Raw genomic sequence first — 51,411 nt, 5'->3', positions numbered from 1 at the left:
CATCACCAGCCAACGCCTCACCAAATAAGTTCAGGAACAGGCTCTAAGAGGGCATCTGATCTTGGTTGGTGGCGGGATGTCCGGTTCGGGGCGCTGTTGGTAGCTTGATCAACGTGTGGGTGGTCGGCGTGCGTATCGCAGTGACTTGTCCGATGCTCGGTGGACGTTGATCGAGCCGACGATGACCGCGTGGCGGGCGGCGCGGCGCGGGCCGGGCGCTGTGACGCGGGTGCATGACCTGCGGGAGATCGTGAACGCCATCCTGTACGTGTGCCGGACTGGGATTCGGTGGGAGTACCTGCCGCACGGCTTCCCGCCCTACAAGACGGTCTACGACTACTACGCCAAGTGGGAAGCTGACGGCACAACTGAGACTCTGCATGACTTGCTCCGTCAGCAGGTTCGCCTGGCGAAGGGGCGAGCGGCGACCCCGACCGCGGCGATCATTGATTCGCAGAGCGTGAAGACCTCCTGCAACGTCAGCGAAACCAGTCAGGGAATCGACGCGGGTAAGAAGATCAAAGGCCGGAAACGGCACATCGCCACCGACGCGCTGGGACTGTTGCTCGTCGCGATTGTGACTGCCGCCTCGGTGCAGGATTCCATTGGGGGACAACAGGTCCTGGATCAGCTCGCCGGCGCACCCGAGTGTCACCACAGCGTGGGTGGACGGCGGCTACAACAACACCGTCATCCGCCACGGAGCCCAGCAAGGAATCCGCGTCGAGGTCGTCAAACGCCCCAACACCAAAGGATTCCACGTCTTGCCCCGACGCTGGATCGTCGAGCGAACCCTGGGCTGGCTGATGCAGAACCGCCGCCTCGTCCGTGACAACGAAGCCCTGCCGCAGCGCTCACGCGCGATGATCCTCTGGGCCATGGCTGACAAAATGAGCCGCGAACTGACTGGTGAATCCACCCAAACCTGGCGTACGAGCCACTCAAAACGGACATCGCCACCTAAACCAAGATCAGATGCCCTCTCAGAGTTCGAACGCTCCGCCTTCGACCAGGATCAACAGGCCGATGCCGATCAGGACGATGGGCAGCACGATGTGGCCCCGACGCGCCAGCGCGCGGGCGACCACCGGTCGCGTGGCGAAGAAGCGGCCGAGCGCACACCAGACGGCGACCAGGGCGAGAAAGACCACCACGAACACGACAAGGCCGCGGATCCCTGCGGTGGTGAAGACCGGCACGTAGACGCCGATGTTGTCACCGCCGTTGGCGAAGGTGACCGCCCCGACGGCCAGCACCGTCGGGCCGTCGCCCGTGCCAGGGGACTCGTCGTCAGCGTCGTGACGTTCACGCCAGGTCCGCCACGCCGCACGAAGCCCCAGCAACAACGGCAGCAACCCCAGATAGGGGATCACCGACTCCGGGAGGAGGCCCGCCCCGAGCGCCCCGACGACCGAGGCGGCCAGGATCGCGGCGAACCCCAGATACTGCCCAGCCACCACCCGCGCCGCACCGCCGCGCTGCCCGGCGGCCCGACCGAAGAACACCGCCAGGAGCACGAGGTCGTCGACGTTGGTCACCGCGAACATGCCAACGGCCTGACCGACCAGCCCCAACTCCACCCCGAGTCCTCCCGACACCGCGCTCTCCGGTCGCACACGCGGTGTATGTCGGCGTCGCTCACCGCCCGGAATCCCGTCGGCACGGCGCCATGGCGTGGGCGGCGGGCTTGTCAGCCTCCTGCCATCGAGCCCACCACCAGGAACGGTTCGGAGCCGTCGGCCACCCGGGAGGGGAGCGGGGTGCCGGGAGGGTCGTGGGAGAGGTCCTGCTCGCAGGCGAAGTAGCGGACGAAGGCGCGCCTGCGGCCGGTGGCCAGGTCGCGGATGGTGCCGCGGAGCACGGGGTAACGCTCCTCCAGCGCCGCCAGCACCGTGTCGGTCGTGATCTCCTCGGCGATGTCGAGGCGTACCTCGCCGTCGACGCCGGCGAGGCGGCGCAGGTGGGTGGGGAGCTTCACCCGCACGCTCACAGCGTCTGCACCTCCACCGACAACACCGACGGTAGGTTGCTCACGACGGGCGACCACGAGTCGCCGGAGTCGAGCGAGCAGTAGACCTGGCCGCCGGTCGTTCCGAAGTAGACACCACAGTCGTCCAGGGAGTCGACGGCCATCGCGTCGCGTAGGACGTTGACGTAGCAGTGTTCCTGCGGCAGGCCGGTGGTCAGCGGCTCCCACTCGTCGCCACCGGTGCGCGAGCGGTACACGCGTAGGCGGCCCTCGGGCGGATAGTGCTCGGAGTCGCTGGTGATCGGGACGACGTAGACGGTCTCGGGCTCGTGGGCGTGCACCGCGATCGGAAACCCGAAGTCGCTGGGGAGGTTGCCGCTGATCTCCCGCCAGCTGTCCCCGGCGTCGTCGGACCGCATGACGTCCCAGTGCTTCTGCATGAACAGCGTGTCCGGTCGCGAGGGGTGCATCGCGAGCCGGTGGACGCAGTGGCCGACCTCGGCGTCGGGGTCGGGGATGCCGTCGGACACCAGGCCGCGGTTGGTCGCCGTCCAGGTCTTGGCGCCGTCGTCGGTGCGGAACACCCCGGCGGCGGAGATCGCCACGAACAGCCGTTGCTGGTCGGTCGGGTGCTGCAGGATCGTGTGCAGGCACAACCCGCCGGCGCCCGGCTGCCAGGACGGGCCGGTGCCGTGGGTGCGCAGCCCCGGCAGCTCGTGCCAAGTCGTCCCGCCGTCGGTGGTGCGGAACAGCCCCGCGTCCTCGATGCCCGCGTAGACCACGTCGGGGTCCGACAGCGACGGTTCGAGGTGCCACACCCGCCTGAACTCCCAGGGCACCTGGGTGCCGTCGTAGAACTGGTGCGTGCCGGGGTCGCCGTCGTAGGCGAACTCCTTGCCGATCGGGCGCCAGGATCTCCCGCCGTCGTCCGAGCGCTGGATGAGCTGCCCGAACCAGGCCGTGGACTGCGCGGCGTACAGCCGGTCCGGGTCGGCGGAGGACCCGGCGACGTGGTAGATCTCCCAGCCCCCGAAGTGCGGCCCGGACACCTCCCAGTCCCGACGCGTACCGTCCGAGGTCAGCACGAACGCGCCCTTGCGGGTGCCGACGAGCACACGAACACCGGTCATCACTACCTCCTCCGAAGCCACTTGTTCCGTGGTGTGGGCACAGTGTGGCACCGGGCACCGACAACCGCCGTCGGGCGCGTGGGCCGTCAGCTCCAGCGGCCCGCGAGCAGGCGGCTCACCACGGCGCTGAGCACGCGTACGCCCTGCACCGAGCCGGGATCCATCCCCACCAGCTCCCGGGTTCGCCGGAAGCGGTAGTCGAGGGTCCTCGGGTGGATGCGCAACGCCCCGGCGGTATTCAGCCGGTTCATGTCGTACCGGTAGTAGGTGTCGAGCGTGGTCACCAGGTCCGGGCCCTTCTCGAGCCGTCGGGCGATCCCGCGAAGCCATTCGTCGACCTGCGGCAGCTGCGCGACGCCGAGCTCGACGAAGACGTCGGCCATCGTCCGCAGCCGGCGCGGCACGGTCTCCGCCGGCGCCTCGTAGCTGACCTGGCGTGCCAACGCGAGGGCGTCGGCCAACGCGTGCACGCGTCCGGTGGCCGCGCCGGCCGAGCAGGGCCGCTCGACCATCTCGGCGAGGTCGCGGACGAGGCCGAACGCCCGTTCCTCCGCCGCCGCGGTGTCGTCGCAGGGGAGCAGGGCGACCAGTTCGCCGGGTTCGCGCCAGGTGATCGGCGCGTGGTGGCGCCTCGCCAGGGCGCCGACGATCTCGTCCCGGCTCTGGTCGGTCGGGGTGACAGGGCCCGACACCCGCACGACGGTGACCACGTACCGATCGGCGAGTCGCACGTTGAGCGTCTCCGCGAGACCGGGTATCACGGAGAGGTCCGCGAGCAGGGTGCCCGCGAGGTCCTGGATCCGCCGGACGAAGGGGACCGAGCGCTTCTGCCCGTTGAGAAAACCCTGGTTGTAGGCGTTGTGCCCGGCCAGGCCGTTGGCCGGGAGCCACCCGATCAGGTCCGTGACGTGGTCGACCTCGTTCAGCCCGGCCGCCTCGTGGATCTCGCGCAGGGTCAGGACGTCGTGCAGGTCGAGAACCCGTTGCCGGGAGCTCATCGACACGCCCTGCGCCCCGCGTTCCTCGCCGAAGGCGGTCAGCATGCCGAGGTCCCGCTGGGTGAACGGGGCGCCGTCGGCGGCAAGCTCGATCGTCCGACGCCTGAGCAGCACCGCGAAGTCCACCATCGAGGCGCGGGCCCGCGGGTCCTCCGCCGCCGCGCGGAAGTCGGGGAGCTCGCTGACGTAGACGTCGACGGCACGACGCGCGTTGCTGTGTACGCGGTCCCACAGCAATGTGAAAAGGCCATCCATCCCGTTTTCCTCGCTGCTTTCGCCCATTGACCAGCCCACGACGAGGCTTACTCGTGGGACTGGATTTCGACTGGACGCGTACCGCGCGTACCCGGGAAAGTGACAATCCGATCTCGGCGTGGACCGGCGAGGTTCACCCCCAGTCACGTAGCTGCCGCCGCGTCGCCGCTGTGACGATGACGCCCTCGGTCAAAACGAAATGGCCGGGAACGTGACCGGATTATCCCGAGGAGAGAATTCATGCGTAAGCCGTTCACCGGACCTGACTCCATTGTCGCGATGGCGGTCAGACCGTTGCTCATTCTGGCCGTGGCGCTCGCCGCGTTCCTCATCGCCCCGACCGGGGCGTCCGCCGCGCCGGCCGGGGCGGACTCGACCGTCCTGTCGGGTGTCTCCGACACCGCCACGACGCTGACGACCGTCAGCGGGAAGGCCGACAGCGCCGCCGGCGCCCGGGCCGTCTTCACCTGTCGGTACTCGGCCCTGCCGCCGTTCCAGACCGCGGGCTTCACCTGCACGGTGAGCTCGGGATCGATGCAGGTCATCATGAACTGCGCGGACGGGCGCCGGGTGTTCGGGCCGATCCTGTGGGCCTTCGGCACCTACAACTTCAACCTGAGCTGTGCGCCGGCCCAGTTCGTCACCTTCAACTACCAGAGCCTCTCGTAGCAGACCAGTGCGGAACCGCGGTTCGCCGCCTCCGGTGAACCGCGGTTCCGCCGCGCGGGTCGGTGGTCACCGCTACGCGGTGTCGGTGAGGAATTCGGGTGGTGCCTGGAGGTCGTGGGCACGGAACAGGACGGCGTGCTCGACGTCCATGGCCTTGCCGTTCATCGCGGTGAACATCGGGATGAGGTCGGCGGGGGCGGGGTGGTCGGGGAGCGCGGCCAGGTACGCGGCGTGCGCCTCGAGCGAGGCGATGCCGCGGCGCAGTGGCTCGCCGGTGACGTCGACGCCGTGGGTGGCGCCGGAGCCGGGGAGCCCCGGGACGACGAACCAGCGCGCGGAGTGTGGTTCGAGGCCCTCGTCGTCGATCTGCTCCGGGAAGACCCACCGGTTGCCGGCGTCGCGCACGGCGTCGATCGTGGCGAGGCCGGCCGCGCGGTGGTCGGCCTGGTCGAAGCCGAAAGGCGTCTCGATCTCGTAACCGGTGCCGAGCACGACGTCGGGCCTGAACCGGCGGATCTCCCGACAGATGTCGCGGCGCAGGTCGAGGCCGTAGACGAGCACGCCGTCCGGATGGTCGAGGACGGTCAGGCGCCCGACGCCGACGACGTCGCAGGCGGCTCGCTGCTCGGCCACACGCAGGCGCGCCGTCTCCTCGGGCGGGTTGGGCATACCGGCCTCACCGCGGGTGAGCAGGAGGTAACCGACCTCGATACCGCTCGCGGTCCATCGGGCGATCGCGGCGGAGGTGCCGTACTCCATGTCGTCGGGGTGCGCGACGACACAGAGCACGCGGTGGAAGGACTCCTCGGGGAGAGTGGGCAACACCATGTCGGCATCCTTCCGGGTGTCGGGTCCTGGCGCCGGCTGGGCGTCGGGAGACCTACTGAGCCTGCCGGCGACGTGATGCCGCCGAGCGCGGCGGCGCGGCCCTGATGTGGTCCCGCACCGGCGCCAGCAGGGCGGCGAGCGCCCGTACGTCGGCGGGCGAGAGCGGCTCGAAGAGCAGTCCGCTGACGACCTCGATGTGACCGGGGAGCACCTCGGCGAGCAGTGCGCGCCCGGCGTCGGTGATGGTGACCGTGACGCTCCGCTCGTCGTCGGGGGAGGGGGCGCGCACGACCAGGCCCGCCTTCTCGAGCAGGCCCGCCTGGTAGGTCAGACCGCTGCGGCTGTAGACGACGCCGTCGGCCAGGTCGGTCATGCGGTGGCTGCCGGTGGGGGAGTCGCCGAGCCGGGCCAGCAGCTGGAACTGCACGTAGCTGAGGTTGCCGGCCTCGCGCAGCTGCTGCTCCACCGCGTGGCGAAGCAGGCTGGTCACCTCGATGAGGGTGAAGTAGGCGCCGAGTTGTACGGGGTCGAGCGACGGCGGCGGTGCGTCGGGCATGGCGGAAGCCTACTGCTTCGAATTCGAACGTCGCTGCGTCTCCCTTCGCCGGGCGGGAAACACGTTTGACGCGCCCTGTGGTTCCCCACCATGACCTGCTAGTCGTCATGTCGCGGAGCCGCCCGTCGGGACACCGATCCGGGCGGTTTTTCTTTGCCCAAGGCCCCTGTAGCTCAGTTGGACAGAGCGCCGCGCTACGAACGCGGAGGCGCCAGGTTCGAGTCCTGGCAGGGGCACGACGATCCCGCAAGTCCCTGTGGTTTAACGGATACGACTCCGGCGTCCGAAGCCGGCAATGCAGGTTCGACTCCTGCTGGGGGCACGTCACCTCACGTCCTCCACTGCGGCCGATGCCGGAGTGGACGAGGCCCGGCGGCGGGTAGGTGACCTGCCGTACGGCCGGCGGCGCGGCGTGGCAGGGTGACGTATGGCCAGCACGCCGGCGGCACGGTCGCTCACCGAGTTCGAGACCCAGCGCGGTCGCTTGTTCGGCCTGGCCTACCGGCTGCTCGGCTCCGCGGCGGAGGCCGAGGACGCCGTGCAGGACACATACCTGCGCTGGTCGAACGCCGCCGAGATCGAGAACCCGCCGGCGTGGTTGGCGAAGGTGATCACGAACCTGTGCCTGAACCGGCTCACGTCGGCGCGGGTGCGGCGCGAGCGCTACGTGGGCCCGTGGCTGCCCGAACCCGTACTCACCGAGAACGGCGCACTGGGTCCACTGGAGACAGTGGAACAGCGTGACTCGGTATCGTTGGCCATGTTGGTGCTCCTGGAACGGCTGACCCCATCCGAACGAGCGGTGTTCGTACTGCGGGAGGCGTTCGGCTACGGGTACCGGGAGATAGCCGAGACAGTGGACCTGACCGAGCCGAACTGCCGCCAGCTGTACCGGCGAGCCAGCCAGCGGCTGACCGAACCCCGCGCCCGCTTCCACGCCACCCCGCAACGCCGCGCCGACCTCGCGGAACGCTTCCTGACGGCCGCTCAGGGCGGCGACCTGGAGGCACTGGAGACCCTCCTGGCGCAGGACGTGGTCTCCTGGGCGGACGGTGGCGGCGAGGTGAGCACCGCCCGCCGTCCGATCGAGGGACGGGCGAGGGTCGCCCGCTACCTGGCGGGCGGCTTCCGCATGGTCCCTGGCACGCTGACGTTCAGGTTCGCCGAGGTCAACGGCGGCCCGGCGGTCCTGGCGGCAGCCGAGGGCACGGTCCTGGGGGTGATGGCCCTGACGATCGAGGACGACCGGATCTCGGCCCTCCACATCATGGGCAACCCGGCGAAGCTGGCCTACCTCTCGGAACAGCTGTCACGAATGACCGGCCTGCCCGGTTCCTGACCCATGCGCATCCTGGTGACCGGAGGAACCGGAAGGCTGGGCCGGGCGGTCGTGCCCGCGTTGGCCGGCGAGGACGTCCAGATCATGAGCCGCCGCGGGCACGTCGTGGCGGACCTGTCCACGGGGGAGGGCGTGGCGGCGGCGGTGGCCGGCGTGGACGTCGTCGTGCATCTGGCGACGGGCAACACGGGCCGCCGGGACGTGGCCGCGGCCTGCCGGCTGGTGACCGCGGCGAGACGGGCCGGCGTTGCCCACCTGGTGTACGTGTCGATCGTCGGCGTGGACCGGGTGCCGAACTCGTACTACCGGGGCAAGCTCGCGGTGGAGCGGCTGCTGGCGGAGTCGGGCCTGCCGCACACGATCCTGCGGACCACCCAGTTCCACGACCTGGTGCGGGCGTATCTGGCGGCAGTGTCAAGGCTGCCGGTGGTCCCGGTCCCCGACCTCCGCGTCCAGCCGATCGACGTCCGCGACGTGGCGACCCACCTGGCGCCGCTGGTGACCGGGCCGCCGCGCGGCCGGGTGGAGGACCTCGGCGGCCCGGAGGTGCTGTCGTTCGAGACGCTGGCGAGAACGTACGGCGGGAAGGGCGTGGTGCGCTACCGGCTCCCGGGCAGGACGTTCCGTGCCTACCGGGACGGCGGCCACCTGACCGGGACCCCCGGCGGCGAGATCACGTTCGCCCAGTACGTGGATGAGCGCCGATGAGGGCCGGGCTGGTCTTCCTGGCGGTGGCGCAGGGCCTCGCCGGCCTCGTGCAGCTGTTCGCGCCGAGGTGGTTCTACGACGACTTCCCGACCGCGGCCACCCCGTGGGTGTCCCTGCTGCCGCCCTACAACGAGCACCTGATGCGCGATGTCGGCGCGCTGACCCTGGCGTACGTGTCGGTGCTGGTGGTGGCGGCCGTGACCCTGGAACGCCGGCTGGTGCGCACGGCCCTGGCGGCGAACCTGGTCTTCACCGTGCCGCATTTCGTCTTCCACGCGACACACCTCGACCACTTCCCGGTGGGCTCCGCCATCGGCCAGACCCTCGCCCTGGGCGTGACGGTGGCGCTCCCGCTCGCCCTGCTGGCCCGCACCCTGCGTCGGCCCCGGTCCAGCTGATCAGTCAGACATCGTGTTCGAACAGCCGCAAGGGCGACTGCATGGCCGGAATACTCGCCTGCACATTCTGTCAAATGCACTGAAATGTTATGAAAAGCCTCACAGAAATTGCTGTGAAAAAGCGCGCGATCGGAGCCTGAAGCGGCCATGATGTCCCCGAACTGTTCGGGTGAAAGGAACCGCATGACTCCGATGAGATCGTTACGCCGCATGACCGCAGCCGTCCTGGCGGGACTCGCGCTCGCCACGACCGCCACGGTCGCCTCCGCCGGGACGGCCTCGGCTTCGGCCTCCGCGGCGGCGACGCTGTGCAACGTCAACCAGAACACCTGGGTCCGGATACTGCCCGGCTTCTCGGGCGTCATCGGCACCATTCCGGCGGGCGGCGGGTTCCGCATCGACGGGGCGACCCCGGCCTACGCCGACGGGCTCTGGTGGTGGTACGGGCACGGCAGCGACTGGGTGCGGTCGGGCTGGGTGCCGGACCAGAACCTCACCAACTGCCACTGACCACCAGGTCTCGCCCGGGCGGCGCCTGAGGGCTACCGGGCCTGCCGAAGCCGCGCGAGCTGCCTCCGTCCCGTCCCGTTGCGGAGGATCGCCGGATGGAGCAGGGTGGCCGACCCGCGGCGGTACAACGCGGCGGGCCGGCCACCGTCGCGGGTCGTGTACTTCCCCGTCGGCACCAGGAAGTCCTCGATGCTCGTCACCTTGCGATGGAAGTTGCGGGGGTCGATCGGCTGGCCCCATACGATCTCGTAGACCCGGCGCAGCTCGCTCACGCTGAACTCCGGTGAGCAGAACGCGGTTGCCAGCGTCGTGTACTCGAGCTTGCTTCGCGCGCGCTCGACGGCGTCTTTGATGATCTTCGCGTGGTCGAAGGCGACCCCGGCCCTGCGGCGCAGGACGCGCTGGACGGGTACCCACTCGGCGGACCGCGCGTCGCCACCGGCCACCGGCAGGGGCAGATCCGGCATCAGCGCGAGGTAGCACACCGTCACCACCCGGCCCCGCGGATCACGGTCCGGCGCACCGTAGGCACCCAGCTGTTCCAGGTGCAGGCCCTTCGCGGCGAGCCCGGTCTCCTCGGTCAGCTCCCGCGCGGCCGCGGCGTCGAGGTCCTCCTCGGGCGAGGCCAGGAACCCCCCTGGCAGGGCGAGCGAACCGAGGTACGGTTCGATCCCCCGACGCACGAGCAAGATCTCCAACCGTCCCGACCGGACAGTGAGTATCGCGAGGTCGACGGCAACCGCCACCAGAGGAATCTCCCAAGGCTGGTCCACAGGCATGTTCGCGAGTCTAACGGTTTTCGTCAGCTTGACGACAACGCGGCAGCTCTAAGCGTCATATTGACGGTAAGGGGGACTCGGCCTATTCTCGTGCTTTCCCTGCCGGAGCGACGGACAGGTCGGGGGCAGACTGATGATCGTGCTTCTCACCGCACTGCAACGGGAGTACCAGGCGGTTCGTCGGCGGGTGACCGAGGAGAAGGTGCACCGCCACCCCGCCGGGACGCTGTTCACCGTGGGCACCCTCGCCGGACGGCCGATCGCCCTGGCCGTCCTCGGCGAGGGCAACACGTCGGCGGCCGCGCTCACCGAACGGGCGATCACCGAGTTCCGCCCGGCCGCGGTGCTGTTCGTCGGGATCGCCGGAGCACTGCGGGACTGGCTCCAGCTCGGCGATGTCGTTGTCGCGACGCGGGTCTACGGCTACCACGGCGGGACCAGCGAGGACCATGGGTTCCGCGCCCGCCCGCGAGCCTGGGACGCCGCGCACCACCTCGAACAGGTGGCACGGCACGTCGAGGGCGACGGTGGCTGGTGGCCGGAGGCGGAGCCCCGGTCGCGCCGACCGGATGTCGTCTTCGCTCCGGTCGCGGCCGGAGAGGTCGTCCTCGACTCGACGAGCTCCGCGGCCGCCGTCCAGCTCCGGGAGCACTACGCCGACGCCGTCGCGATCGAGATGGAAAGCGCCGGTGCGGCGAAGGCGAGCCAGCTCCACCGGGCCACTCCCATGATCACAATTCGGAGCATCAGCGACCACGCGCGCGGCGACAAGTGGGTCACCGACCGGACCGGGGCACCGCAGGTGGCCGCGGACAACGCCGCGGCGTTCGCGGCTGCCGTGGTCGCCCGGCTCGACCCCGAGGCGGACGCGGACAGCGCCGAGCGGCGCCCGCCGAAGGGCCACACGGTCACCAACACCGCATCAGGGCACGCGAACGTCGTCGCCCAGATCGGGGTCGTACACGGGCCGGTCCAGTTCGGCACGGCGGACCGACGGGAGGGCAGGTCATGACCGAGGACCGGTCGGCCACCGAGCCGGGAGTCGAGAACACCGCACGCGACAACGCGAAGGTGGACAACCAGATCGGCGTCGTCGAAGGAGACGCGGTCTTCCACAAGCACGAGACGATCTACCAGGTCGCCGGCGACGACTCGGCCGAGCGGAAGTACCGGGTCGCGCTCAACCACCTCGACGGCGGAATTCCGCGGGTGGCGGAGGAGCTGATCGGCCAGGCACTGGACGCCGGCTTCGAGACCACCGAGGTCGCCTACTACTACGCGCTGTCCGTGCTCAGCCATCGGCCGGTCAACCAGCTGGGGCCGCCGGAGCTGGACAAGCTCGAACGCGCGGTGCTCACCGCGCAGCGTTTCGACCCCGACGAGTGGACCGATGCCCTCGATGTCGTCAAGGACCAGGCTCGGCGCGCGCTGGCGCTCGCCGAGGAGACCGGCACGCGGTCGGGGGACCCGGACGCCCTGGTCGACATCCAGGCGGTCCCGTGGGCGCGCCAGGAAGAGATCTTCCGCCACCTGGACATGCTTCGCGACGGCATCACCCAGGACCAGATCGACCGGTTGAACGCCCAGAACGTCGCGGCCGGCCGGCTGAAGGACAACCGGACCGAACGGGCGTGGAAGTACTTCCATTCCGACCCGACGAGACCGCAGCCCGCCTCACCGATCCCCCTCGAACACGGTCGCGTGCGGTCGGTCGCCCGGATACGGGCGGTGCTCGGAGCCGCGGGCGCCGTCCTCGCCCTCGGGGCGAGCGTGGCCACCGCCGACGGCGTCGGGTTCCTCGTGCTGCCCGTGGTTCTGGTCCTGCTCGGCGCGACGATGGCGGTCCTGTTCGCGTCGGTCGTGTACACGCCGGGCATCCGGCGCCGGATGAAGGCGGACCACGACGACCTTCCCAAGCCGCTGAACCGCTACGACAGGTCCTACAAGGCCCTGCCCGAACCGTACAAGCGGGCGAACGAGATCCGCCGGCGGATCGGCTACTACTTCTCCAGCGGCTACATCTCCCTGCGGTACTTCTCACCCGACCGGCCGGCCACCCTGAACACCGAGAAGTGGCGCGCGGACACCGCGGAGACCCAGGCAGCGCTCTACGCCCGGCTGGTCCGGCTGTACGCCTACCGCGCGGTGCCGCCGCCGACCCTGAACTGGCTCATCCGGTGGCATGCCAGGCAGACCTTCGAACGGTGGCGAGCGGACACGCTGGTCGACCCCGGCACGACACTGCGGCCGGAGAAGTCGGCGGTTCTCGGCCTCGCCTGCGGCTGGGCGGTGGCAGGCATCGGCGCGATCGTCCTGGTCGACGCGGCGAGGCGGGTGGCACCAGCGCCGACCGCGCTGTCGATCGTGGCGCTCGTCGCGGGCTGCGTCGCCTGCGTCAACCTCGCCACCGCCCTCGCGCACCGTCGGGCGATGGCGCGGGAACACGTCGAGCTCGACCAGCTCTTCGCCGACGAGCTGCGGGAGTACGAGCGCTGGCGGGAGCGGCTGTGCGACCGGCCGACCGACATCGAGATGGCCACCTGGCTGGAGAACGACAAGAACTACCTGAAGTCGCGAGCGATCACCCAGTGCCGCCTCAACAACCGCGACGTGATCGCACACATCGTGCTCACCGAGGGCAAACGGCGCGCCAAGCGAGCCAGGGTGGCCAACGGGCCGTTCCGCTACGCGGAGTACGTGGTCCTGGTCTTCCTCCTCACCGAGAACGGCGTTCGCGAGGTGGAGTTCGACCTCGACTTCGAGACCGGGACGATCTACCACGAACGGCGCACCTCGTTCGGCTACGACGCGCTCGCCTCGGTCAACGTGATCGAGTTCGGCTACACCTCCGACAAGGAGGGGCAGGAGCACATCGTGTACCGGGGATCGGAGGTACTCCGCACCGACCGGAGGTCCCTGGTGCTGCGCCGCCTGCTTCGGCTGTCCCTGGTGCACCAGCAGGACATCGAGATCGTGGTGAACAACGTCGACGGCGAACTCGGCGAGTCGGCCGACGAGGACCAGTCGTACCTGGACAAGGTGGAACTCGACGCGTCCGGTGTCATGGTCGCCCTGCACATCCTCGAGGCCATCGCGGCCGAAGGTCGGAAGTGGGTCGCCTGGGAACGGGACCTGCGCGAACGGCGGTGGCGGGACTGGCAGCGCAGCCGCATGAGCCGGGAGGCGCTCCCGCCGGCCGCCGAGCACCTCCGGATCGAGGCGTCGAAACGGTCCTGAGGACGGTGTCGACCCGGTCCACACAGCACTGTCATGCTGGCAGCGCCGCGGTGAGATCCACTTCGACGAGTTGGCCGGGGAACCCGAGTTGTGCGACCCCGAGCAAGGTACTCGCGGTGGTGAACGCGGCCCCGACAGGTGAGTGGGTCAGCCGGTCCCACGCGGCGGAAAGCACCGACCTGTCGGCACTGACCACGTACACCACCGTGCGGACAACGTGGCTCGGCTGCGCGCCAACCGCGGCGAGCGCGATCACAGCGTTCTTCGCGATCTGGTCGATCTGGACGTTCAGGTCACCCTCGCCGATCAGCGCACCTGACGCGTCGATCGGGCACTGGCCAGCTAGAAAGGCGGTTCGCCCGGCCTCCACGACGGTGACGTGGTGGTAACCCGGTGGCTTGTGCAGTTGATCAGGATTGATGCGGGTGATCTTCGCGGTCATCTGGTTCACCGCCCCGCAGGAGTGCGCGCCGATGGTGAACGCTCCACTGTCCAGTGTGAATCGCGGCCCAGCAGGGCCAGGGTGCGCGCCCAGGCGGTGGACTCGTCCGCGATCGGCAGGATGGGGCCGAACGCAGGGGCGCGGGCGGGTCCCGCGGGCACCAGTTCGGCCTGGGTTTGTGCGGCGGCGAGCAGGTCGTCGTCGTAGTCGACACCCGTGTCGAGGCTGACGGCCACGTCCCAGCCGTGGACCAGCGTGTCGAGCAGGTGGAAGCCGATCACGCTGGGGAGTGGGAAACGGCGGCCGCCGAGCTCCGCCAGGAGCACCTGCCGGACGGGGTCGGCGGCGGCGAACGCCGCGACCACCGCGGCGGCGCCGGCCTCGTGGGCTTCGATGGTGGGTGTGCGGGGGGCGAACGCCTCGGCTGACACGTCAGCCAGCACGGCGGCGGCGAAACCATGGTCCTGGCCGATCATGTGCGACAACAACGTCCGCAGGTCCCAGCCGGCGCACGGGGTCGGGCGGTCCAGGTCGGCGGGTCGGACTCGCGCGACGATCGGTCGGACGGCGTCGAGTGCGCGACGATGGAGGTCAATGATATGCATGGGCAGACTATCTACTGTAGAAGATGATTAGTCAACGTGTATGGTCGTAACCATGACGGGACAGCGCCACGACCTCGGAGCGTCGTTCGCCCGCCTGACCAGGATGATGATCGACGCCGAAACACCGATCCTGCGCGCGCACGAGATCGAGATGTGGGACTACACCGTGCTCAGCGCCCTCGAGTCCGCTGCCGCACCGACCCAGGCCGAACTGGCGGCTGCGGTGCACCGGGACAAGACACGGCTCATCCCGATCCTGGACCGGCTGGAGTCCCGGCGGTTGCTCAGCCGCACCCCAGATCCCACCGACAGGCGCAACCGGGTAGTCGCGTTGACCGACGAGGGCCGCGCGGTGCTCGCCTCCTGCCGCGTCGACATCCGTGCGATGGAGGCCGAGTTCCTCGCCTCGGTACCCCCGGCGAAGCGCCGCACCTTCATCGAGGTCCTGAACCAGCTCGCGGACCTGACCGCACCCGGTCGATCCCAGTCCGACGACAGGGAGTGAGCCACCGCGAGACACGCGTTCTCACCCCGGCTCCGGCGGCTGCGGACGACGCGTGGTCTACTACGTCCCGCATTACTACGACACGTCGTAGAGACGGTAGGGGGAGTGGTGAGCGCGGCAGGCGAGACGGCCGTGGAGGTCGCGGACCTGGTCGTGCGGTACGGCTCGCGGACCGCGGTCGGCGGGGTGTCGTTCGAGGTGCCGTTCGGTGGTGTGCTCGCGCTGCTCGGGCCCAACGGCGCGGGCAAGACCTCCACGGTCGAGGTGTGCGAGGGGTATCGGCCGCCCTCGCGTGGACGGGTCCGGGTCCTTGGCCGGGACCCGTGGTTCGACCACGAGCTGGTGGTCCCGCACCTGGGCGTGATGCTGCAGTCCGGTGGCGCCCACCCCCTGGCGCGGCCGGGGGAGATGATGTCGCTGCTGGCGTCGTTCGCGGCCGAGCCGCTCGACGTCGGTGAGCTCGCTGAGCGGCTCGGGCTGGTTCCGTTCCTGCGCACCGAGTACCGCAGGCTGTCCGGCGGCGAGAAGCAGCGGCTGCACCTGGCGATGGCGCTCGTCGGACGCCCGGCGGTGGTGTTCCTCGACGAGCCGACCGCCGGGATGGACGTCGCGGCGCGGCACACCACCTGGGAGCTCGTGGAGCAGCTGCGCGACAGCGGGGTCGCGGTGCTGCTCACCACCCATCTCCTCGACGAGGCCGAACGGTTGGCCGACCAGGTCGTGATCATGCGGGACGGCCAGGTCGCCGTCGCCGGCTCACCCGCCGCGCTGACCGCGGCGGCCGGCATCGAGCGGGTGCTCGTCCGTACCCGGGCCGGGCTGCCGGTCGAGGAACTCACCCTGTCGATCGTCGAGCTGGCGCCCGGTGAGTACGAGATCGCCGACCTGGGACCGGACGGGTTGGGTGCGGTACTGGACACCGTGGTCAGGTGGTGCCACCGGCACGACGCGGTGCTCACCGACGTACGGACGGTTCGTCCGAGTCTCGAGGACGTCTTCCTGGCGGTGACCGGTTGTGACACTTGACCTGACTCCCAGCCGGGGCCGCGTCCCGGTGCCCGTGGTGATCCTCCGCCAGACCGCGATGGAGCTGCGGCTCACCCTGCGGCGCGTGGACACCCTGGTGATCATGGTGATCCCGCCGGTCCTCACGCTGCTGGGAGTGGGGCTGACCGAGGTGGTCAGGCTTCCCACGGCCGATCGCCTCGGGTACGTCGTGCCCGGGGCGATCGCGTTGGCCGTGATGGCGACGGCGTTCGTCGGTCTCGCCACGGCCACCGGGTACGAACGCGGGCAGGGGGTGCTCAAACGCCTCGGTGCGACACCGCTGCCCTCGTGGGGACTGCTCCTCGCCAAGATCGGCTCGGTCGTGGTCCTGATCGAGGCTCAGCTGGTGTTGCTCGTCGGCGCCGGGATGCTGTTCGGCTGGCGTCCGCACGCGGGCGGCGTCCTCGGCGCGGTCGGGCTGGTCGCCCTCGCGACGGCGGCCTTCGCCGGTGTCGCGTTCATCATGGCCGGGCGGTTGCGGCCGGAGACGACCGCGGGGGCGACGCAGCTGACCTACCTGCTGATGATCGTGTTCGGCAACGTGGTGTTCCCGCTGCCGGCCGGGGTCGTCCAGGGCACCCAGCTGCTGCCGGTGACCGCGCTCGCGGAAGGGCTGCGGTCGGCGCTCTCGGCAGGAGACGGCGTGCCTGCCGGCTACTGGAGCCTGCTCGGCCTGTGGACGGTGGTCGGTCTGGTGTCGGTGGTGCTCTGGTTCCGCTGGGAGTGACCTCGTGGCGCGTCAGGCAGGTTCGCGACCGAGGCGGTGCTGGCGGTGGAAGTACTCGTAGAGCCCGTCGAAGATGGCCTGGGTGACCGCGAGGGTACGAGCGTCGTCGCCGGTCATGGACAGGCCGCGGAGGATCACGTCGAGGCCGGGGGCCTCCGGGGCGTCGTAGCGTTCGTCGTCGAGGTCGGCCTCGTGGATGATCTCGGCGATGCGCCACAGCGTGGGGTCGGTCAGCTCGTAGCGGCGCAGGATGGTCTCGAAGCTGCAGTCGCCGCGGTGGTGGCCGAGCTCGACCCCGCGCATGTCGAAGGGCGTCGCGTCGGCGGGGAGGTCCGTCGGGTCGTCGAGGAACACGAACTCGGCGTCGGGGTCGATGTCGCGGCGGATGAGCCAGGCGCAGGCGGCGCGGTCGATGTGGATCCCGGCCCGGGTGGCCCATCTCATGATGCCGTGTCCTCTTTCCGGTCGGCGTGGAGGGCGGCGACGGCCTCGGTCGCCGCGCGTCGTTCGGGTGGGGGGAAGTAGTCGCGACGGTTGATGCGGCGCAGCTCGGCCCGCAGCTTGCGCAGCACACGATTCCGTTCGGCGGTCGGCAGGCCGTTCGCCCGGGCGGCCTCGGCGAGGACCGCGCGGTACTCGGCGGCGCGCGCGTCGGCCATGGCGGCGGCAAGCTCGCGTTCCTGGGCGCGGCTGGTCGGCTGGGCGAGCCACACCGTGGCCGCCCCGCCGGCCTCGAGGATCTCGTCGGCGAGCCAGTCGAGGTGCTCGCGGGTGCGGGCGTCGGCGGGGAGCGCGACGAGACCGTCGGAGATCTGGGCGACCCCGAGGCGCTTGAGCTTGCGCCAGATGGTGATGCGCGGCGTCGACGGTTCGCGGGGCAGCCGGTAGGAGAGCAGCACCCACTCGTCCGGCCGCTGCTCGGGGCGTCGCGTGTGCACCCGTTCCACGATGCGGTCAGCCTAGCACCGGGCGACGCAACCGTGGTTACATCATCCCGTGGCGGATCACGAGACGGCTTCTCGGCAGGCGGTGCCCGGTGACGTCATCCCGTTGCGGACGGCGGTGCGGGCCTGGTTCCTGATCTCGTTGCAGACCTTCGGTGGTCCGGCGGGCCAGATCGCGGTCATGCAGCGCACCCTGGTCGACGAGAAGCGGTGGATCGGGCAGCAGCGGTTCCTGCACGCGCTGAACTACTGCATGCTGCTGCCCGGCCCGGAGGCCCAGCAGCTCGCGATCTACGTCGGCTGGCTGCTCAACGGCCGGCGCGGGGGACTGATCGCCGGGACCCTGTTCGTGCTCCCCGGCATGCTCGCCCTGCTGGCGCTCTCGGCGATCTACGTGGCCTTCGGCGACACGACGGCCGTGGCCGCCGTGTTCGCCGGGCTCGCCCCCGCGGTGCTCGCCATCGTCGCCCAGGCCGTGCTGCGGGTCGGCAGGCGTGCCCTGCGCCACCCGGCGCTGGTCGCGCTGGCCTGCCTGTCCTTCGGTGCGCTGGCGCTGTTCGGTGTGCCGTTCCCGGTGGTCGTCGCCGGCGCCGCGGTGGCGGGATGGGCGCTTGGCCGGTACGCCCCGCACACCGTCACCCCCGGCGGCGACGCCAAGGACGACGGTCCCGCCCCACTGATCTCCGACGACGCGCTGCACCACGAGCAGCCCTCCGCGCGCCGCGGCCTGCGGGTGCTCGCGGTCGGGCTCGTGGTCTGGGCCGCCCCCGTCGTCGCGGTGGCGGTGCTCACCGGGATGGGCAGCGTGTTCACCCAGCAGGGGCTGTTCTTCTCCGGCACGGCGCTGGTCACCTTCGGCGGCGCCTACGCCGTGCTCGCCTTCGTCGCCCAGCGCGCCGTGGAGGTCTACGGCTGGCTCTCGGCCGGCGACATGGTCCGCGGGCTCGCGCTCGCCGAGACCACTCCCGGTCCGCTGATCATGGTGGTGCAGTTCGTGGCGTTCCTCGGCGCCTACCACAACCCGGGGGGCCTGGACCCGTGGGTGGCCGGGGTGCTGGCCTCGCTGCTGACGACGTGGGTGACGTTCGTGCCGTGCTTCCTGTTCATCCTGCTCGGCGCGCCCTATGTGGAGCGGCTGCGGCACAACAGGTCTCTCTCCGCCGCGTTGACCGGCATCACCGCCGCGGTGGTGGGCGTGATCGCGAACCTGGCGCTGTACTTCGCCGTGCACACCCTGTTCCGGGAGTCGGCGACACACGAGGCCGGCCCGCTGCGGATCACCCTCCCCGACCTCACGTCCTTCCAGCCCGTCGCGGCCGGGATCACCGTCGTCGCGCTGGTGCTGATCTTCGTTCGCGGGTGGTCGGTTCTCCGCGTCCTCGGGGTCTGCGCGGCCCTCGGCATCCTCGCCGCGCTTGTCGGCCTGCCGGTGCGCTGACCGTCCGGCGGGGGTCCGCACCTCGGACCCCGCGGCTGCTGTGGACGGTAGGGTCGCGGCCATGCCAGAGCTGACCGGGCGCCAGACCGTCCACGCCGCGGACCGGGTGCTGCACGACGTGGGATCGCTGTGGATGCTCCATCCCGACACCGCCGCCCGCGGCGAGGCCTTCGGTTACGGGAAGGGGCGGGCGTTCTACTTCGCCGGTCGGGGCGGGGTGCTCGGCGACGTCGACGCCGGCGTGGTCGTCGCGGCGTTCGGGTGGTGGGACCCGGGACTGGTGCGGAAGATGTGGGGCCGCGGCCTGGCGGTCGCGGGCCCGGCCGAGGGTGCCCGTCGGTACGCGCAGGCGTGCGCGGCGTGGGCCGAGGACCACCTGGCCGGCTTCCCGCACGCGGACCGCCTGTCGGAGCTGGCGGAGCGCGTGGTGGCCGGGGTGGACGAGTCCGCCCTGCCGTTGTTCGCCGGCTGGCGGGCGCAGCCGCGCGTCGAGGGCGGGGTCGGACGGATGCTGCAGCTGGTGCACGTGCTGCGGGAGTGGCGCGGCTCGGTGCACCTGGTCGCCACGACCGCGGCGGGTCTCGCTCCGCTGGAGGCGATCCTCACCAACGAGGGCGCGGACCAGGCGCGGTTCTTCGGCTGGCGCGACGAGCTGCCCGACTGCGGCCACCTCGTGGACCGGCACGCGGAGGCGCAGCGGATCACCGACGAGCTCGCCGCGGCCGGCTACGAGCGCACGCTGACCCCGGCCGAACGCGCCGAGTTCGCCGGACTGGTCGCGCGGCTGGGGGAGCACGCCGGCCTCACGTGAGCCAGCGGGCTCCCACCGTTGGTCGGCCGCGGTCAGGCGCCGGGCACGGCAAGCCGTCCGGCGGCCGGCGCGGAGGTCTTCTCCGCGGTGAGCGCCACGGCGAGCCACGCGATCGCGGCGCCGGCCGCGACGTGGACGGCGCTGGTGACCGGGGAGTCCGGTAGCCGGGCGGCGACCGCCAGCAGCGGCATCGCCAGCGTGTAGGTCACGGCCGGCACCCGCGGATGGACCCCGGCGCGCACCGTCGCGACCCCGAACAGCGCCGCGCCGAGCGCGAACACCAGCGCGCTGCCCAGCAGGGCGACCATCGTCGGCCCGGCGAGCAGGTCATCGACGACCGGTTCGTCCAGGTAGAACAAGGCCATGTTGAGGGTGAACGCCGCGCCGCCGAACAGGCCGAGGCCGACGAGGTTCACCGTGTAGGCCACCGCCCCGAACCGGCACGTCGCGTCACTCTGGCGCAGGTGGAGAGCCGTCAGCAGGGGGAGTGCCAGCGCGGGGGACAGGCCGAGGGCCACGCTCGTCGGCGCGGTCTCGCCGGCGAAGCCCTCGACCAGGCCGGGTACGAGGATGCACAGTCCGGCGAGTACGCCGCACCACGCGGCGAGTCGGGACAACGTTGGGGAGATCATGGGCCGACGCTACGAACGGCGGCCGGGCCGGCGACAGTGTCGGGCGGCCACACCGCGGCGCCGGAGGTCATGTGCCGTCCGGCACGCGACAGCGGCGCCTGCCGCGCCGTAGCCTCGGTCGGTGACCAAGGTCGGGCCCGGGGTGGCGTGGGTGTTCGGCGCGGTACACGCCATCGTGCTGGTGGCCGGCCTGTACTACGCGCTCGTCGGGCTCGGCGACGGGAACCTGCCGCGGCTGGGCGGGTTCGTCGCCGGCATCGCGGCGCTGGTGGTGCTGGACCTCGTCGAGCGGCGGCTGGACCGGATACCGGTCGCATTCCTGCTCGCCCGGCTCGGGCTGTACTTCGCGGTCGCCGCGCTGGACGAGTCGGGGCTGTCGCGGGCGTTGTTCGTGCTGGTGCCGTTCGCCGCGTACCTGAGGTTCGGGCGTGCCGTCGGCCTGGCTCTGGGCGGGCTCTGCCTCGCGCTGCTCGTCGCCGGCTACGCGGTGTGGGTGCCCGGCTGGTACCGGGACGCGACGTACCTGTCCGACCTGCTGATGTTCGGGATGGGGCTGGTCCTCGCGATCGCCATGGCCGACGTCGCGACGCGGGAACGGCGGGCCGCCGCGCGGGTGGCGGAGCTGTCCGTGGCGACCGAACGCAACCGGCTGGCCCGCGATCTCCACGACAGCCTCGGCCACCACCTCACCGCCGTCGCCATCCAGCTGGAGAAGACGGCGGAGTTCCGGACGCGGGACCCGGCGGCCGCGGAGCAGGCGCTGTCCGACGCCCGGGAGTCCGTGCGTCACGCCCTGCGCGACGTCCGGACCTCGGTCGGCGCGCTGCGCACCGGGCCGCCGACCCTGCGCGCCGCGCTCGCCGAGCTGGCCGGGCAGGACGACTCGGTCACGGTGCGCGTCGACGGCGACGAGCCGAACCTCGACCAGGCGAGCGTGACCGCGCTGCACCGCGTCGCGCAGGAGGCGGTCACCAACGCCCGCAGGCACGCCGGGGCGAGCCGCGTGTCGGTGTCGGTGGCCTTCGGCGCGGCGGCCACCCGGTTGGAGGTGAGCGACGACGGCCGTGGCTTCGAACCCGCCGCGGCGAACGGGAGCGGGTTCGGGCTGCTCGGCCTCCGGGAGCGGGCGGCGCTGGTCGGCGGGGAGTGCACGGTCGAGAGCCGTCCGGGTGCGGGGACGCGGGTCACGGTGACCGTGCCGCGGTCGCGATACTCGGCTGGTGAGCGGATCGGCTGAGGCGGTGTCATGGCTGTCGTGCGGGTGCTGGTAGTCGACGACCAGCGGCTGGTGCGCGAGGGCATCGCGTCCCTGCTCGGCATCCGGCCCGGCATCGAGGTGGTCGGCACGGCGGCGGACGGCCGGGAGGCCGTGGAGAAGGCGCTGGCGCTCGCGCCCGACGTGGTGCTGATGGACGTGCGGATGCCGGGGATGGACGGGGTGGACGCGGTCGCCGTGCTGAACAGGCGTGCCCCGGGGTGCCGGGCGGTGATGCTGACGACGTTCGACGACGAGGAGTACGTCGTGCAGGCGTTGCGCGCGGGCGCCGCCGGGTACCTGCTCAAGGACCTGCCCGCCGCCGAGCTGGCCGAGGCGGTGCGGTTGGCCCATGCCGGGGTCACCCAGCTCGACGCCGCGGCGGCGAGACACGTGGCGGCGGCGCTGTCCACCCGTCCGGGCTCCACGCCCGTCGCCATGCTGACCGACCGGGAGACCGAGGTGCTGCGGCTGGTCGCGGCGGGCGCCACCAACCGGGAGATCGCGGCCCGCCTCTACCTCAGCGAGGGGACCGTGAAGAACCACGTCTCCCGCATCCTCGGCCGCCTCGGGCTGCGTGACCGCACCCAGGCCGCCATCTACGCCCGCGACCACGGCGTGCTGTGACCGCGCTCAGGTGGTCGGGCGGTAGGTGGTGATCGTGGTGCCGTGGCCGAACGCCAGGACGTCCGTCGGCGCGAACCCGCGCGGCGCGAAGCCGCCGGTGAACATCGGCAGGCCGCCGCCGGCGACCACGGGATAGGACTTGACCACCAGTTCGTCGATCTCCGGCAGCAGCTGGCCGGCGAGGTCGGAGCCGCCGCAGAGCCAGATGTCCAGCCCGCCCTCCTCCGCCTTGAGGCGCCGCACCAGCGCCAGCGGGTCGCCGGGCACGAGCGTGACCGCCGGGTCGGCGACCCCGGTCAGCGACCGCGAGACCACGTACTGCCGCAGGTGCGCGTACGGGCTGGCCACACCCTCGTCCAACGCGGGCTGGTAGGTGCCGCGACCCATGACCACGGTGTCGTACCGCTTGTTCGGCACGTCGAGGCTCATTCCGATGTGCGGCCGGACGTGCGTCGGCATGGTCTCCGGAAACTCCGACCGCAGGTGGGCGACCATGTCCGGGGCGACCGGGTAGAAGTCGACCTCCCCGGCCGGGCCCGCCATCATGCCGTCGACGCTGACGCCGACGAAGTACACGAGCTTGCGCATGTCGTCCCCCTGTCGGAATAACTCCGTATGTAGTACTTTACTTGAAGTGGTTTGGACGTTAGTACTACGACTGGAGTGGTGTCAAGGCATGGTCCGACGTAACCCGGAGCGCCGGGCGGCGCTGCTCGACGCCTCGATCGAGGTCCTGGCTCGCGAGGGCGCGCGCGGGCTCACGTTCCGCGCGGTCGACCAGCAGGCCGGGGTGCCGGCCGGCACGGCGTCCAACTACTTCGCCAGCCGTGCCGACATCCTCACGCAGGCGGGTGAACGGGTGTACGAGCGGTTGCTCGACGAGGCGGTCATCGGGGACGGCCTGCGGGGGCCGCGCGACCGGGCCCGGGTCACCGAGTTGATGCACGAGCTGGTGGACCGCGTGGCCGCGTTCCCCACCGGCTTCCTGGCCCTGCTGGAACTGCGGTTGGAAGCCGCGCGCCGGCCCGAGCTACGCGCCGTGCTGACCGACCGGATCCGCGCGGACGTGGAGTTCAACGTCGCCTACCACGAGAAGTCCGGCCTGCCCGGCGACGGCACGATGGTCGTCCTCCTGTGGCTGGCGCTGAACTGGCTGATCATGGAACGCCTCACCCTGCCCGACCTGCTCAGCGACCAGCAGCGCCGCGACCTGGTGACGGCGTTGGTGGACCGGCTGCTGGCCGGACAGCCGGACGAGCCGGCGAACCCCTTCCGGGGCGGAGCCTGACGTCCAAAAAACGCGAGACGACATTTATTGCCAGGTCAGTTAGGTCCTTTTCGGAGCGACGGGGTGCTGTGCCGGTTTTCGTCGGATCCTGTTGGTCGGGTGGGTGACGCAATACCCGATACTGGTCGGGTATTGCGGGGCCGGTACGCCGAAAAAGGATCTCATGACAGCGCGAGCGAACCACGATACGAACAACGCGTCGGAGCAGCCCCCGGCGCCCGCGGCCGGCGCGACGAAGGTGCCCGACCCGGTGACGTTCGCGCGGCGATTTCAGGAGCTTGCCGGAAACATCGAGCACTTCATCCAGGGCAAGTCCGAGGCGGTTCGGCTCGCGCTGGTGTGCCTGCTGGCGGAGGGGCACCTGTTGATCGAGGACGTGCCCGGGGTCGCGAAGACCTCGCTCGCCAAGGCGATCGCGCGGTCCATCGCCGGGGCGCAGGTGCGACGCATCCAGTTCACCCCCGACCTGTTGCCGGTCGACGTGACCGGTGTTCAGATCTACGACCAGAGCCGGGGCGCTTTCGAGTTCCGGCGGGGTCCGGTGTTCGCCAACATCCTGCTCGGAGACGAGATCAACCGCGCCTCGCCGAAGACGCAGTCCGCGTTGCTCGAGGTGATGGCCGAGCACCAGGTGACGGTCGACGGCGCGGCGCACGCCGTGCCGCACCCGTTCCTCTGCATCGCGACCCAGAACCCGATCGAGCACCAGGGAACCTATGCGCTGCCGGAGGCCCAGCTCGACCGGTTCCTGATGCGGATCACCATCGGCTACCCCGACGAGCTGGCCGACGAGGCGGCCATCGTGGCGGGCGGGATCGCCCGGCGCCGGCCCGAGGAGCTGAAACCGGTGGTGGAGCTGGAGCAGCTGCGGGGGATGATCAACGCGGTGCGGGAGCTGCACGTCTCCTCGAAGCTGCACGTCTACGCCGCGAGCATCGCCAGGGCGACCCGAGGCCACCCGGACGTGCGCCTCGGTGTCAGCCCGCGGGGCAGCATCGCGCTGGCGGTCGCGGCCCAGGCCTACGCGGCGTCGGCGGGGCGGACGTACGTGACCGCCGACGACGTGAAGGCCGTCGCCGTGTCGGTGCTGAGCCACCGGTTGCTGTTGACCTCGGAGGCCAGGCTCAAGGGGCGCAAGCCCGAGGCGGTCGTGGCGGAGGTGCTCGCCGGCGTGCCGGTTCCCCGCGATTCGGACCGGGGTGACCGCTGATGATCACGCGCGCGGGAGCGGTGCTCGGGGGCGCCGGTGCCGTGCTGCTCGGTGCCGGGATGTGGGCCGACTACCCGGAGTTGGTCATGCTGGGGCTGGCCTGCGCGGCGGCGCTCACCGCGGCGGCGGGATGGATGCTGGTGCGCCCGAGGCTCGCGGTGGCCCGAGAGATCAGCCCGAGCCGGGTGCCGGAGGGCACTCCCGCGTACGGGGTGTTGAGCGTGACGAACACCGGGAGGCGGCGCAGTCCGCCGTCGCTGGCCGTCGAGACCGTCGCCGGTCGCCGGGTCGTCGTGCCGTTGCCCAGCCTGCCCGCCGGGGACACGTTCGACACGACCTACGCGTTGCCGGCGCAGCGCCGTGGGCGTCACCTGCTCCCGCCGCTGGCGGTGGGGCACGCCGATCCCCTGCGGCTGTGCCAGGTCGTGCGCACCGGGGGCGCGGAGGCGGTGCTGTACGTGCACCCCACGGTGCACCAGGTCGCCCCGATGCCGCTGGGCGGGCCGCGTGACCTGGAGGGGCCGACGTCGGCCAGTTCGCCGCAGGGCGGCGTGGCCTTCCACAGCCTGCGCGACTACCAGCCGGGGGACGACTGGCGGCGGATCCACTGGGCGTCCACGGCACGGACCGGCACGCTCCTGGTGCGGTACAACGTCGTTCCCGACGAACCACACCACCTGGTGGTCCTCGACACCAGCGAGAAACCCTACGACGACGCGTTCGAGGACGCGTTCGAGGACGCGGTACGGGTCGCGGCGTCGGTGTGTGACGCGTCCGCTCGGGCGGGCTTCTCCGTCACCTGCCGCACGACCGGGCACCCGGCCGAGGCGGACGGGCACGTGCCACCCGCCGCGAGCGCGGTCACGTCGGCGCTGGACGTCCTGTCGGCCGCGCGGCCTTCGCCGGGGGACCCCGGGTTGTCCGCCCTCGGCGGCCTGGTCACCGAGCTGGCGGCCGGCGAGGGCAGCGCGCTCACCGTGGTCACCGGGCAGGGGGAGTCCCGGGGCCCGGAGCTGCTGGCGACGCTGCCGCCGAGCTTCTCCGCCGCCGCCCTCGTCCGCATAGGACGGACGTTGCCGGTCTCCTCGACGGTGGCCGCCGGCGTGTTCACCATCGACGCTCGCACCAGCAGGGAGTTCGCGGTCAGATGGAACCAGCTGTTCGCGCGGTGACCGTGGGGCGGCCGGCCTGGGCGAGGTGGTCCGGGCCCGTCCAGGCCGTCCTGTGCACGGCGGCGGCGATGGGCGGCGCCCTGCTGTACGGCCGGTTCTTCGCGGACACGGGGTTCCTGGCGCCGCTGTCCGCGGCGGCGCTGACGGGGTCGGCGACGGCAGCACTCGCCGGGCTGCTGCGCTGGGGTCCGTACCGGACGCTGCTCCTGGCGACGGCCGGGTTCGTCCTGCTCGCCGGCTTCGGCGTCCTCCGCGGCACCCTCGAGCACGGCCTGCCCACGCGGCAGACCGCGGTGGAGCTCGCCCGAGGCGTGTTCGGTGGCTGGACCCGGATGCTCGCCGTGGCGCCGCCCGCCGACGTCCGCGCCGAGCTGCTGGTCACGCCGGTGCTGCTCACCTGGGCCGCCGCGTTCGGCGCGACCACGCTCGCCCTGCGCACCCGTTCGGTGTTCGCGCCGGTCGTACCGGCACTGGTGGCGTTCGTCGCCGCGCTCCTGTTCGTCGGCCGGCGGCCCGGGATCCAGACGACGGCTGCCGCGGTGTTCCTGGTGGCCGCGTTCTCGCTGGTGCTGGTGCGTACCGCCGCCGCGGCCGGTCAGCCGCGGCGGGTGACGACCAGCCGGCTGGGATTTGGCGGGCCGGTCGTCGTGGTGGTCGCGCTGCTGGGGGTGCTCGGCGGGCTGGTGCTGCCACTGGCCTCCGACGACCAACGGTTCGACCCGCGGGCCGTGATGTCCCCGCCGGTGCGGGTCACCGACGCGATCACGCCGCTGGCGCGGCTCAAGAGCCAGCTGCGGGAGGAGCCGCCCCGCCGGTTGTTCACCGTGCGGTTCGCCGGCGACGCCCGGGTCGACCGGATCAGGGTCGCCGCTCTCGACGAGTTCGACGGTGTGACGTGGACCCAGAGCGACCGCTACCTGGTCGCCGGCCACCACCTCCCCGTGGACCCGGCGCTCACCAGGTCGCGAACGGTGTCGGCGCGGATCACCGTCGAGGGTCTCGACGGACCGTTCCTGCCCGCTGTCGGCTGGCCCGTCCGGCTGGACAACACCGCTGACGTCGGCTTCAGCTCCGCGTCGGGCGTTCTGCTCACGACTCGGGCCGCGCTGGACGGCTTCACCTACACCGTCGCCGGTGAGGTCGCCGACCGGGACGCCGGACTGGCGGGGGCGGCGCCGAGCACCGCTCCCGAGCACCGGGACCACGCGTCGCTGTCCGGGCGTCCGTCGCCGGTGCTGACCGCGGCGGCACGCCAGCTGACGGCGACCGAACCGACGCCGTACGGCAAGCTGGTGGCGATCGAGCGATACCTGCGTGGCCTGCCCTACCAGCTCGACGTCCCGCCAGGACACTCCTACGCCGCGTTGACCACGATGTTGCGGGGCAGCGGTGAGGGCTATGCCGAACAACGCGCCTCGGCCTTCGCGGTGCTCGCTCGTGCCTTGGGCTTCCCGGCGAGGGTCGCGGTGGGCTACCGGCTCCCCGACAGCGGCGCCGGCGCTCACGCGGTGACCACGCGCGAGGCTCACGCCTGGGCGGAGGTGCACTTCGCCGGTTACGGCTGGGTGGCGTTCGAGCCGACCGGGACGAGGTCCGGGGCCCCGTCGCCGGCGCAGGACCCGGCGGCGGCTCCTCAGCCACAGGACCCGCTGGCGGTGCCGCCCTCGATCGCGGACCGGTCCGAGGTAGCGGCTCGACAGCCGGACAGGGGGGTACCGGTGCCACGCGGCGTGGCGCTCGGCGCCCTCGCGGTGGCGGTGCTGGCGCTGCTCTTGGCGACGTCGGTGCTGACGGCGAAGGCCGTCCGGCGGCGACGACGGCGGCGGACGGGGGGCACCGCGACCCGGGTGCTGGGCGCGTGGCGGGAAGCCACCGACCGGCTCCTGGAGCGCGGCGTCCCGGTGTCGGCGGCACTGACCGCGACCGAGGTGGCGGAGCGGGCGACGGGGGCGCTGCGGGTGGCCGCCGCGCCCGTGGTGCGGCTGGCACCACTGGCCACGGCCGCGGTCTACGCACCCGAGGAGCCGGACGAGCACGCGGTCGAGGAGGCCTGGGAGCTGGAGTTCCGGCTGCGGCGGGAGCTGTACCCGCGGCGCTTCCTGCCGCGGCGGCTGGCCGCCGGGCTCGACCCCCGGCCGCTCCTCGCCGGGTGGCGGGAGGCCAGACGGACACGAAGGAACGACTGGGGAAAGAGATAGTCCGATGAAACTTCCGTTCGGGGTCGGTAGGAAATGGCACCACGTGGCCGCCGGGATCGTCGGCACCGCCACCCTGGTGGCCGGAGCCGTCGTGGCGTGGGTCGAGACCCGGGACGTCGTCCCGACGGTGCGGTTGCACCCCGGGCTGGCCTGGGTGGCGTCCAACGAGGTCGGGCAGCTCACCCTGCTCGACGGGGTCTCGGCCGAAGCCGTCGCCGGCGTGCCGGCCGGCCGGCGGGGCATGGACCTCCAGGCCACGCAGCAGGGGGCGACCGGGTACGCCCTCGACCGCGATCGAGGTTCGGTCGTCCGGGTCGACGGCGCCACGCTGACCCCCTCCCGTCCGATGGTCCCGAGCGAGCCCGGCGGCCGGCTCGCCGTGTTCCCGACGACCGACGCGCTCTACACCCTGGAGACGAGCGGTGGGCTCCTCACCGCCGCGGACCCGACGACCCTCGCGCGGCGGGGGAGGCCGGTCCCTCTGGCGGTGCGCGCCGGGCCGGAGGAGGCCGTGACCGACGCCGAGGGCCGCCTCTGGGTGCTCGACCAGCGCACCGGCGACCTCGTCTGGTTCGCCGACGGGGTTCGCCGGTCCCGCGCGGACGCGCACGCCCCGGGCGAGAGCCGGATCGCGCTGACCGACGGCCGGCCGGTGCTGCTGCACCCGCGGAGCGGCACGATGGAGCTGCTCGACCCGGCGACGGGCGCCGTCGAGCAGTCGGCCGAGGTGGGGCTGCGCCGTGACGACACCGTGGCGGTGAGCGGTTCCTCCCGGGAGCGCCGGCTGCTGGTCTCGGTCACCTCCCGGGGGGTGTTCCAGAGCTGCGCCTTCGGCGCCGACTCCTGCGGCGACCCGGTGACGGTGGCCGAGGGTTTCGCGGAGCTGGGCCCGGCGGTGGCGGTCGGCGACCGCGCGGTCGTGCCCGACTACGCGACCGGTGGTGTGTCGATCGTGGACCTCGCGTCGTCACGGGTGGTCGCGCAACGGCGGCTGTTCGACCGGCCGGTGCGGTTCGACCTGGTGACCCGGGACGGGTTGGTCTTCTTCAACGACCCGGACAGCGAGCGGGCGGGGGTCATCGACCTCGACGGCACCGTCCGCCCCATCACCAAGTACGAGCCGGACCAACGCGTACGGGAGTTGGCGCCCGAGCCCGGGGACAGCCCCGGCGCGGCCGAGGACCCTCGGTTCGAGGATGCGCCGGTGGGCCCACCGACCGAGACGTCCCTCTCCATCGCGGTCACTCCGCGGGACCACGGTGTGGTCGGTGACGAGTTCGAGCTCACCGTCACCGGCTCCGCGCGGGCCGACCTCGCCGGCGCGCGGTGGGCCTTCGGGGACGGCACCCGCGCCACCGGGACCACGGTGCGGCACAGGTGGGCCGCGCCGGGCACGTTCTCGGTGACCGTGCGGGCACGGCTGCCGCAGGGCCAGGTGGCGCGGGCGGCGACCCGGGTCGTGATCGCGGCACCGGACGGGCCCCACATCGTCCGGCTCACGGTGGCGCCCGAGGAGCCGCGGGTCGGGGAGCGGGTGCGGTTCGGCGCCGATCTGACCGGTGCCCCACCCCAGCGCATGGCGTGGACCGTCACCGGCAGCGGGGGAACGGTGGCCAGGTCGAGCGCGCCGCGGTTCGGGCACGTCTTCCGGGCACCGGGCAACTACACGGTGGCCCTCACCGTGACCGCCGACGGGGTGTCGGTCCGACAGTCCAGACGGTTCACCGTGGCCCCGGAGCCGGTCGCGGTGTCCTGCGGCGACACGATCACCGCCGACGCCGTCCTGACCGAGAACCTGCTCTGCACCGGCGAGGTGGGGCTCAGGATCGCCGCGAGCGGCGTCGACCTCGACCTCGGCGGCTACACCGTCGCCACGGACGACCCGCTGGCGCGGCGGACGGGAATCGTCGTCGCCGGTGACGACGTCGTCGAGAACGTCACCGTTCGCAACGGGGAGATCTCCGGGTTCCAGACCGGTGTCGAGCTGACCGACGTCACCCGTGTCACCGTCGAGGGGGTGACGGTGACGGGGTCGGAGTTCGAGGAGTCGGATCCCGCGATGGTGGGGACCAGGGCCGGTGAGCTCCGTTTCGACGGACTGATCCTGGCCGGGTACAACCCGCTCGCCCTCGACGGCGCGTCGTCGGCGACGTTCGTTAAGTCGACCGTCGAGGGAAGTGCGGATTTCGGGCTGGCGCTGTGTGGGAGCTGCACCTTCCGGGACAGCATCGTCGAGGGGAGATGGTTCCAGTGCGGCGGGGCCGAGGGTACGTCCCTGGTTCTCGAGCAAGGAACACAAGTGCTGGCGGAACAGCTCGGGGCAGGGTGCGATTCGCTCGTGGTGGACTTCAGCAAGGTGCAGATGCTCGGCGGAATTCTCGCGGACAGCAGTGTGGTGACCAACAACGAGGTGACCGGCAACATCATCATGTTGACGGTCGGGGAGGTGTTGATCGCGAACAACACGTTCGAGAATTCCCTGGATTCGACACTGAACGTGCAGGAGGGCACGCGGGGGCGAATAACGGAGAATGACTTCGTTCGCAGTGACGGGTGCGGCATTCTCGTGCAGTCCGGTGGCGTGACGCCGATCGGCGACCTCGAGATCTCGGGCAACACCTTCGACGCCAACGGCTTCGGGTCGGAGACCGACTGCCGTGACGGGCTTCGGCTCGTCGATGTCGGCCCCGAGGACCGGATACGCGTGCAGGGCAACGTATCGTCGAACAACGCGGAGTACGGGATCAACGCCGAACCGGACAGCGTGGAGGACGGGATGGTCGTCGACGGTGGCGGAAACACCTCGTCCGGCGATCCCCTCGGCTGCCGGGGAATCGTCTGCGGGTGAGGTGTCAGGACGACGGGCAGGGTGGCGGGAGGTCGACTCCGGACGGCACCAGCTCCCGCTCCTCGGGGGTGTAGTCGCGGTGGTTGAGGCGGCACAGGTGGTCGAACCAGGCCTGCGGGTTCAGGTCGATCGAGAGCGGTCTGCTGGTCGAGACGGCCACGAGGGAACCGTCGCGCGGCCACCAACTGCTCGTCGCGGTGGGTGTGCGCAGGCTCGCGACGGGGACGCCGGTCGCGGCGTCCCAGAGCCGCAGGGTGCCGGTTCCGCTGTCGGTGACCAGCTTGCCGTCCGGGGTGAAGGCCACGAGCGACAGGTCACCGGGCACGAGCAGGGTGGTGGACCTGTTCGCGTCCCAGTCCCAGAGTTCGAGCTCCCCCTCGCCCTGGTAGTGCAGCGCGACGCGCGAGGTACCGAACTGCGGCAGGACGGCCGACGCCGTGCCGGGCCGAGGCTGGAAGGATCGCACGAGCACGCCCGAGGCGAGGTTCCAGATCTCCGCACCGTCCTGCGAGGCCACCAACAGCAGGTTGGCCTGCGGCAGCGCGGTCACGGTGGCATCGCGGGCGAAGTCCCGCAGCTGCGTGGCGGCGCCGCCACGCAGGTCGAGCCAGTCGGTGAGCTGCTCGCCGGAGCTGGTGTCCCACTTGGCGACCGAGGTGCCGCGGACGACCGCGACCTCGTCGTCGAACAGGGGAACGAGCGAGATCGGCACGACGGCCGGAGGTGACTGCACCTCGAACGCCGGCACCCCCAGGGAGATGCGGCGCTCCTGGACGAGGTCCGGCACGGAGAGGACGACGAGCTCGCCCCGGTCCCCGACCGCGAGCACATGCTTACCGTCCTCGGTGAAGACCAGCTGGGGGTCCGCTGCCAGCCGCGGGTCGCCGGCCGTTCCGTCGGCCTCGAGCCGACGCCCCGCGGCCAGGTCGAACGCCAGCAGCCGCCGTCGGGCCATCGTGACGAGCAGGCGCCCGTCCGGCGAGAGCGCGCGCAGACCCGGGTCCCGCGCCGGGCCGGAGCCGGTGAGGTCCCCGACTGGTCCGACCGGCCGGAGGCGGAGCAGCGCGTCGGTGTCGAGGAGGAACACCGCCGGTGGCCCGGACCCGCTCGGCAGCGCGATGACCGGGTCGTTGTTGGACACGGTCAGGTCGTCGACCGGCCCCGGTCGGGACGGCCGCCGGACCGAGTAGGCATCCGCCGTCTCCAGGTCGACCAGGGTCAGCTGGCGGAACGAGTCCTCGGCCGACCCATCGTCGACCAGGGCGTACCGTCCGCTCAGGTCGGTGACCCCCAGGGCGACCGGTGGGGGGCAGCGGGGGACCGGCCGGCTGAACCGGAGAGCCTCGGTGACGGCGTCGCGGACCGAGAGCCGATACGGTGCGGCGCTGCCCGCACAGTCGACCAGCAGCCCACCCGGCGTGAGGACACCGTCCGAAGTGGTGTCCAGGGCGGCGCCGGTGACGAGGTCCCGCCGAACGTTGTGCCTGCTGCCGTCGACGTGCAGCTCACCGAACCACGCGCTGCGGCCGTCCTGGTCGACCCGCAGCACGGCGGCCGTGTCCACCGGCGCGCCGACCGAGAAGCCGGACCGCGCGTCGTCGGGCCGCGAGACGTCCCACGTCTCGACGAGGCTCGACCTGCCGGCCGCCCGCGCGGCGCTGCTTCCCCGCAGCGTCACCACGAGCAGTCGTCCGTCCGTCGAGAAACCCGCACTGAACAGGCTGTCCGGTTCCTGAGAGGCGTAGGGGTCCTCGGGCGGGCGCAGGCGGACCGGCCCGGCCCGCCGGTCGACGTCCCAGAGGGTGACGGTGCCGCGTCTGCTCGCGACGGCGAGCCACCGGCCGTCCTGGCTCAGCGTGAGCCCCACCAGGTCGGGAACGATGGCCACCGTCCAGGGTTCCGGTTCGGAGCCGAAGAGCCCCGTCCACACGGTGACCTTCCCGTTCCGCTCGGCGCCCGCCGTGACCCGCCCGTCCGCGCTCGAGACGACGGTCGTGACAGTTCCGGACCAGAGCCCGGGTCGGCGGTGGTCGACGTCGATGAGGTCGAGGTAGTGCTGGAGCAACGCGGCGTACGCTTCCGGCGCCGTCTCGTCCTGGCGCCAGGACGCCTGGGCGAGCTGCAGCGCGGTCGACGGGTCACTGTCGGTGCGGCGCTGGGCCTCCTGGCCCAGGGACACCGCGGTGGTGCGGCGGAACTGTTCGGCGAGCTCCCGGTTGCGGGTGCCGGCGGCCACGGCGAGGCTCGTCGCGACCAGCGCGAGTACCGCGACCAGCGCGGTGATCACCCGCCACCGGCGCGCTTCCCGCCGTTCGTGGCGTCGGCTGGCGGTGATGAAGTCCTTCTCCTCGCCGGTCAGGCGAGGGGGATGGCTCGCCAGCCAGTCCTCCGCCGCGGCCAGGGAGGCGCCGCGCAGCAGAACGCCCGGGTCCCGGCCGGCTCGCTGCCACTGCCGCAGCGCCGACCGCAGCTGTTCCTGCCAGGACCGGAAGTCCTGGGCGGCGACCAGCCACTCGTGCAGTCGCCGCCAGCGCTGGACGAGCCCCTCGTGTGCCAGCACGACCGTCTCGGGCTGGTCGGCACCGGCTCGGAGCACCACGAGACGGTGTCCGGCGAGGGTCCCGGCCAGGTCGCGGGCGGCGGGGTCGAGCTGGTCGAGCCGGACCGGGGTGAGCGTGAAGGTGCCGTCCTCGCCCGGTCGCGCCAGCTGAACCAGCAGCCGCTCGGCGACCTCCAGTTCGCCGGGCTCCAGCCGCTGGGAGCAGACCTCGTCCGCGTACCCCGCGAGGGCGCCGGCCAGACCGCCCTGTTCGTCGTAGGCGCGGTGGCTCAGCGTGCCGCCCTGCGCGCTCTCCCACAGCCGCGTCACCGTGAGCTCCACGAGCGGGAGCTGGCCCGGCGCGTCGGCCGCGTCGGCGATGATCCGGTCGACCAGGCCCGGTTCGAAGGACACCAGCTCCGCGGGGCCGGCGATCGCGGCCCGGAGCTCGGCCGGCCCCATCCTCGGCAGGGCAAGGGTGTGCGGGTGCTCCGAGGACAGCGCGGTGAACACCGCCCGCAGCGCCGGCGTCCCGCCAGGACGCGGCGGTCCCGCACGCACCAGCTCGACCACGAGTTCCAGCAGCCGGTCCGCCGCCTCGGGGTCGGCCGCGACGAGCTCCTCGAACTGGTCCACGAACAGGACCCAGTGACCTGCCGCGTCGACGATCGCGTCAGCGAGCCGGAGAACGTCCCTGCCCGGGTCTCCCACGAGCGGGGCTACCGCGTTCGCCAGCAGCTCCAGCGGTTCGACGCCGGCGGTCGGTCGCAGGACCGTCACCACGATGCCCCGCTCGCGCAACACGGGCAGGAGGCCGGCGCGCACGAGGGAGGACTTCCCGCTGCCGGACGCCCCGGTGACGACGACGGTGGGGTGCTGCTCGAGCAGCGTCTCCAGCTGCCGGACCTGCTGGTCGCGGCCCCAGAAGAACCTGCTGTCCCGTTCCTGGAACGGACGCAGGCCGCGGTAGGGACACTCGGGCCGCGCGGTGCGGTGCAGCTCGGGGTCGGGCGCGGGCACCGAGTCGCCGCGGTGCTCCTCGAGCAGCGCGACGAGCGCGGTGGCGTGCAGGACGCGGGCCGAGGAGTAGCGGCTGTGCGCGAGGTCGTCGGGCGGGCGGAGCTCGGTCGCGGGCAGCTCGAGGAACTCGGCGTACGCGGCCGCCGCGCGGTGGAACTCCGTGCGGCGGTCGGCCGTGGTGAGCGCCGCCGGGGCGAGCTCGAGCTCGCCCAGGTCGCGGAAGAGACCGGCGACGGGTCCGGTGGTGTGCGTGCGCAGCCGGCGCGCCCACTCGCCGTTCTCGCGGTCGAGCAGCAACAGCCGCGCCGGGGGAGCGGTCGCGTCCCGCTCGACCAGCGCGGCGGCCAGCGCGTGGAGCTGCTCGAACCGGGTCGAGGCCTGGTCGACGACCACCAGCAGCGGGCTGTCGATTGTGCCGAGGGCGGCCAGGTCGGCGATTCTGGCGTTGTCGTGGACGATTCCGGTGACCCAGCCGTGCCCGTCCAGTTCGGCGCACAGCCGAAGGGCGAGGCGCGTCTTGCCCCGCCCGGCCGGCCCGGTGACCAGCTGGGCGGACACCGGCCGTGGCGCTCGCACCCAACCGGTGAGCTCGGCCAGCTCGAGGTCGCGCCCGGCGAACGGCGCGATCCCGTACTCGGGGAGCAGCCACGTGCTCGGCGGCAGGGTCCGGCTCCGCGGTGGCGACCCGGTGAAGACGCGGCGGAGCACGAGATCGGGCACCAGGCCGCCCAGCTCCTCGACCAGCTTGGCGAGGTCTCGCGCGTCGTTGCGGTGGCTCAACCGGAGGAACTGGCATCGAGCCAGCGGGGCGATGTCCGGCGGGAGCTCGGCCTCGACCAGGGGGACGGCGTGGTCGAGGAACACCGGGATGACCCGCAGCCCGTGGCGGAACGCCTCGGCTATCTCGCGGTGGACCCAGTCGTCGGGTGCCTCGGCCTCCCGCCGGGACTGCCGTTCGGTGATCGACCGCCAGCGCGCTCCGATGATGGCCAGCAGCACGTCGGAATGCGCCAGGCGCTCCAGGATCGTGCTGGCGAAGTCCTCGCCGGGGCGGATCGACCTGCTGGCGAGGAACACGTACTCCGGGCCGAAACGTTCGGAGAGCACCCGGCTGACGAGCGTGGCGGCGAACTCGCCGTCGCCGGTGCGGTAGTTGACGAACACCCCACCGTGGCGCGTGCCTCCCATCAGGGGAGCGGGGTGCGTAGCGCCGCGCTCAGGCGCGGGTACAGCTCTCGCACCGAGGGGTGGGTGCGCCAGCGGGCGAGGGTGTGGGTCAGGCGCCGCAGGTCGTGCCGGACCGTCGCCGAGTCGACCAGGGTGAACGAGTCGAGAACCTGGCCGCTGAGGATGCTGGCGTGCTCGACGTCGCCCGCGGCGACGTAGGCCAGCGCCCGCCGCGCACCGAACCGGGCGTAGGCGCGGCGGGCGGTCTCGGGCAGGGCCGGGAGCTCCCGGTCGAGGATGTCCGCCGCCTCCCGGGGACGGCCGAGGTCGTGCAGGCACCAACCCCACACCAGGGAGGTCAGGTCGGCGCTGGCGACCGACGCCGAGCCGATCACCGGGCCGCCTGGAACGGTGCCGTCGGTGTCGTTCAGCAGCTCCGCCGCTCGGTCGATCATGCGCTGGCACTGGTCGTAGTCGCAGGCCAGCGCGTGTCCCTGGGCTTCGCGAAGCGCGGCGAGGCCGCGAACCCGACGTGAGGTCCGAGGCTCGGCCTGCGCGCGCCGGGCGAGGTCGATGGTTCCGGCCGCGTCGTCGCGGTACAGGGTGATCAGTGCCTGGCGAACCAGCGCGTAGGTGGCCAGCTCGGTGTCGCCGGCGGCGTTGCCCATGGTCACCGCGGTGCGGGTCCACCACATCGCGCCCCGGTCGTCGCCGGCCTCCTGGGTCATCCAGCCCGCGTACTCCGCGTAGCGCGCGGCCAGCCGCAACAGGTCCTCGCGCAGCGGGGAGGCCGCGGTGCTCGCCATTCCGCGCAGGGTGTGCGCCTGGGCGATCACGGTGGGCAGCACCACGCTGGGGCTCGCGGTTCGCCCCAGGTGTCGGACCTGCTCGAACAACGAGCGAAACGCCGCGATCGTGGCGTCGTGCCCGACCACGTCCACGGACACCTGCGCGCCGACGTTCAGCCCGAGCAGAGCGGGGGCGCCGGCCGCGAGCGCCTCACGGCGAGGCATGGGCACCATGGAGCTCGTCCCGTCCGGCGCCATGCTCATCACCCACACCTCGCCGCCGTCTTCGGCGTCGACGTCGGTCGACGAGCGGGTCGACGGCGTCTGGCAGGTCGCGGCCAGGGCGGCCAGCTGCCCGTCGGCGCCGAGAACCGCGTCGCAGCGCCGGGCCAGGTCGGTGCCGGGCAGCTTGGTCCCGGTCTCGATCTTGCCGAGGTGCCCCTTGCTGTAGTGCACCTGCTTGGCCAGCATCGCCAGGGACAGGCCCGCAGCCGTTCGACGGCGCCGCAGCTCCGCGCCGAAGGTGCCCGGTTGTTCGCTCATGTGTGCTTCCCTGTGCCCCCTCCAGCGGCGCGGCGGCCCACCAGTCCCGGTCGACTGGCCGCACAAGCGCACGCGCCGATGCAACACCACCAGGCTAGCGACTCCGCGCCGTCGCCCGTTGCCCGTTGCCGAGACGACGGTCGCCCCCTGGTTCGCCCGCCGGACAGGCACCAGGGTGAGACACGCGAGCCGCCGACCGACTTTCCGCCGACCAGGATCGAGAGGAGGCGCTGCCGTGCCGACGACAAGTCCGGTGAACGTCAGGAACCCGGCCACCGTACGGGGAGGGGCACGCCTTCCGAGGCATTCCGTGCTGCGAATCCACTTCACCCCGGCGGACCTGACCCGGGTCAGCGTCGCGCCGCACGCCGATCCGTTGTGGGAGATCGTGTTCAGTGGCTTCCGGCTGCGGGAACGGCGTTGCTCGGTGACCTACCGGCCATGGCTCTCCGCGCTCGGGACGACGCCCGGCTCCCGCATCGCCCCGGTTCGGGCGGGTTTCGCGGTGCTCAACGTGCTCGCTCCCACCGGCCCGTACTTCCCGGACTTCCTGACCCCGCCGGCGGGTCGGCTCGGTCTGGAGCCCGGGCTGGACGCCCTGGCCCGCACCCCGCGCCGCGAGCTGCGCGGCCAGCTGGAGCGACTCGCGTCGTACGCCACGCTGCCGTCCTGGGCGAGGCCGCTCGCCGACGCCGACGCCGGCGCGCTGACCTGGTTCACCGACACACTGCGCGCCTACCACCGCGCGGCCATCGCGCCGTTCGCCCAGCTCGCGGAGCAGAGCGTGGCCGCCGACCGCTCGTACCGGTTGCACAAGCTCGCGACCGAGGGCGTCGAGGGGCTGTGGGCGAGCATGCGACCGATGATGCGGTGGAGCCCGCCGGTCCTCGAGGTCGACTACTCCGTCGACCGGGACGTCTACCTGAACGGGCGGGGGCTGCGCCTCGTGCCGTCGTACTTCTGCCAGCACGTCCCGGTGGGGCTCGCCGATCCGGACCTGCCGCCGGTACTCGTCTACCCGATCGCCCAGCAGTTCGCCTGGGACCGGGTGAAACCGGCGCGCGGGTCGCTGGACAAGCTCGTCGGCACCACCCGCGGCGCGGTCCTCCGGGCGATGGGGCTCGGGGTGACCGCCGGTGAGCTCGCCCGCAGGACCAACACCTCAGCCGCGTCGATCAGCCGCCACACCAGCGTGCTGAGGAACGCCGGCCTGGCCCGCTGCGACCGGGAGGGAGCGGCGGTGCTGCACTCGCTGACCGACCTGGGCCGAGCCCTGGTCGAGGCGGACCAGGGCTGACCGCCTCCGTCATCGGTTGGCGAGGCCGTGCAGGAAGGTGCGCACCGCCAGGTCGGCGGCGCGATGGCGAGGAAGTGTGCCGGCGCTGATCGACGAGGCGGCGGCGAAGACCAGCGAGTAGAAACAGCCGACCGCCCAGTCCGGGGCGACGTCGTCGGCGAGTGCGCCCTCCTGCTGGGCGCGGGTGATGAGGGTCGCGAGCTCCTGCTCGTCCTCGTCGTCGCTGTCCCAGTGGGGGTTGCCGGTGAACCGGTCGGTGTCGCTGAACAGGAAGAGGATCAGGTCGCCGACGTCGACCATGGCTCGCATCAGGGCGTCGAGCTCCTCGGCGGCGGTGGCGCAGTTGGCCGTCGCCTTCTCCGACACCCGCTCGATCGTCTCGATGGCGTCGACGAGCGCCGCGTCGACCAGGGCCTGACGGTCGGGAAAGTACCGGTGCAGGGTGCTCCGGCTGACCTGCGCACGGTCGGCGATGTCGCCCAGCGGCGCCGAGAAGTCGCGTGACCACAGCGACAGTGCCGCGTCGAGGACCGCGCGGCGCGTGCGCTGCCGCACTCCCGTGGCGGGCTCGTCACCGCGGTTCCTCGCTGTCGGCACGTCCTTACAGTACTCAGCTGCCACTTCCTGACTCACTGCCGTGACAAAATGGGACAGTGGTGTGTCATTATCGGGCTATGGCGACTCCTGACCTGCCGATGCGCGGCAAGCTGGCGCTGTTGTGGTCCTACGCCAAACCACACCGGGCGATGCTGTCGCTGGGCGTCGTCCTGGGCCTGCTCGGCACCGCGGCCGAGCTGGTCACCCCGCTGGTCACCAAGGCGGTCCTCGACGGGCTGGCCGTGGACGCCGCACTGCGGGGGCCGGTCACGGTGCTGGCGGTGCTGCTGGTCGCGGGCACCGTGATCGGGCTGGTCCAGGCGATCATGCTGGGCACGCTGGCCGAACGGATCATCCTGGCCACCCGGACCGGCATGATCCGTCACCTGCTGAGCGCGCGTGTCCCCGAGTTGTCACGGCGGTCGAGCGGTGAGCTGGTCGCCCGGGTCACCTCGGACACGCTGCTGATCCGCGAGGCGACCACGTCGAGCGTCGTCAACGGCACCAACGGGTTCGTCGGGCTGGTCGGCGCACTGGTCCTGATGGGCGTGCTCGACCTTCCGCTGCTGATGACGATGATCGTGGTGATCGTCCTCGTGGGTGTCGCGGCGGTGCTGCTCATGCCCGGGCTGGCCAGAGCCCAGCAGGACGCCCAGGCCGAGGTCGGGTCGATGGGCGGCCGCCTCGAGGGTGTGCTGCGCGCGCTGCGCACGGTCAAGGCCAGTCGTGCCGAAGCCCGCGAGGTCCGTCGGATCGGCGACTTCGCCCGCCGGTCCACCGAGAAGGGCGTCCGCGCGGTGCGGATCGAGGCCGTCGCCTGGACCGTCACCGGCGGCGGCGTCAACCTCGCGGTCATGCTGGTACTCGGGTTCGGCGCGTGGCGGGTCTCCACCGGTGCGCTCGAGGTGACCGCCCTGATCGCGTTCCTGCTGTACGCGTTCCAGCTCGTCATGCCGGTGACGCTGCTGACGATGAGCATGACGGCGATCCAGTCCGGACTCGCCGCGGCGGTCCGGATCGCCGAGGTCCACGCCATCCCGCTGGAGGCCGACGACGTCGCATCCGGTCCGGGCGCGCCGCGTGCCACCGACGCCGACGCCCTTGTCCTCGACGACGTCCGGTTCCGCTACGCCTCGGACGCGCCGCCGGTACTGGACGGCGTGTCGATCACGATCCCCCGGCGCGGGCACACCGCGCTCGTCGGTCCCTCCGGTGCCGGGAAGACCACCGTCCTGTCGTTGCTGCTGAAGTTCCTGCGACCAGAACACGGGGAGATCCGGCTGGACGGACGGCCGTTGGGCCAGTGGACGCTCGAGGACCTGCGCGGCCGTATCGCCTACGTCGAACAGGACACCCCGCTGGTGCCCGGCACCCTGTACGAGAACCTCACCTACGCGGCGCCCGACGCCGGCGACGCCGCCATCTGGCGCGCACTCGAGGCCGTGCGCATGGACGAGCGCGCCCGGGCTCTGCCGGAGGGGCTGCACACCGACGTCACCGCGTCGACGCTGTCGGGCGGGGAGCGCCAACGCGTCGCGCTCGCCCGGGCGCTGGTGGCCGACCCCGAGATCCTCCTTCTCGACGAGGTCACCGCCCAGCTGGACGGGCTCACCGAAGCCGCCGTGGCGCAGGGCATCCGGCGCCAGGCGGCGCGGGGCGCGGTCGTCACCGTCGCCCACCGGCTTTCCACCGTGATGGACGCCGACCAGATCGTCGTTCTCGAAGCCGGTCGCGTCCGCGCCACCGGCACCCACGAGGCCTTGCTCGACACCGACGAGCTCTACCGCGAGCTCGTCGCCGCGCTGCGGATCGCGACCGGGCTCCGGGTCAGCCCAGCGGGGTGATGACCTCGGCCACCTCCTCGGGCATGGAGAGGAACGGTGAGTGGGAGGCGTCGAGTGTGACGACGGAGGTCGGGTTGTGCGGGAAGGCCGCGTCGGCCTCGGCGACGAGCTTGGCCTGGAGCGCCGGCCTGACCGCCAGGTCCTTGGCGCAGACGACGTAGGTGCGCCGCGTCGATCCCCAGCCCGCGTCGGTCAGGGTGGTGGTGCCGAGCATGATGCCGAGCGGGCCGTCGGGGGTGAGGAGGCCGGTGGCGGCGTCGGCGAGGACCGGGTCCACGTCGCCGTAGAACGCCTCGTACAGCCGGTGCCGGTAGCCCGGGTCGTCCGTGGCGAGGTCCAGCCGGAGCGCGCCGGTGCGTGCCGGGTCGTCTCGCAGCAGCGGCGCGACCCGGCCGTCCGCGGACTCCGGCATCCGCGTGTACGCCACGGCCGGCACCCCAGAGGCCGGCATGTACGCCGAGAGGTACACCGCGTGGGCGACCAGCTCGGGCGTCCGCTGGGCCACCCTCGTCAGGACCGGACCGGCCGCGCTGTGGGCGACGACGGTGACCGGACCACCGCCGCCCACCCGCTCGACCTGCGAGGTCAACAACTCGGCGGCGTCGTCGAGCGTCACCTCCGCCACGGGCGAGACGTCGGTGCTGACCGCCTCGGGGCTGGCGGACCGCCCGACGAACCACCCAGGACGGCGGGCGTGGAGCCCGTGACCCGCCAGGTCCACCGCGACGGCCCGCCGACCGGCGGCCACCACGTGGGGGAGGACCTCGCTCCAGCACCACGAGCCGTGCCAGAAACCGTGCACCAACACCAGCGGGGCGGTCACAGCAGCCTGTCCTGGGTGAACGGGACGTCGCGGAGGCGGCGGCCGGTGGCGTGGAAGATCGCGTTGCCGATCGCGGCCGGCACCCCGGTTCCCGGGGTCTCGCCGAACCCGCGCGCGTCGAGCGCGTTGCTGGACGGGTCCGGGCGGTCCACGAAGATCGCCTCCACCGGGGGGACGTCGGCGCAGACCGGCACCAGGTAGGTGGAGAGGTTCGGGTTGACCACCCGCGCGGTGTTCGGGTCCACCACCGTGTGCTCCATCAGCGCGAAGCCGATGCCCCAGGCCACGCCGCCGATCACCTGGCCGCGTGCGGTCCGGTGGTTGAGCACCCGGCCCGGGTCGTACGCGGCCACCACGCGGCTCACCCGCACCGAGCCGAGCCTGCGCCGGACCCGGACCTCGACGAACACCGCGCCGAACGTGTGCCCTGGCGTGTTCCTCGTGCTCCCGGTCAGCTCGACGGGTCGGCCGTGGCGCGACAGCACCGCGCGGTAGGTGTCCCTGCGGTCGCGGTCGCCCCGGGCGAACAGGTACCCGTGCTCGGTGACGACGTCACCGGCGGGCACGCCGTGCAGCGGCGAACGCGGGTCGGCGACGGCGATCGCGACCACGGCGTCGCGTGCGCCCCGTGCCGCCTGGGACACCGGGCCGATCACGCTGGGAATCGTGGACGAGCCGGCCGAGATGGACGCGGCGGGGAACGCCGTGTCGCCGAGCAGCGTCGTCACGTGGTCCAGCGGCAGGCCCAGCCCGTCGGCGACGACCTGGGTGACCACCGTGTACGTGCCGGTGCCGATGTCCTGGCTGGCGGTGCGCAGCGTCGCCCGGCCGTCCATGCCGACGACCAGCTCGGCGGTGGAGGCGTTCGCGTTGTAGGTGTGCAGCTCGGTGGCCATGCCCCAGCCGACGTGCTCCTCACCCTCGCACATGGACCCCGGCCGGGGGTCACGGCGCGCCCAGCCGAACGCCCTGCCGGCGAGCCGGTAGCACTCCAGCAGGTGCTTGCCGCGGTAGGGGAGGCGAGGGTTGAGGTTGCGTACCCGCAGCTCCACCGGGTCGATGCCGACCTCGTAGCTCAGCTCGTCCATCGCGGTCTCGAGGCCGAAGTGGGCGGTGGTCTCCGGCGAGCGCATGTAGCTCGACGTCGGCAGGTCCAACCGAACGCCCAGTTGTCGCACGTGGACGTTCGGGCAGGCGTAGAGGTGGAGCGTGGAGTCGCTGGAGTTGAAGATGCTGTGCTCGGTTCGGCTCAGCTGCGCGGTACTGGTGTCGACGACGGCGGTCAGCCTGCCCGTCCGCGTCGCGCCCAGCCGCAGGCTCCGGCGGTACTCGGCGCGGTGACCGGTCATGGTGAACATCTGCGCGCGGGTCAGCACGAGCCTCACCGGCCGGCGGGCCTGCCGGGCCACCGCCGCGGTGAGCAGCGTGTGGGGCCAGGTGGGGCCCTTGGCGCCGAAGCCACCGCCGAGGTACCGGGAGACCACCCGGACGTCGGGCCGCGGGTCGAACGCCGCGAACGCATCGGCCACGATCTTCCTGGCGAGGACGACGCCCTGCGCGCTCTCGTGCAGCACCAGGGAGTTGCCGTTCCAGACGGCAGTGGTGGTGTGCGGTTCGATCGGGTTGTGGTGCTGCGTCGGGCTGGTGTACTCGCGCTCGATCCGCACCTCGGCCTGGTCGAGCGTCGCGGCCGCGTCACCGCGGACGTGCTCGTTGGGGCGGCCGCGGAACTCGTCGGGCAGGAACGCCTCGTCGAGCGCGTCGACGAGGTGCGCGGTGGGCCGCTCGGCGCGGTAGCGCACCCGCACCAGGGTCGCCGCCTCCTGCGCCTGCTCCAGGGTCTCGGCCACGACGTAGGCGACGGGCTGGCCGTTGTGGTGTATCCGCGCGTCCTGCAGCGGAACGAAACTCTTGGGGTAGGGGAAGTCCGGCGGCACCGTCAGGCGCGGCAGGTTCTGGTGGGTGTAGACCGCCACGACGCCGGGGGAGGCCAGCGCCGCGCTCGGGTCCAGCTCGGTGATCTCCCCGCGCGCGACCGTGCTGGACACCAGGGCGCCGTGCAGCACCCCGGAAACCTCGTTGTCCGCCGCGTAGCGCGCCGCGCCGGTGACCTTCGCCCGACCGTCCACCCGCTCCACGCCCCGACCGACCAGCCCGGTCATCGAAGGCCTCCCAGCTCGGCGAGGACGCTCGCCAGCGCACGCTGGACGAGCTCCACCTTGAACACGTTGCCCTCGCGCGGTTCGGCGTCCCGCACCAGTACCCGGCCGGCGGCCTCGATCGCCGGGTGGGTCAGCGACCGGCCGCGGAGCGCGGCCTCGACCCGGCTGTCCCGCCAGGGGCGGGTGCCGACGCCGCCGAACGCCAGCCGCACGTCCCGCACGGTGCGGCCGTCCAGCCGCAGCGCGGCCGCCACCGACACGACCGCGAACTCGAACGTGGCCCGGTCACGCAGCTTCAGGTACCGCGAGCGCGCGGCGGCACCCGTGCGTGGCACGTCCACGCGGGTGATGAGCTCTCCCCGGCGCCGCGCGGTCTCCCGGTGCGGGGTGGCTCCGGGGAGAAGGTGGAGCTCGGTGATCGGGATGGCACGGGTGCCGTCCGGGCCGAGCAGGTGCACCGTCGCGTCCAGCGCGGTGAGCGCGACCGCCAGGTCCGAGGGGTGGGTCGCGATGCAGTGGTCGCTGCCGCCCAGGATGGCGTGTCCCCGGTTGTACCCGTCGATCGCCGGGCACCCGCTGCCGGGAACCCGCTTGTTGCACGGCGACCCCGGGTCCCGGAAGTACCCGCACCTGGTGCGCTGCAGCAGGTTCCCACCGATCGCGGCCATGTTTCGCACCTGGGGGGACGCCGAGGCGAGCAGTGCCTGCGACAGCACCGGGAACTCCCGCCGCACCTCGCGGTGCTCGGCGACCTGGCGCATCCTGGCCAGCGCGCCGATCCGCAGCGCGGCACCGTCGAGAGCGATCCCGTCGAGGCCGAGGCGGTTGACGTCGACGAGGTGGTCGTGGGCCTCCGCGCCGTCCCGCATCAGGTTCAGCAGGTCGGTGCCGCCCGCGACGAACGTCGAGTTCGGCGTCCCCGCGGCGAACCGCACGGCGTCGGCGGGATTCCTCGCGACCGTGTAGCCGAAGTTCCTCATCGGAGCTCCTTCGCGGCGTCGGCGACCGCGGCGACGATGTTCTGGTACGCCGCGCAGCGGCACAGGTTTCCGCTCATCCACTCGCGGATCTCCGTCTCGGAACCCGTGTGGCCCTCGTCGATGCAGGCGACGGCGGACATGATCTGGCCGGGGGTGCACCCGCCGCACTGGAACGCGTCGTGCCGGACGAACGCCTCCTGCACCGGGTGCAGCTCCTCGCCCCGCGCCAGCCCTTCCACCGTGGTGATCTCGGCGTCCTGCCGCATCACGGCCAGGGTCAGACAGGAGGTGATCCGGTCGCCGTCGGCCAGCACGGTGCACGCCCCGCACTCGCCTCGGTCGCAGCCCTTCTTGGTGCCGGTCAGCCCGAGCCGTTCGCGCAGCGCGTCGAGCAGGGTCACCCTCGGCTCCACGACGAGGCGGTGCCGCCGCCCGTTGACCGACAGGCCGATCTCCACCGGCTCGCCCGCGGCGACCGGGTTCGTCGGCGTGGCCGTTGCCGTGGCGACGGAGGCGAGATGGGCGACCGCGGCGGCCCCCGCCGCGGTGGACTTCAGGACGGCACGGCGCGGGTGGGTGGACCTCTCGGGTACGCGGTCGGCGGTCACGGGTTTCTCCGTCCGACCGAACCGCCGAGATTCTGGCGTGGATCGCCGTACGCGCGCGTCGTCAGGTCCTCCCACGCCGCCCACTCGGTCAGGCGCCGGTCGTAGGCCCCGCGCACGATCTCGGGGGTGGGCATGCCGAACAGCGCGCCGAACAGCACCCGCAGCGGCGGCCGCTCGGCGTCGACGATGTCGAGCAGCGCCCGCGCGGCGGCCCGCGGGTCCCCGGGGACGCTGGTGCCGCGGCGAGCGGCCATCTCCTCGCGCATCGTGTCGTAGGCCGAGAGCGGGCCGCTGTGCCGCGAGGACCATCCGGCCCAGTCGGTGTCGTACCCGCCCGGCTCCACGAGCGTGACGTGCACGCCGAACCGGGCGACCTCCGCGGCGAGGGACTCGCTGAGCGCCTCAAGTGCCCACTTCGAGGCGTGGTACGCGCCCAGGTTCGGCACCGCCACCACGCCGCCGACCGAGGAGACCTGGACGATGTGGCCGCCGCCGCGCTCGCGCATCCCCGGGAGGGCGGCGCGGACGACCCGATGGGCGCCGAACAGGTTGGTCTCCAGTTGGGCGCGCAACTCGGCGTCGGTCAGCTCCTCGACCGCGCCGAAGTGCCCGTAGCCGGCATTGTTGACCACCACGTCGAGCCGGCCGAAGTGGTCCTCCGCGTCCGCGACCCGGGCGCGGACCGCGTCGGCGTCGGTGACGTCGAGTGGGAGCACGAGCAGCCGCGGGTGCTCGTCACGGAGCTCCCGCAGGGACGAGACGTCGCGTGCGGTCGCGGCGACGTCGTCGCCCCGAGCCAGCGCGGCCCTGGTGAACTCCCGGCCGAAGCCGCGCGACGCTCCGGTGATCAGCCAGGTTCTCGGCGTCCTGGCGCGATCTATGCTGCTGTCGTTCATGACCGTTCCTCCCCAGGATATGAACAAGTCGTTCACATATGGACGGTACGCTCAAAATGAACAACCTGTCTATATATGCGAGGGGAAATGTCCGAGAACGTTCCCGGCCGCCCTGGCCGAGGTCGGCGGCCCGCCGCCGAGGTGCGCGCCGCCGTGCTCGCGGCGGCAGGGCGCATCCTGTTGCGAGACGGCATGCGCGCGGTCACGTTCGACCGGGTGGCGACGGAGGCGGGAGCGAGCAAGACCACGCTGTACAAGTGGTGGCCGTCCCCGGGCGCGCTCGCGGCCGAGGCGTACTTCGTGCGGAGCCGTCGGGTGCTGGAGTTGCCCGACACCGGCGACGTGCGCGCCGATCTGATCACCCAGCTCAGCGCGTTCGTCCGGTGGCTGAAGGACGAAGGCGCCGAGCGGCCCATGTCCGAGCTCGTCGGCGCGGCCCAGCTGGACCCCGATCTGGCCCGAGCCTGGTCGACGACCTACGCGCAGCCGCGCCGCGAGCTCGCCCGGGAACGGCTGCGGATCGCCCAGCGGCAGGGTCAGCTGCGCGAGGACGCCGACCTCGACATCATCGTCGACCAGCTGTGGGGAGCCTGCTACCACCGACTGCTCGTCCTGAAGGTGCCCTTCGACGAGTCGATCGTCGCGCGCCTGGTCGACCACGCGCTCTACGGGGCGGCACCCCCCCGCGGCGGGTACCGGTGAGCGGCGAGCCGCACGGGCTCGCCGCGGTCGCACCGAAGTTACGTCATGAGGCCTGGCCGGTAAGGCCGAAGAACGCGACGGCCTGTGCGGCCATCCCGCTGGACGGGAGGCTGTGCCCGGCGCCCTGGATGCTGTATGCCTCGACCTGGACGGTGCCGGAGGCGTCGGCGTAGCGACGGCGGTTCCAGTTGGGCTGCGGGGTGTCGGTGGCGGTGGGTGTCTGGCTCAGGCCGAACACGTTGGTCCACTGCTCGATCTCCTCCTGCAGCAGCGAGTACGGCACGAGGGTGTCGGCGGTGCCGTGCCAGAGCTGTACGCGACTGCGGGGGCCGGTGTAACCGGGGTAGGCCTGCCGGACAGCGTCGCCCCACTGCTGCGGGGTGCGGTTCATCGTGCCGTTGGTGCACCTGCTGGCGCCCGGCGGGTAGTCGGCTGCGTTGGCGAAGCAGTTGAAGGGCACGCCCATGAACGCCGCGCCGGCTCGGAACACGTCCGGGTAGAGGGCGAGCATGTGGTTGGTCATCATGCCGCCCGAGGAGGAGCCGGTGGCGAAGACCCGGTTCGGGTCGGCACCGTAGCTTTGCTGGGTGTAGGTCACCATCGAGGCGATGGAGACCGGGTCACTGCCGCCGCCGCGCCGCTTGGAGGCGTCGGACCAGGTGTCGAAGCACTTGCCGAACCCGGCCTGCTGCTGCGCGCTGGGGTAGATGACGATGAATCCGTGCCGGTCGGCGAGCGAGGCGAACTCGCTACCGGAGTAGAAACCTGGGCCGGAGCCGCCGCAGCCGTGCATGGCGACCACCACCGCGGGGCTGGCCGGGCGGGAGTCGGGCACGTAGACGTGCATGCGCATCCCGCCGGGGTTGGTGCCGAAGTTGGTCACCTCCACCAGCGTCGCCGCGGACGCCGGCGGCGCGAACACGACTCCGGCGAGGGTGATCGACAGGGTACTGACAAGCGTCACGAGCGCCGTTCTGATCATCATTGACCTCCGGTCGGCGACCCCCCTCATTTTCGACGATAGGTATCTGAACAACGGCCGTCAACAATATGCCGAATATCAACACCGGCCCGTCAGAAGCGGCGTTGTCGGAGCCGAAAATTCCGTAAGGAAGCTGTGCAGATTTGTGACGATCTTCGGCGGACGGACTAAGGTGCAAACGTCGGCCGGAAAGGTGGTGGCAGGTGCGCGATGTCGGTGACCCCACCGAGGGGTACGGTGGGTTGGCCGTGCGTCCGGAGACGCTGCTGCTCACCCTGTTCGGCGACCACGTCCTGGACCGGGGGATAGCCGTGTCGACCGGCGGCGTCCTCGCCGTCCTCGAGGATCTCGGCGTCGGCCAGCACGCGGCGCGGGCGACGCTCGACCGCATGAGTCGGCGCAACCTCCTCCGCAAGGTTCGCCGAGGCCGTCAGGCGTTTCTCGCGCTGACCGAGCACGGCGCCGCGGTGCTTCGGGACGGGCAACGCAAGCTCGACGGCGACGTCGTCGAGCGGCACTGGGACGGCCGGTGGACGCTGCTGACGTTCTCGGTGCCGGAGACCCGGCGCGCGGACCGCCACGCCCTGCGGACCCGCCTGGGCTGGTTCGGGTTCGGCCCGCTGCGCAGCGGGCTGTGGGTCTCGACCTCGACCGAGGACATCTCGGCGGCGCTGGCCGAGCTCGACCTCCTCGAACACGCCGACGTGTTCCGCGCCGAGGCTTTCATGTGGACCGATCCCAGCCGAATAGCCCGGGAGGCCTGGAACCTACCCGAGATCGCCGCGGGATACGCGCGGTTCCTCGAGCGGTGGACCGCCGAGGCGTCAGACGACCTGGACGAGCTGTCCCGACGTGTCCAGCTGGGCGCCGAGTGGTTGCTGCTCATCCGCCACGACCCGGTACTGCCGGTGGCGCTGCTTCCGGCGCACTGGCCGGGTGTACACGCGGCGGCGCTGTTCCACAACCTGCGTCGCCAGTGGACCCGCCCGGCCGCCGAGCGGGCGGCGGAGGTACTCGAGTCCATCGTGGACGACAGGTGAAGCCCTGGTGGCGGACGAGCCAGCCACCAGGGCACCGTTTCTAGCGACCAGCCTTGGCATACCGGCCGTTGGCCGGCACCCAGGTCGCCACGATGGCGACGAGGCCGACAGCGAGGCCGGCCCAGCCGAGCATGACCATCAGGTTCGTCCCGTCCTCCGGGATGGTCGCGATCAGCAGCGAGAACCCGGCGGTCGCCAGCGCGGCGACGGTCACCATGACCCTGGCCCAGGTGGCGGCCTTCCGCATCAGCAGACCGAAGACCAGCAGCAGCACGCCGGAGATCAGCACCGCGTACGCCCGGGTGAACAGGGGGTCGAACTCGTCGCTCTCCGCGATCGCCGTCTTGATCGCCTCGATCCCCCCAGTCCGGGACTCGACCTCCTCGGCGGTCAGTCCGGTCTCCTCGGAGATGGCCGTCACCACGACGCCGCTGGCGTTGAGGACGACCAACGCGCCGTTGACGATCGCGGCGAGTGCCGCCACGACCGCGGCTCCGATCGCCACGAGCAGGGTGGCAGGGCGAGCGACGTCGGCCGGTGCCGGTCGCGAAGTAGCCTGTGGATAAGAGGACACGTGCGTTTTTCTCCCTATGGTGTCAATAATTGGGCAACGAGGACGATCGGACGGCGACACCCCTCAGGTCGCCCTGACGATCACTCGTGGCGGCGCAGGTTAGCGGAACCCACCACACGGAACGCACACAGAACGCACACGGAAAGCAGGGGACCGCTTCCCTGACCGGCCGCGAGCAGGTCAGTCGAGGATGCGTACCAACTCGACGCGGGAGCGCACGCCCAGGCGGGTGAAGATGTTGCGCAGGTGGTGTTCCACGGTGCGCTGGCTCAGAAACAGACGGGCGGCGACCTCGCGGTTGGTGGCTCCCTCCGCGACGAGCCGAGCGATCTTGTCCTGCTGCGGGGTCAGCACGGGCACCGCGTGACCGGCTTTCGGCGGTTCGCCCACCGCGTGCAGTTCGGCGCGGGCGCGGTTGGCCCAGTAGTCGGCCTCGTGGCGTTCGAAGTGGTCGATCGAGTCGCGGAGCAGCTCGCGCGCCAGCCTGGGCTTCCGGTTGCGACGCAGCCGGCTGGCGTAGAACAGCTCGGTCTTCGCCAGTTCCATCGACGTGCCGCTGATGCGGTGCAGGCGAATCGCCTCGTTGAAGTGACCCTCGGCGTCCGTACCGTCGGTCACCATGGCCTGGCAGCGGTGGGACACCGCGAGCCGCGACGACGGGCCGGTACTGCGCACCCAGCGGGTGTAGCTGCGCAGCGCGGCGTCGGCGGTGGAGGGCTCACCGCAGCGGACCGCGGCCTCCACGATGTCCGGCGCCGCCAGGACCCACACACCCGCGTGTGTCCGGCCCGCACCGACGTGCCCGAGGTGACGCAGGGCGTCGGCGGGCCGGTCGCGGACGAGGTCCACACAGGTCAGGGCCCAGGCGCCGAGGGTGTCGGACCGGCCGAGGCCGCGGTCGCGCACTCCCTCCCCGGCCGCGTCGATCCGGTGCAGCGCGGTCTCGGTGTCGCCGAGCAGTGCCGCGAGCAGGGCCAGGAACATCAGGTGGTCGGTCATCGCGTTGGGCTGCCCCGCCGCGATCGCCGCGTGCGCGCCCTCGAACGCGCACTCGCGGGCGAGGTCGTGCTGGTCGGCGTGGAACGCGGTCATCGCTCGGTAGGTCAGCGCCCACGGCACGAGCGTGGTCAGGCCGTGCTCCCGCGCCGCGGCGACACCCCGTTCGGTCAGCCGCAGCGCCGTCGCCAGGTCGCCGAGCACGAACGCCGCGTGGCCGCCCCAGATCGCGGACGTCGCGTCCGGCAGCCGGCCCGCGAGCTCGACCGCCGAGCGCAACGCGGGCAGCGCCGCCTCGTGCCGCCCGGCGAAGCTCGCGGCGGTGCCGACCAGGTGGTCCAGCACGAGCCTGGACCCCGGTGCCTCCTCGGCGGTGCGCCACTCGGCGGCGGTGGCGGCGATCTCGCCGTGCAGCGCGTGGTCGCCCGCGACGGCGGCGGCCTCGCCGGCGAACCCCAGCGCCGTCACGGCCAGTACGCGGTCGCGGGGGAGGAGCCGCTCGGCGGCGCGGACCAGCCTGCGGGCGGCGACGACGGGCTGGCCCGCGCCGACCTCGATGCCGCCTTCCACGAGCTCGGCCAGCACCCGCACCTCCGCCCGCGCGGACAGCGGCACCACGGCGCGCAGGGTCGCCCGCGCCCGGTATGGCTGGCCGTGCCGCCAGTGGTCGGCGGCGGCGGACACCAGGCGGCGCGCCCGCAGGTCGGGGGCGGTGGTCAGCGCGGCGG

At 72.0% G+C, this 51,411-nt stretch carries 47 protein-coding genes, 2 tRNA genes and 1 pseudogene; 26 read left to right on the top strand and 24 right to left on the bottom strand.

Annotated features, from left to right (window positions below; all coding sequences use genetic code 11):
• Positions 1–115 precede the first annotated feature (115 nt).
• A pseudogene (locus tag BU204_RS31865) lies at positions 116–941 on the top strand (IS5 family transposase); the annotation flags it as partial.
• Positions 942–983: 42 nt separating this feature from the next.
• Here the strand turns inward: BU204_RS31865 and BU204_RS31860 are convergent.
• The 4 genes from BU204_RS31860 to BU204_RS31845 form a co-directional block, all read right to left on the bottom strand.
• Positions 984–1,580, bottom strand: coding sequence for a cadmium resistance transporter (locus BU204_RS31860; RefSeq protein ID WP_075129504.1), 597 nt, complete (start codon positions 1,578–1,580; stop codon positions 984–986).
• A gap of 110 nt (positions 1,581–1,690) precedes the next feature.
• Positions 1,691–1,990 carry a MoaD/ThiS family protein gene (locus tag BU204_RS31855; RefSeq protein WP_233160813.1) on the bottom strand — a complete coding sequence of 100 codons (300 nt, stop codon included), beginning with the start codon at positions 1,988–1,990 and terminating at the stop codon, positions 1,691–1,693.
• Positions 1,987–3,099 carry a WD40/YVTN/BNR-like repeat-containing protein gene (locus BU204_RS31850; RefSeq protein WP_075129503.1) on the bottom strand — a complete coding sequence of 371 codons (1,113 nt, stop codon included), beginning with the start codon at positions 3,097–3,099 and terminating at the stop codon, positions 1,987–1,989. The genes BU204_RS31855 and BU204_RS31850 overlap by 4 nt, the downstream gene beginning before the upstream one ends.
• Before the next feature lie 86 nt (positions 3,100–3,185).
• On the bottom strand, positions 3,186–4,352 hold the full coding sequence (locus BU204_RS31845) for a PucR family transcriptional regulator (protein WP_075129502.1): 1,167 nt from the start codon (positions 4,350–4,352) through the stop codon (positions 3,186–3,188).
• Positions 4,353–4,592: 240 nt separating this feature from the next.
• Between BU204_RS31845 and BU204_RS31840 the strand changes: the two genes are divergently transcribed.
• Entirely contained in the window at positions 4,593–5,021 is a 429-nt protein-coding gene (locus tag BU204_RS31840) for a hypothetical protein (RefSeq protein WP_075129501.1), read from the top strand.
• A gap of 72 nt (positions 5,022–5,093) precedes the next feature.
• Here the strand turns inward: BU204_RS31840 and BU204_RS31835 are convergent, their stop codons facing one another.
• Positions 5,094–5,849, bottom strand: a complete 756-nt coding sequence (locus BU204_RS31835) for a PIG-L deacetylase family protein (RefSeq protein WP_075129500.1) — start codon at positions 5,847–5,849, stop codon at positions 5,094–5,096.
• A gap of 52 nt (positions 5,850–5,901) precedes the next feature.
• The gene (locus BU204_RS31830; RefSeq protein ID WP_075129499.1) at positions 5,902–6,405 is read right to left on the bottom strand and encodes a MarR family winged helix-turn-helix transcriptional regulator; all 504 of its coding nucleotides are present in this window, start codon (positions 6,403–6,405) and stop codon (positions 5,902–5,904) included.
• Between the two features lie 162 nt (positions 6,406–6,567).
• Between BU204_RS31830 and BU204_RS31825 the strand changes: the two genes are divergently transcribed.
• From BU204_RS31825 to BU204_RS31800, 6 genes are all read left to right on the top strand, one after another.
• Positions 6,568–6,641, top strand: a tRNA-Arg gene (locus tag BU204_RS31825).
• A gap of 14 nt (positions 6,642–6,655) precedes the next feature.
• A tRNA-Arg gene (locus tag BU204_RS31820) sits at positions 6,656–6,727 on the top strand.
• 105 nt (positions 6,728–6,832) lie between these two features.
• The gene (locus tag BU204_RS31815; RefSeq protein WP_075129498.1) at positions 6,833–7,744 is read left to right on the top strand and encodes an RNA polymerase sigma-70 factor; all 912 of its coding nucleotides are present in this window, start codon (positions 6,833–6,835) and stop codon (positions 7,742–7,744) included.
• A gap of 3 nt (positions 7,745–7,747) precedes the next feature.
• Positions 7,748–8,452: an SDR family oxidoreductase gene (locus BU204_RS31810; RefSeq protein ID WP_075129497.1), complete on the top strand. Its 705-nt coding sequence runs from the start codon at positions 7,748–7,750 to the stop codon at positions 8,450–8,452.
• Positions 8,449–8,850: a hypothetical protein gene (locus tag BU204_RS31805; protein WP_075129496.1), complete on the top strand. Its 402-nt coding sequence runs from the start codon at positions 8,449–8,451 to the stop codon at positions 8,848–8,850. Before BU204_RS31810 ends, BU204_RS31805 begins: the two co-directional genes overlap by 4 nt.
• A gap of 210 nt (positions 8,851–9,060) precedes the next feature.
• The gene (locus BU204_RS31800; protein WP_075129495.1) at positions 9,061–9,360 is read left to right on the top strand and encodes a hypothetical protein; all 300 of its coding nucleotides are present in this window, start codon (positions 9,061–9,063) and stop codon (positions 9,358–9,360) included.
• A gap of 32 nt (positions 9,361–9,392) precedes the next feature.
• On the opposite strand, the gene BU204_RS31795 is transcribed toward BU204_RS31800, so the two are convergent.
• Positions 9,393–10,139, bottom strand: a complete 747-nt coding sequence (locus BU204_RS31795) for an NUDIX hydrolase (protein ID WP_075129494.1) — start codon at positions 10,137–10,139, stop codon at positions 9,393–9,395.
• 133 nt (positions 10,140–10,272) lie between these two features.
• On the opposite strand from BU204_RS31795, the gene BU204_RS31790 reads away from it, so the two are divergent.
• Complete coding sequence (locus BU204_RS31790) at positions 10,273–11,151, top strand: 5'-methylthioadenosine/S-adenosylhomocysteine nucleosidase family protein (protein WP_075129493.1); 879 nt, start codon at positions 10,273–10,275, stop codon at positions 11,149–11,151.
• Positions 11,148–13,376 (top strand): hypothetical protein, encoded by a 2,229-nt coding sequence (locus BU204_RS31785; RefSeq protein WP_075129492.1) that lies wholly within the window; start codon positions 11,148–11,150, stop codon positions 13,374–13,376. The genes BU204_RS31790 and BU204_RS31785 overlap by 4 nt, the downstream gene beginning before the upstream one ends.
• A gap of 31 nt (positions 13,377–13,407) precedes the next feature.
• On the opposite strand, the gene BU204_RS31780 is transcribed toward BU204_RS31785, so the two are convergent.
• A complete protein-coding gene (locus BU204_RS31780) occupies positions 13,408–13,818 on the bottom strand; it encodes a RidA family protein (RefSeq protein ID WP_075129509.1) in 411 nt (136 codons plus the stop codon).
• Positions 13,819–13,823: 5 nt separating this feature from the next.
• Positions 13,824–14,423 carry a TIGR03086 family metal-binding protein gene (locus tag BU204_RS31775; RefSeq protein ID WP_075129491.1) on the bottom strand — a complete coding sequence of 200 codons (600 nt, stop codon included), beginning with the start codon at positions 14,421–14,423 and terminating at the stop codon, positions 13,824–13,826.
• Between the two features lie 52 nt (positions 14,424–14,475).
• Here BU204_RS31775 and BU204_RS31770 point away from each other — a divergent pair, with 52 nt between their 5' ends.
• From BU204_RS31770 to BU204_RS31760, 3 genes are all read left to right on the top strand, one after another.
• The gene (locus tag BU204_RS31770; protein WP_075129490.1) at positions 14,476–14,928 is read left to right on the top strand and encodes a MarR family winged helix-turn-helix transcriptional regulator; all 453 of its coding nucleotides are present in this window, start codon (positions 14,476–14,478) and stop codon (positions 14,926–14,928) included.
• A 108-nt stretch (positions 14,929–15,036) separates the two neighbouring features.
• Positions 15,037–15,954, top strand: coding sequence for an ABC transporter ATP-binding protein (locus BU204_RS31765; protein WP_075129508.1), 918 nt, complete (start codon positions 15,037–15,039; stop codon positions 15,952–15,954).
• A complete protein-coding gene (locus tag BU204_RS31760; protein WP_075129489.1) occupies positions 15,944–16,702 on the top strand; it encodes an ABC transporter permease in 759 nt (252 codons plus the stop codon). Before BU204_RS31765 ends, BU204_RS31760 begins: the two co-directional genes overlap by 11 nt.
• 12 nt (positions 16,703–16,714) lie before the next feature.
• Here BU204_RS31760 and BU204_RS31755 read toward each other — a convergent pair whose 3' ends face one another.
• Both BU204_RS31755 and BU204_RS31750 read right to left on the bottom strand, forming a co-directional pair.
• Complete coding sequence (locus tag BU204_RS31755) at positions 16,715–17,146, bottom strand: chromate resistance protein ChrB domain-containing protein (protein WP_075129488.1); 432 nt, start codon at positions 17,144–17,146, stop codon at positions 16,715–16,717.
• The gene (locus BU204_RS31750) at positions 17,143–17,640 is read right to left on the bottom strand and encodes a Chromate resistance protein ChrB (protein ID WP_233160812.1); all 498 of its coding nucleotides are present in this window, start codon (positions 17,638–17,640) and stop codon (positions 17,143–17,145) included. Before BU204_RS31750 ends, BU204_RS31755 begins: the two co-directional genes overlap by 4 nt.
• A 58-nt stretch (positions 17,641–17,698) precedes the next feature.
• Between BU204_RS31750 and chrA the strand changes: the two genes are divergently transcribed.
• Together chrA and BU204_RS31740 are read left to right on the top strand one after the other, a co-directional pair.
• Positions 17,699–19,084, top strand: a complete 1,386-nt coding sequence (chrA, locus tag BU204_RS31745; RefSeq protein ID WP_075129487.1) for a chromate efflux transporter — start codon at positions 17,699–17,701, stop codon at positions 19,082–19,084.
• A gap of 61 nt (positions 19,085–19,145) precedes the next feature.
• On the top strand, positions 19,146–19,895 hold the full coding sequence (locus tag BU204_RS31740; protein ID WP_075129486.1) for an SCO6745 family protein: 750 nt from the start codon (positions 19,146–19,148) through the stop codon (positions 19,893–19,895).
• Positions 19,896–19,927: 32 nt separating this feature from the next.
• Here BU204_RS31740 and BU204_RS31735 read toward each other — a convergent pair whose 3' ends face one another.
• Positions 19,928–20,527: a hypothetical protein gene (locus BU204_RS31735; RefSeq protein ID WP_075129485.1), complete on the bottom strand. Its 600-nt coding sequence runs from the start codon at positions 20,525–20,527 to the stop codon at positions 19,928–19,930.
• Between the two features lie 121 nt (positions 20,528–20,648).
• Between BU204_RS31735 and BU204_RS31730 the strand changes: the two genes are divergently transcribed.
• A complete protein-coding gene (locus tag BU204_RS31730; RefSeq protein WP_075129484.1) occupies positions 20,649–21,764 on the top strand; it encodes a sensor histidine kinase in 1,116 nt (371 codons plus the stop codon).
• Between the two features lie 9 nt (positions 21,765–21,773).
• A complete protein-coding gene (locus BU204_RS31725) occupies positions 21,774–22,409 on the top strand; it encodes a response regulator (RefSeq protein ID WP_075129483.1) in 636 nt (211 codons plus the stop codon).
• 6 nt (positions 22,410–22,415) lie between these two features.
• Here the strand turns inward: BU204_RS31725 and BU204_RS31720 are convergent, their stop codons facing one another.
• Positions 22,416–22,997, bottom strand: a complete 582-nt coding sequence (locus BU204_RS31720; protein WP_075129482.1) for a dihydrofolate reductase family protein — start codon at positions 22,995–22,997, stop codon at positions 22,416–22,418.
• A gap of 88 nt (positions 22,998–23,085) precedes the next feature.
• Between BU204_RS31720 and BU204_RS31715 the strand changes: the two genes are divergently transcribed.
• The 5 genes from BU204_RS31715 to BU204_RS42075 all read left to right on the top strand — a co-directional run bounded on the left by BU204_RS31715 (position 23,086) and on the right by BU204_RS42075 (position 31,125).
• Positions 23,086–23,697: a TetR/AcrR family transcriptional regulator gene (locus BU204_RS31715; RefSeq protein WP_075129481.1), complete on the top strand. Its 612-nt coding sequence runs from the start codon at positions 23,086–23,088 to the stop codon at positions 23,695–23,697.
• A gap of 163 nt (positions 23,698–23,860) precedes the next feature.
• Positions 23,861–24,907: an AAA family ATPase gene (locus BU204_RS31710; RefSeq protein ID WP_083661813.1), complete on the top strand. Its 1,047-nt coding sequence runs from the start codon at positions 23,861–23,863 to the stop codon at positions 24,905–24,907.
• Positions 24,907–26,079: a DUF58 domain-containing protein gene (locus BU204_RS31705; RefSeq protein WP_075129480.1), complete on the top strand. Its 1,173-nt coding sequence runs from the start codon at positions 24,907–24,909 to the stop codon at positions 26,077–26,079. The genes BU204_RS31710 and BU204_RS31705 overlap by 1 nt, the downstream gene beginning before the upstream one ends.
• Positions 26,055–28,277, top strand: a complete 2,223-nt coding sequence (locus BU204_RS31700) for a transglutaminase TgpA family protein (RefSeq protein WP_143229895.1) — start codon at positions 26,055–26,057, stop codon at positions 28,275–28,277. The genes BU204_RS31705 and BU204_RS31700 overlap by 25 nt, the downstream gene beginning before the upstream one ends.
• A 4-nt stretch (positions 28,278–28,281) precedes the next feature.
• Positions 28,282–31,125, top strand: a complete 2,844-nt coding sequence (locus tag BU204_RS42075; protein ID WP_143229894.1) for a PKD domain-containing protein — start codon at positions 28,282–28,284, stop codon at positions 31,123–31,125.
• Between the two features lie 4 nt (positions 31,126–31,129).
• Here the strand turns inward: BU204_RS42075 and BU204_RS31690 are convergent, their stop codons facing one another.
• On the bottom strand, positions 31,130–35,872 hold the full coding sequence (locus tag BU204_RS31690) for an nSTAND1 domain-containing NTPase (protein ID WP_075129477.1): 4,743 nt from the start codon (positions 35,870–35,872) through the stop codon (positions 31,130–31,132).
• Positions 35,872–37,182 carry a helix-turn-helix domain-containing protein gene (locus BU204_RS31685; RefSeq protein WP_075129476.1) on the bottom strand — a complete coding sequence of 437 codons (1,311 nt, stop codon included), beginning with the start codon at positions 37,180–37,182 and terminating at the stop codon, positions 35,872–35,874. The genes BU204_RS31690 and BU204_RS31685 overlap by 1 nt, the downstream gene beginning before the upstream one ends.
• A gap of 310 nt (positions 37,183–37,492) precedes the next feature.
• Here BU204_RS31685 and BU204_RS31680 point away from each other — a divergent pair, with 310 nt between their 5' ends.
• On the top strand, positions 37,493–38,479 hold the full coding sequence (locus BU204_RS31680) for an ArsR/SmtB family transcription factor (RefSeq protein WP_075129475.1): 987 nt from the start codon (positions 37,493–37,495) through the stop codon (positions 38,477–38,479).
• A 9-nt stretch (positions 38,480–38,488) separates the two neighbouring features.
• Here the strand turns inward: BU204_RS31680 and BU204_RS31675 are convergent, their stop codons facing one another.
• Positions 38,489–39,076: a TetR/AcrR family transcriptional regulator gene (locus BU204_RS31675; RefSeq protein ID WP_083661812.1), complete on the bottom strand. Its 588-nt coding sequence runs from the start codon at positions 39,074–39,076 to the stop codon at positions 38,489–38,491.
• Positions 39,077–39,153: 77 nt separating this feature from the next.
• On the opposite strand from BU204_RS31675, the gene BU204_RS31670 reads away from it, so the two are divergent.
• Entirely contained in the window at positions 39,154–40,920 is a 1,767-nt protein-coding gene (locus BU204_RS31670; RefSeq protein ID WP_075129473.1) for an ABC transporter ATP-binding protein, read from the top strand.
• Here the strand turns inward: BU204_RS31670 and BU204_RS31665 are convergent.
• Genes BU204_RS31665 through BU204_RS31645 form a run of 5 tightly spaced genes read right to left on the bottom strand, consistent with a single transcriptional unit; the run spans position 40,904 to position 46,389 of the window.
• Complete coding sequence (locus tag BU204_RS31665; RefSeq protein WP_075129472.1) at positions 40,904–41,743, bottom strand: alpha/beta fold hydrolase; 840 nt, start codon at positions 41,741–41,743, stop codon at positions 40,904–40,906. The genes BU204_RS31670 and BU204_RS31665 overlap by 17 nt on opposite strands.
• Positions 41,740–43,905, bottom strand: a complete 2,166-nt coding sequence (locus BU204_RS31660; RefSeq protein ID WP_075129471.1) for a xanthine dehydrogenase family protein molybdopterin-binding subunit — start codon at positions 43,903–43,905, stop codon at positions 41,740–41,742. Before BU204_RS31660 ends, BU204_RS31665 begins: the two co-directional genes overlap by 4 nt.
• Positions 43,902–44,885, bottom strand: a complete 984-nt coding sequence (locus BU204_RS31655) for an FAD binding domain-containing protein (protein ID WP_075129470.1) — start codon at positions 44,883–44,885, stop codon at positions 43,902–43,904. The genes BU204_RS31660 and BU204_RS31655 overlap by 4 nt, the downstream gene beginning before the upstream one ends.
• Positions 44,882–45,493 carry a (2Fe-2S)-binding protein gene (locus tag BU204_RS31650; protein ID WP_075129469.1) on the bottom strand — a complete coding sequence of 204 codons (612 nt, stop codon included), beginning with the start codon at positions 45,491–45,493 and terminating at the stop codon, positions 44,882–44,884. The genes BU204_RS31655 and BU204_RS31650 overlap by 4 nt, the downstream gene beginning before the upstream one ends.
• Positions 45,490–46,389 carry an SDR family NAD(P)-dependent oxidoreductase gene (locus tag BU204_RS31645; RefSeq protein ID WP_075129468.1) on the bottom strand — a complete coding sequence of 300 codons (900 nt, stop codon included), beginning with the start codon at positions 46,387–46,389 and terminating at the stop codon, positions 45,490–45,492. The genes BU204_RS31650 and BU204_RS31645 overlap by 4 nt, the downstream gene beginning before the upstream one ends.
• 87 nt (positions 46,390–46,476) lie before the next feature.
• Here BU204_RS31645 and BU204_RS31640 point away from each other — a divergent pair, with 87 nt between their 5' ends.
• Positions 46,477–47,091, top strand: a complete 615-nt coding sequence (locus BU204_RS31640) for a TetR/AcrR family transcriptional regulator (protein WP_075129467.1) — start codon at positions 46,477–46,479, stop codon at positions 47,089–47,091.
• Between the two features lie 43 nt (positions 47,092–47,134).
• Here BU204_RS31640 and BU204_RS31635 read toward each other — a convergent pair whose 3' ends face one another.
• Entirely contained in the window at positions 47,135–48,076 is a 942-nt protein-coding gene (locus BU204_RS31635) for an extracellular catalytic domain type 1 short-chain-length polyhydroxyalkanoate depolymerase (RefSeq protein WP_075129466.1), read from the bottom strand.
• Between the two features lie 200 nt (positions 48,077–48,276).
• On the opposite strand from BU204_RS31635, the gene BU204_RS31630 reads away from it, so the two are divergent.
• Complete coding sequence (locus BU204_RS31630; protein WP_083661811.1) at positions 48,277–49,113, top strand: PaaX family transcriptional regulator; 837 nt, start codon at positions 48,277–48,279, stop codon at positions 49,111–49,113.
• A 40-nt stretch (positions 49,114–49,153) separates the two neighbouring features.
• On the opposite strand, the gene BU204_RS31625 is transcribed toward BU204_RS31630, so the two are convergent.
• Both BU204_RS31625 and BU204_RS31620 read right to left on the bottom strand, forming a co-directional pair.
• The gene (locus BU204_RS31625) at positions 49,154–49,618 is read right to left on the bottom strand and encodes a hypothetical protein (protein WP_075129465.1); all 465 of its coding nucleotides are present in this window, start codon (positions 49,616–49,618) and stop codon (positions 49,154–49,156) included.
• Positions 49,619–49,867: 249 nt separating this feature from the next.
• Positions 49,868–51,411: LuxR family transcriptional regulator (locus tag BU204_RS31620; protein ID WP_233160811.1), on the bottom strand; the 1,544-nt coding region annotated here is incomplete at its 5' end.

The sequence above is a fragment of the Actinophytocola xanthii genome (assembly GCF_001921205.1).
Taxonomy (GTDB): Bacteria; Actinomycetota; Actinomycetes; order Mycobacteriales; family Pseudonocardiaceae; genus Actinophytocola; species Actinophytocola xanthii.
The sequence above is the reverse complement of the archived record's forward strand: the minus strand, read 5'-3'. Positions and strand labels throughout refer to the sequence as shown.

Bases quoted from the DNA above. Each gene is read 5' to 3' on its own strand.
- BU204_RS31850 (WP_075129503.1), bottom strand. From the start codon at position 3,099: ATGACCGGTGTTCGTGTGCTCGTCGGCACCCGCAAGGGCGCGTTCGTG.
- BU204_RS31845 (WP_075129502.1), bottom strand. From the start codon at position 4,352: ATGGATGGCCTTTTCACATTGCTGTGGGACCGCGTACACAGCAACGCG.
- BU204_RS31840 (WP_075129501.1), top strand. From the start codon at position 4,593: ATGCGTAAGCCGTTCACCGGACCTGACTCCATTGTCGCGATGGCGGTC.
- BU204_RS31835 (WP_075129500.1), bottom strand. From the start codon at position 5,849: ATGGTGTTGCCCACTCTCCCCGAGGAGTCCTTCCACCGCGTGCTCTGT.
- BU204_RS31830 (WP_075129499.1), bottom strand. From the start codon at position 6,405: ATGCCCGACGCACCGCCGCCGTCGCTCGACCCCGTACAACTCGGCGCC.
- BU204_RS31815 (WP_075129498.1), top strand. From the start codon at position 6,833: ATGGCCAGCACGCCGGCGGCACGGTCGCTCACCGAGTTCGAGACCCAG.
- BU204_RS31810 (WP_075129497.1), top strand. From the start codon at position 7,748: ATGCGCATCCTGGTGACCGGAGGAACCGGAAGGCTGGGCCGGGCGGTC.
- BU204_RS31805 (WP_075129496.1), top strand. From the start codon at position 8,449: ATGAGGGCCGGGCTGGTCTTCCTGGCGGTGGCGCAGGGCCTCGCCGGC.
- BU204_RS31800 (WP_075129495.1), top strand. From the start codon at position 9,061: ATGACCGCAGCCGTCCTGGCGGGACTCGCGCTCGCCACGACCGCCACG.
- BU204_RS31795 (WP_075129494.1), bottom strand. From the start codon at position 10,139: ATGCCTGTGGACCAGCCTTGGGAGATTCCTCTGGTGGCGGTTGCCGTC.
- BU204_RS31790 (WP_075129493.1), top strand. From the start codon at position 10,273: ATGATCGTGCTTCTCACCGCACTGCAACGGGAGTACCAGGCGGTTCGT.
- BU204_RS31785 (WP_075129492.1), top strand. From the start codon at position 11,148: ATGACCGAGGACCGGTCGGCCACCGAGCCGGGAGTCGAGAACACCGCA.
- BU204_RS31780 (WP_075129509.1), bottom strand. From the start codon at position 13,818: ATGACCGCGAAGATCACCCGCATCAATCCTGATCAACTGCACAAGCCA.
- BU204_RS31775 (WP_075129491.1), bottom strand. From the start codon at position 14,423: ATGCATATCATTGACCTCCATCGTCGCGCACTCGACGCCGTCCGACCG.
- BU204_RS31770 (WP_075129490.1), top strand. From the start codon at position 14,476: ATGACGGGACAGCGCCACGACCTCGGAGCGTCGTTCGCCCGCCTGACC.
- BU204_RS31755 (WP_075129488.1), bottom strand. From the start codon at position 17,146: ATGAGATGGGCCACCCGGGCCGGGATCCACATCGACCGCGCCGCCTGC.
- BU204_RS31740 (WP_075129486.1), top strand. From the start codon at position 19,146: ATGCCAGAGCTGACCGGGCGCCAGACCGTCCACGCCGCGGACCGGGTG.
- BU204_RS31735 (WP_075129485.1), bottom strand. From the start codon at position 20,527: ATGATCTCCCCAACGTTGTCCCGACTCGCCGCGTGGTGCGGCGTACTC.
- BU204_RS31725 (WP_075129483.1), top strand. From the start codon at position 21,774: ATGGCTGTCGTGCGGGTGCTGGTAGTCGACGACCAGCGGCTGGTGCGC.
- BU204_RS31720 (WP_075129482.1), bottom strand. From the start codon at position 22,997: ATGCGCAAGCTCGTGTACTTCGTCGGCGTCAGCGTCGACGGCATGATG.
- BU204_RS31715 (WP_075129481.1), top strand. From the start codon at position 23,086: ATGGTCCGACGTAACCCGGAGCGCCGGGCGGCGCTGCTCGACGCCTCG.
- BU204_RS31710 (WP_083661813.1), top strand. From the start codon at position 23,861: ATGACAGCGCGAGCGAACCACGATACGAACAACGCGTCGGAGCAGCCC.
- BU204_RS31705 (WP_075129480.1), top strand. From the start codon at position 24,907: ATGATCACGCGCGCGGGAGCGGTGCTCGGGGGCGCCGGTGCCGTGCTG.
- BU204_RS31700 (WP_143229895.1), top strand. From the start codon at position 26,055: ATGGAACCAGCTGTTCGCGCGGTGACCGTGGGGCGGCCGGCCTGGGCG.
- BU204_RS42075 (WP_143229894.1), top strand. From the start codon at position 28,282: ATGAAACTTCCGTTCGGGGTCGGTAGGAAATGGCACCACGTGGCCGCC.
- BU204_RS31690 (WP_075129477.1), bottom strand. From the start codon at position 35,872: ATGGGAGGCACGCGCCACGGTGGGGTGTTCGTCAACTACCGCACCGGC.
- BU204_RS31685 (WP_075129476.1), bottom strand. From the start codon at position 37,182: ATGAGCGAACAACCGGGCACCTTCGGCGCGGAGCTGCGGCGCCGTCGA.
- BU204_RS31670 (WP_075129473.1), top strand. From the start codon at position 39,154: ATGGCGACTCCTGACCTGCCGATGCGCGGCAAGCTGGCGCTGTTGTGG.
- BU204_RS31660 (WP_075129471.1), bottom strand. From the start codon at position 43,905: ATGACCGGGCTGGTCGGTCGGGGCGTGGAGCGGGTGGACGGTCGGGCG.
- BU204_RS31655 (WP_075129470.1), bottom strand. From the start codon at position 44,885: ATGAGGAACTTCGGCTACACGGTCGCGAGGAATCCCGCCGACGCCGTG.
- BU204_RS31645 (WP_075129468.1), bottom strand. From the start codon at position 46,389: ATGAACGACAGCAGCATAGATCGCGCCAGGACGCCGAGAACCTGGCTG.
- BU204_RS31640 (WP_075129467.1), top strand. From the start codon at position 46,477: ATGTCCGAGAACGTTCCCGGCCGCCCTGGCCGAGGTCGGCGGCCCGCC.
- BU204_RS31635 (WP_075129466.1), bottom strand. From the start codon at position 48,076: ATGATGATCAGAACGGCGCTCGTGACGCTTGTCAGTACCCTGTCGATC.